This is a genomic window from Methylobacter svalbardensis, assembly GCF_037671525.1.
Lineage (GTDB): Bacteria > Pseudomonadota > Gammaproteobacteria > Methylococcales > Methylomonadaceae > Methylobacter_A > Methylobacter_A svalbardensis.
This window is the reverse complement of sequence record NZ_JAWPOH010000014.1, coordinates 1-57,671: the sequence shown is the minus strand read 5'-3', so window position 1 is coordinate 57,671 and position 57,671 is coordinate 1. Positions and strand designations below refer to the sequence as shown.

Below are 57,671 nucleotides of genomic sequence, written 5' to 3'. Positions count from 1 at the left end.
TTTAGCCCGGTCTGAACCCATCAATGGCGGCTATGAATTACGGCAGCTGGATTTGTCTGTATTGGCTAGAAAAACCTGCATGGACTGGGTTCCTAAAGCATTGCAACGGCATATGGAGCTAAGTTTTGAAGGTTTCGAGCAACCGCTGTCTGTGCAGGGTGATGACGTTTTACTGCGGGAATTGCTGGCTAATTTGCTGGATAACGCCATTTGTTACGGTTATGCCAAGGGCAATATTGTCGTTAAAGCCGAGCGTTATCCCGTGCCAACCCTGATCGTTGAAGATGACGGTCCTGGCATACCGGATGTAGAAATAGCCAGGGTTTTTGAGCGGTTTTACCGTATCCCCGGAAGTGCAGGCGATGGTTGCGGCTTAGGACTGGCAATCGTTAAAGAGATTGCCGATTTGCATAAAGCGCGCCTTGAACTTAACCGCGCCGGTGAAGCCGGCGGCACCCGGATTAAGCTGATCTTTGAGACGCAGTAAAGATTACCGCGCCTGTAACCTTAGCCGTTGCGGGTCAGCATCCAACCACGCCGCCACGAATGAAATCAGTTTTCGGCGAGGCATTGCTGCTATCGATATCAAGAATTGATGTTTAATAGGTAATCGTACTGATTTGTCGGGGATCGCAAACAAGGGATACTTCAGTGTGACTTTTTATCGATTGACATCTTGGATGCCATAAACAGGAATAGGATTATGAAAAATTATCTATTAATTTTGACTGGGCTTTTATTTTTCTCTACGACAGCACCGGCTCTTGAAAAAACCGATCCTGCGCAGGGTGATAAAGTGCATCAACGCATGCAGCAACTGGTACCGTTTTCAGTAGACCAAACCCTGGAGACGTTTACCAAGACCGTTCATGGCGGCATTCAGCACCTGGTCGCCAAATCAGCCGACGATACCAAGCAAATAAAACTGATCCAGACACATATGCTTAGAATTACCAAGCAGTTGCGAAAAGGTGATTTTTCCATGACTGAACGCGTACACGGCGCTGACATGCCGGGTCTGGCCCAATTAAAAAAGGCAGAAACCGACGATATAAGATTTGAATATAAAGCTTTACCCAATGGAGCGCAGATACATTACTCGACTGAATATCCCGAGCTTGTTCAGGCACTTCATGAATGGTTTGACGCCCAGAAGATCGAGCATGGAAATGTTGAAATACCCGAACACAGTCAGCACCATTCAACACCTGCTGATTGAATTAAACAAAGCAAATGCTCTCTGAGCCGCAACCTGGATATTCTGAAATATTGCTAGCGACAACTGTTCTGCCTCCGGGGGCTATGTTTTGCGATTGCATGGACTGCTTACTCCTTGTTATATATCTTTCGTACCCATTCATAAAACCATGCAGGACGAAACAACACGACCCACATTAAAAATACCGGCGTGATAGGAATGGGACTAATCTCAAAAATTGAAATAACGATGAGGACGAGCATAGTGAATATACGCATGGTTTATTCGATGACGTTAAATTTGTTATGAATATCATTGTAGATTAACTGGATATTAACAAATTTGCTTAAATTCCTACATCTAGCCTATCGACAATTCCCCTCAACACTACTGCTTTAACTTGATACAAAGCCAGACTGTGATTATGCTGTCAGCATAATTTTCCGGTCTTGTAAAACTGTCTGTCATCCTGGAGAACTATCATGGGTCAGGAGGTTCACACTCAAGTTTACCAAGCCGCCGATTTTCAGCACTTCCAACAGCAATTGGCCGTTGAAACCAAGCTATTGGAACAGCTGATAACTCAAGGCGGATGCTCGGAACGCAGCCCCGTTGCCGGGTTTGAAATTGAGGCATGGCTGCTGGATGATGCGATGCAGCCTGCACCCTGTAATGCCGCCTATCTGTCGTCGTTCAATAATCCGCTGGCGAGTGCCGAGCTGGCAAAGTTTAACATTGAGCTCAATACCCCGCCGGTGCCGTTAATCGGCAAGGCGCTTAGCCAGCTGAATAAGGACTTGCTCAGCACTTGGCGGCAGGCCGAACAACATGCCAGGAACATGCAACTCCAGCTGTTGATGATCGGCACTTTGCCCACACTAAGCCAGGACGATCTTCATCTGGGCAATATGTCGGACATGAACCGTTATCGGGCATTAAATGAGCAAGTACTGAAAACCCGAAACAAGCCGATACACCTCGATATTGTCGGCCGCGAACATCTAAAAGCCGATCATTACGACGTGATGCTGGAAGCGGCGGCGACCTCGTTTCAACTGCATCTGCAATGTCCTTTAAGCCTGGCAGTGCATTATTACAACGCGTCGATTCTTGCTTCCGCGCCGATGGTGGCTGTGTGCGCCAATGCGCCGTTTGTGTTCGGCAAAGACCTGTGGCAGGAATCGCGGATTCCGTTGTTTGAACAGGCGGTAGCGGCGGGCGGTTTGGGTGGTGCAGCACAGGGCCCTTTATGGCGAGTAAGCTTTGGTTCCGATTTTGCCCGCCATTCTATTTTTGAGTGCTTCGCTGAAAATCTTGCCCATTTTCCGGTGTTGCTGCCGGAATATTTCGCTACCGATCCGGAAAATTTTCAGTATTTACGCCTGCATAACGGCACGATTTGGCGCTGGAACCGGCCCTTGGTCGGTTTTGATGACGACGGTACGCCGCATATCCGCATCGAACACCGTACACCGTCGGCCGGGCCTACGGTGATTGATGCGATTGCCAATGCCGCTTTCTTCTATGGCCTGTGCCAGAACCTGTGTGAACAACTGCAAACCCAGGGACTATTAATACCTTTTTCTCAGGCCAAGGACAATTTCTATCAGGCCGCCCGATATGGTCTGGAGACGCATATCGTCTGGCTTAATGACCAAAAACACCGCTTGCCCAAGCTGTTGGAAAATGAACTGTTGCCGCGTGCAGCCTTGGGCCTTAAGTCGCTACACATCGATGCAGCGGACATTACCCTGTATTTGGACATTATTCGCCAACGGGTTGCCAGCCTGCAAAACGGCAGTACATGGCAACGCCGTTTTATGCAAAAATATCCGGGCGACTTTGCCGCGATGACTCGCTGCTATTTAGACAATCAACGCCGTAACCGGCCAATCGGCGAATGGAATAACCCTTGAACAACATTGATAATACACTGCAACAATTCACTGACTTGCCTGCGGGTTTACTGGATATCCCGGTCGAACAATTGCATGAACTGATTCCACAACCCGCGCTTTTCCATGTTCCCGGCAGACGATCCGATACGCTATTTGTTTCTGTGCTGTTACACGGCAATGAACCGACCGGGTTTTTAGCCTTGCAACGCTTATTGCAAAAATACCATCAACAAACCTTACCCAGAGCGCTGAGTATTTTCTTCGGCAACACGCAAGCGGCGCGTTTAAACCAGCGCCGACTCGATGGACAAGCCGATTTCAACCGCATTTGGCCCGGCACCGCCTTAGCTGCTTCGCCTGAACGGCGCTGGGCGGAACAAATCGTCGCAGCCATGCGCCAGCGTGAATTATTTGCCAGCATCGACGTTCATAACAATACCGGCTTGAATCCGCACTATGCCTGTGTGAATAAGCTGGATAACGGTTTTTTACAGTTGGGCGTGCTATTCGGGCGTCTGCTGGTGCATTTCACTCATCCGAAAGGGACCCAATCTGCCGCTTTCGCTGAATATTGTCCGGCGGTGACCCTGGAATGCGGTCGCCCCGGTCAAGAATATGGTACAGACCATGCCTTTGATTTTATCGATAGCTGCCTGCATCTGACGGAAATCCCTCCCCATCCGGTCGCCAAACAGGATATCGATATTTATCACACCGTCGCTCAGGTCACGATTGCAGACAGTACGACCTTCAGTTTCAGCGATGAAACTGCCGATTTGTATTTAACTCCTGAATTGGAGCGGATGAATTTTACCGATGTTTCGACAGGCACAGCCCTAGGAAAAACCAACCATGCCCGTCTGCCGGTGCTCGCTAAAAACGAACATGGCGATGATGTCACCAGCCGGTTTTTCAGCAATGATGCCGGGCAACTGGTGATCACCCGTCCGGCTATGCCTTCTATGTTGACCTTGGATGAACGCGTGATCCGGCAGGATTGTTTATGCTACCTGATGGAACGGCTAGAGTTGTAGGATGGAACAGGCGAAGGGCGAAAAACATCTTGCGCTTTCATTCTTTCACATTTCGGGCTATCAGTTTAAGACGATACAGTGTTAATAGGCTACGATATGCGGAGTGCAAGCTTTGCTTGCAAACAGGCGAAGCCTGTACTCCGAATTTGCCCGGCTTAAACCGGCTTAAATTGATATCCGCCTTTCACCTCTCACCTTTCGCCTATTAACCTATGCCTCCTATCATTCGCTTCGATCAAGTATCGGTCACTAGCCATAAAAAAATACTGCTCGCCAATATCAGCTTTAGGCTTTTTACCGGAGAAAAAGCGGTGTTATGCGGCAAATCCGGATCCGGTAAAAGCAGCGTGTTGAGAACCTTGCTGGGACTCCATCCTCTAAAATCAGGCACGGTTTATTTTCAGGAAAATCCGCTAACGCCGGAATCTGTGCAAACCATTCGAAGCTGCACGGCTTACATTGGACAAGAGCCGATATTGGGTGCAGAAAACGTGCGGGAAGCACTGTTACTGCCTTTTCAATATAAAATACATCGCGGTCATCAACCTACACAAGCTCAATTGATTGAGGTATTGCAACGACTGCAACTGCCTGAGAATATTTTAGACCAGGACAGCAACCGTATTTCCGGCGGCGAAAAACAGCGGATTGCGCTGGCTCGCGGGATGTTATTGGGTAAAAAACTGTATCTGCTCGACGAGGTGACTAGCGCACTGGATGCGGACAGCAAACAAGTGGTGTTCGAGGTATTTTCCGATCCGCAACTGACCGTTCTATCGGTAGCGCACGACCCCGAGTGGCTTGAACGCTGCGATATTATTTTTGAACTCGAAGCGGGTCGATTGACCGAGGTAAGGCGACATGGAAACACTTGATATTAAGTTGCCGCAGATGGCGCTGCTTTACGGCCTCTGTTTGCTGCCCTGGTTATTGCTCTGGCTAATCGGCCTGCGCTTGAGTCGGGATATTGGCATCGGCATCCTGCGCATGAGTATCCAGTTAGCGCTGGTCGGCATTTATCTGAAAACGTTATTCGATCTCAACAATCCCTGGCTCAACGGCTTATGGATATTGGTGATGCTGATAGTTGCCGATTTCAGTATTCTGCGCCGCGCCGGACTGAAAGTGCGTTATTTTGTCCTGGCCACCTTTATCGCGATTGCCTCCAGCATACTGCTGTCCACCGCCTATCTGGTGATTCTGGTCATCCAGCCGGCACACTTTTACGATGCCCGTTATATCGTGCCATTGGCCGGTATGATTCTCGGCAACTGCCTACAAGCAAACGTGATCGCCTTGGAGCGTTTCTATTCGGCGTTACGCAAAAACGAGAACGAATATACCACCTTTTTAATGCTGGGTGCGACTCGCTGGGAAGCCGTGCGTCCGTATTTTCGTGAAGCCGTCAAAGCCGCAATCAATCCGACTATCGCCAGCATGGCAACAATGGGGCTGGTATCCCTGCCGGGCATGATGACAGGGCAAATTCTGGGTGGCAGCGAACCGTGGCTGGCAGTTAAATACCAAATCGCTATCATGATCTGCATTTTCACCAGCTCCACCCTTGCCAGCATTATCAACTTGAAACTCAGCCTGGCTATTGCATTCAACGCGTTTGATGTATTGCGCGAGGAAGTGATTAAAAAGCCTTGATCAAATTTCCAGAAGGGTTTTAGACCCCGGCTTTTAGGCCAGAGCTATCTACACCAGTCATCGTAGCCGGACGAGACATCGCTCGTTCCCACGTTCCCGTGTGGGAATGCATACGGCAGCAAGACGGCGCACTTTAAATAACTACTTTCTTCGCCCCCAAACCCCTGCCAGTGCGCTGCCGATCAGGCAATGAAATACAGCTGAGATCGCAGCGGGAACGGGTGCCATAGCCATACTGGCGAAATGCGTTTTAGCTAAAGCCGCGCCAAGTCCGCTATTTTGCATACCGACTTCTATCGACACGGTGCGACTTTCTGCCTTGCCGTAACCCAGCCATTTCATCACCAGATAACCTAAGGAAAAACCGGTGGCATGAAGTAAAAAAACCGACGCGAATAATTTCGGCCCCGCCACACCAATCGCTGCTTTGTTACCCGCCATAATACTGCCCACCACCAACACAATAACGATCACGCTGACTACAGGGCCGACCGCATGTACAACAGCACGTACGGCGTGACGTTTGTGCTGCTGGATACGATCCAATGCGGTGTTGATTAACAATCCGGCTAATAAGGGGATCAATACCACCACAAGCATTGAACGAAACAAGCCCCAACCATCAATCGGCAAATAAGCGCCTGCCAACCATTGCGTCAATAATGGCGTCATCACTACGGCGGCCAGCGTCGAACACAGTGTCAACAGTACGCTCAACGCTACATTGGCACGAGCCAGGTAACAAATCACATTGGATGCGGTGCCGCCGGGACAGGAACCGACCAGGATCAAGCCTATCGCCAAGCCCGCTTCCAGATCCAGAACTCTTGCCCAAAAGTAGGCTGCCAACGGCATGATGGCAAACTGCATAAAAATGCCAATGGCAACGATTTTCGGCATCCGTAAAACGGCTGAAAAATCAGCCAACCGTAGGGTCAGCCCCATGCCCAACATGATGACGCCGAGCCCGACAGCAATATAAGGCTGGAACCATAGCCATGCCTCCGGTTGCCACCATGCCCACAAACAGCCGGTTACTATCCACAATGGAAACCACTCGGCTATTTTTATGCAGTTCCGTTGCCAAACTTTTAACATGGTGATGATCCTTTGTTGCTTTGGGTGATGGGTGAGTGAGTTATTTAACCCAGTTTTTCGCGTTAATAATGTATGTTTTAAAGGCGGCTTTCGCGATAAAATCGCAAAAGGCTTCATCGATGATGTGTTGTTCCGCAAGTTGCTGCAAGCTAAGTTCGGCATCAATGGCGGCTGACTTTATCAGGATAAGTTCGGTTGCCGAAAGCGTCTGACCCAGCCATGCCGCCAAACTGTCTGAGCTTATATCCCAGGATGCCGCTATACCTGCATTATCGAGTTCACTAATATCCGGTGACCAAATGACGGTTTTGTTCCGGTTCTGCGGGTTTTGAATTGCTGCGATATTTTCAGCAACAGCGAAATTGGGTTTAAGCCCATTAAACATCAAGGCCATTTGCTGCATGGCTAAAAGCGCCATGTGGTGCGCGGTATTATCGTTGAATTGCCACTGTTGTTGCGCCATCCTGACCTGATCGGCAAACGCGCCGCCGCCGGGAACAATAACGACTGCCCTGCCCTGATAGTTTTCCTCTACCGTATTCAGGCAGTTAATCAAAGCATCCGAGCGGGACAGACTGCCTCCGAGTTTGATAACGATCATGTTATGTCCGCTTAAATGTGAAGTTAACTTTGCGTAAATTGCTGCAATAAATCGAGCATGGCTGCCGCTTTGTCAAAACTCTCCTGATACTCGTCTTCTGCTACGGAATCATTGACGATACCGCCGCCTGCCCAGAAACGAATCGTGTTTTCCGAATGCACCAGGGTTCTAATCGCAATATTCGTGTCCATATTGCCGTTGAAACCGATGTAGCCGATAGCCCCACAATACACGCCGCGCCGGTTGGGTTCGAGTTCTTCTATAATTTCCATGGCCCTGATTTTAGGCGCGCCGGTAATCGACCCGCCCGGAAAGCAGCTTTTTAACAAATCCAGGGCGTGCTGATTTTCCGCCAACAGGCCGGTGACGGTACTGACCAGATGATGTACGGTGGCATAGCTTTCGACATCGAATAACATCGGCACTTTGACCGAACCGCTCTTGCAGGTTTTACTGATGTCGTTTCTGAGCAAATCGACAATCATCAGATTTTCCGCCCGGTCTTTGTTGCTGGCTTCCAGATTTTTTATCTGCTGCTGATCTTCTGCGTAATCGGATTTTCTTGGCCGCGTACCTTTAATGGGCTTGGTCTCGACCACACCATCGGTCAGCTTTAAAAAACGCTCCGGGGATGAGCATAATATCTGCACTCCGGGCAAATTAAGATAGCAACTGAACGGGGCGGCATTCAATTTGCGCAAGGTTTGATAAGCCGTCCACGGATCGCCTTCGCAATCGGCTGCAAACCGTTGCGCCAGATTCACCTGATAACAATCGCCTTCCCTGAGATAATGCTTGATTCGGTTAAAGGCATCAACATAGGCATTCTTGTCCATATTGGACTTGATTTCACCGACGACTTTGAACATAGGTTCATCCGACCTTAGCGGTAATTGGCTGAACTGCTTGATCAAGTCTTGCCATTTTTGCTGTTCGCAATACCCTACCAGATAACTTTTTTGCTGATGATGATCGATAATCACGGCCCACGAGTAGATCCCTACCGCCATTTCGGCAATATGTTCTGCATCTGCCGCAGTTTTAGGCAATGCTTCCAATCGACGGGCCAAATCATAGGAAAAATAGCCGATGGCTCCGCCGTTAAACGGCAAATCATCATTCGACGTAAAGTCCGGAAACTGACAAAGCTGTTGTTTAACTAAATCAAACGGGTTTTCAGTCGATGTGAGTGTCAGGTCATCACTGGTAATCTCGGTTATCTCACCATGTGTGACCAAGGTACACACTGGCTCAGCCGCGATAATATCGTATCGACCCTGATGGCTGCCGGGAAAGCCGCTATCCAGAAAAACGGCCCACATTTTATCTGCGCAAACGGAAAACAGTTCTGCACTGTCAGTAAAATAGGGGAGAGGCGTGATACGTTGATTCGGTGAGAACATGTTTATGGGGAGGCTTGGTATTCAATTGATGTTAGGCAACGCGCAATAAATAGAGTGCATGATGAATCAAAGATTGTAGGAAGCGCATCAATAATTGATGCGTGAAATGCGTGGAGCGCAAGTCAGGGCTATGGGTTTGGCGTAACGTATCCTCGACACACTTCATTTGTATCTGATAAGTAGGAGCGGCTTTAGCCGCGATAATCGCGGCTAAAGCCGCTCCTACATTTTTCGTGCTTTTCGTGGATAGAATATTCCGATTGGAGGCAACATCATTTGCCGATGAACTGCCCGAAAGCACGACTGCCTTCTCCGGTTTCAATGGTAGCTATCACTTTCAGGGTTCTGGCATCGATCACCGAAACATTGCTGTCAAACCAGTTTGCCACATAGACATGCCGATCATCAGGATGAGTGTTGATGCCTTCGGGTTTATCGCCAACGGTAATCAGGGCTATTTCCTTTAAGGTTTCTATATCAATAACGGAAACCGAACCGTCATTCTGATTAGTCACCAACAGCCGACTATCATTAAGCGCCAGCGTTGTTGCATAAGGCAACATATGGACCTTTATGGTAGCAATGGGCTGCATCCGCGCTGTTTCTACCACCGTTACGTCATCACTTTTTACGTTGACGACATAAATGCGCTCACCTCTGGCATCAATGGTAAGTCCAAACGGATGAGTCCCAACTGGCGCGGTTTTCTTAACGGTGAGTGTATTCAGATCGATTTTGGAAACTGAATTACTGATTCGGTTAGCGACATATAACCAGCGGTTATCAGGACTGACAATCAAACCGGATGGCGATTCGCCGACAGCTATGGTTTTAATTAACTGTAGGCTTTTCGCATCAATAACCGAGACGGTATTTTCATACCAGTCTGCCACATAAATGCGCTCACCCTCCGCACCAACAGCAATGCCGAGTACGCCGTCATTGACAATAACGGTGGCGATCACTTCGCGTTTTTTGGTATCCACAACAGCAAAGCCCTTGGCCTCCGGCGTACTCACGTACACTTTACTGCCGTCAGGAGCAACCGCAACCCCAGCGGGTTTACCGGCAACAGCAATCGTATCGACTACCGTGCCCGTTGCTGTATCGATAACAGATACGCTATCGTCTAATTGATTGCTGATGTAAGCAAAAGGCTGTGCTGCAAGCGGTGCAGATAAAAAGGCTGTAGCGATGCAAATCGCTACAGCCTTATCGCCAAGGATGGTGTGTATGCCGCAAACCAGCTGGGAGCTGGTAAGGCGGTAGTTCACTAGGAACATGCTTACTTTTCAGCTAAAGCTTTCAGATTAATCAATCCAGTTTCCAGAACGGCTTTTACTGCGTTATTAGCGGCTTCGTCGTTCATTTCTTCCGGTGGATTATTGTTCATGTAGGCACGGTAGTAAGCGGCTTTCCAATCAACCTCAGTGCTGTCACCTTTTTCAGTTAAATCAATGCTTGCTGAATAGTCAGTTACGGGCAAAGCGGGAACTTCTTCTTCTGCGCCGGCATGAGTAATCTTTTTACTTGAACTCATTTCAGTAATTTTATAAGCATAAGACAGTTTCTTGTCGTCATACTTTTTTAATTCTTCGGTAATCGTGTTGCCGTCTTTTAAGGTTAAAACACGCGTCGCACCTTTGGTATTGCCACCCTGAATGCTGGTGTTAACAATATCAGGATGCCAGGACATATCACCAAAGTCTTTGATAAGAGCCCAAACTTTTGCAGCAGGCGCGTTGATGGTGATTTTCTCAGCGGTTTTTTGACGCACAGGACCATGAGCGCTGGCTATTGAAGTAAACAAGAACAGCAAAACTGAAACAAATACAGCAATTTTCTTCATATTAACTTACCTTCCGGGGAATATAAAAATCTAAAATGTATATTATATGACAACCAAGCCCTGCAAGCATCAGCTTAAGCTAATTTAAAACAGAACAGGAATAAAAGGCTTAAAAACAAGTCCGGTATATTGTCAACCATCCATAGACTCAATCAGTCATCTGAACGATGGGATTGGCAATAAAAAACAACTGCCAGTATCGGTATTCGATAGCTGCACTTGCATCTACACGTCTAATTTAAAGAGGCCAACTTAATCCAAGCACTTGCTTTCAATAATAGCCAGTTTGTCAGATTGGATTCCAAGTAATAACTCGCCTTTTAACAAACCGACTAATTCCCTTCCGGCCATGTTAAAACGCCAACCGTGCAACAATGGGCACTCATTATCGTCATTAAACAACAGCTCTTCCAGGTCTTTACGCGTCGCAAGAATAACGGGGTTCAATAAGTTTTCTTCAGCGCGTATTCTGACCAGTGCCGTTAAAATATCCAGTACCGCTTCTTGTTGCTGAGTTTTTTTTGCAGGTCGTCCTTTTTCATTTAAAGGTGTCGGTGCGCGGTTCTTGGCAGCCATAATTAAGTCGCACAGTTCTGTGCCATAACGATTAACCGTGCGTTCATTAATGCCTCGAACATTGGCCAGTTCGCTCACTGTTTCCGGTTGCAGCTTGGCCAAATCGAACAGCATCTCATCACGCAACAGCCAACTTTTGGGGCGATCTTCAGACTGCGCGGCATTTTCCCGCCATTCGGCCAAGGTTTGAACAATCGACAGTTGTTTTCCTGTTAGTTTGTTTTTACCTTTAATTTTTAACCAGGCTTTTTCAGGCCTTACCTCATAAAGATCGGGATTAGACAAATCAGCAAAATCACGCTCCAGCCAATCGCCCCGTCCCAATTCGGCTAATTTCTGCAACATCATTTGATAAATCTTGCATAAATAAATGACATCATCCGCAGCATATTGAATTTCCGCCTCTATCAGCGGCCGTTTGCTCCAATCCGCCCGAGTATGGGCCTTGTTTAAATTCACATTTAACAAACTGGAAACCAGCATCGCATACCCCGGATTCTCCTGAAAACCCAGCAACGGCGCAGCAATTTGGGTATCAAAAAGCGGCTCGGGTAATTTTCCGGTTAATTGATAAAATATCTCCAAATCCTGGCGACAGGAATGGAATACTTTTATGATGGATGGGCTGTATAAGACTTCAAAAAGGATGTCCAGGGACGGTAATGCTATGGGATCAACGCATGCTACCCATTCCGGCGTAGCTATTTGCAGCAGACAAAATTTTGGGTAATAAGTTTTTTCCCGTAAAAACTCCGTATCAAGAGCTAACCAAGGTTCTTTTTTTATTTGTTCACACAGCTTCGCCAGCTGATCAGGGGTATTTATGTATTGTATATTTGTCATAGTGTTAAACGATCAGTCGTTAAATTAACCGTAAAAATTATGTGTTTTACGCTTAATGATGGTCTTCCATTTTAATGATAAAGTTTTGTTTTTTGTCTCTAATTACATAGGCGAGTTTGTATTATTCCAGTTAGCACTTATCAGCAGAACTGTTCCCTACTAATTTGCGAACAGTCCGACAAAGCAGCCATTATTGATCGCCGGCGGCGATATGGGTAGAGCGATATTGTTATGGTAGGCGAAGAAATCGGGATGTTTTTCACTGCACTGGACATACACAGGGATATGTGGTTTTTTGTTCGCCGCAATACCAAACTGGACATAGTCGACGATGTGTTATTTAAAGGCTCAAAATCGGCCGAAACGATTTGCCAAAAGGAGATTTCAACACCCTGATTAATCCAATCAAAAATAATCTATCGGCTGCGTAGACAGACAGGAGGTAAAGCACCAAAAACAAGCGCTTTTAAGCGATACAGGAGCAGCGTAGCAGTGTACCGATCTTGTTCCGATCGGATTAACCGCCACTGATCTGATCAGGACCGCTATTGCCGAACGGGCGAGCACGCTGCCTCCCTCGTCTACCTGGGTTTTTGTCACGTTTTTTATTACGTGCTTTTACCCGCCTTATGTCCAATTTATGTTGTTTAATTTCCACCGATTTTAAATGCAGAAAAATATCCTGCGGCATTTCATCGGGCAACTCAACAAGCGTATAGTCACCCTGTATATTAATATTATTAATATTATTTTTGTCTACTCCAGACTCTTCAATCAACAGCTTTTTAAGTTCTTCCGAGCTAATCTGATGCTTACACCCCACATCCAGGCGATAGCGAACCATTTTAATGCCCGGTTGGACAGTCGCTGTCCCTGCCGGTCTTGCATTCATGCGTTGTTCTACCTTCCCCCCTCCTGGAGCCGTAACTCCTGTTCTGACCTCCATGGATGGAGGAAATGCCGCAAGACTGTCGGGAACAGTCACGGCCATGCTGTCTTTATTGTTGCTGCTCATCCGTTTCACGATCTTGACGATCTAACCGCACTGCACTGCTTCAAAGTCTGTCCTGATAAATTTCCACAAAAGCCTCGTCACGCAATCGGCGCACCCATAGCTCTGTTTCTTCTTCAATTTTCCGCTTCCGAATAGCCTCTCTGACTAGGTTCTTTTTAAACTCATTACTATCGTCCTTATTTTCTCGACCTAAGACCTGAATGATGTGCCAGCCAAACTGAGTCTGTACCGGGTCACTCACTTCATTAATGCCGAGTTTTGCCATAGCTTCTTCAAACGGCTTAACCAAATCACCAGGGCCTACCCAGTCAAGTGAACCGCCTTTTAATGCCGAACCTTTATCATCTGAATGCGCCCGTGCCAATGCGGCAAAATCATCGCCATCAGCAATGCGGACTTTTAACGCCAGCAGGCGTTTTTTTGCCTCGGCATCATCAACCAACTCATTGGTTTTAATTAAAATATGCCGAACTTTGGTTTTGATGATTATGTGATTATCCGTGCCTTTTAGCTCCAACATTTTAATAATATGAAAACCACTCGGACTGCGTATGGGTTCAGACACATCGCCCTGCTTCATTTCCCTGATTTCATTAACAAACAAGGTTGGTATTTCACTCATGGGCCGCCAACCCAGATCACCACCCTTTAGGGCATTTGCATCCTCTGAATCACTTATTGCCGTTTGACTGAAATCTTGTCCTGTCCGCAGTTTCTTAACCAGATCATCGGCTTTACTCATTGCATGCTGCACCTCTGTCGATGACGCACCTTCTTTGACTGCAACCAATATATGGCCTAGATGATACTGCGTAGACTCTTCGCCAATTTTATCCTGGGTTTCCAAGTAGTGTTCAACCTCGCGGTCAGTCACTTTAATGCGTCCGCCTATCTCTCTGCCGCGTAATTGATTAATAATGATTTCGTTGCGCATATTATCCAAAAAGCTTTGATAACTAATGCCCTGCCCTTCCAGTTCTGCCCTGAATTGTTCAACATCCATATTATTTCTTTGGGCTATATCTGCGGTCGAACTGTTAAGCATTTCTTCGCTGACGGTAATCCCGGCCTTTTCCGCTAACTGCCGCTGAAGTTTATCAACAATCATTTTTTCCAGTACTTGTTTACGCAGTATATACGTAGGCGGAATCGCGGCGTTATTTTGCTGTATTCTTTGTTCAATAACCGCGACTTCTTTTTGTAGTTCCCGCTCAAGGATAACGTCATCTTCAACCACAGCAATTATGGTATCCAGAACTTCGGCCTGCACTAAAAAGCTGCCAAACAATAAATTACACAGCAGCACTGCAACAATAATTTTTTTCATGTTTTCTTGTTTGATCATTTTTGAGGTTTCCGATAACCATAAATTTGATTTTCAAAAAACTCGTCAAGTTTTTCGCCAATACCGGTCAATCCTTTAAGTTCTATCTGAAAAAACACGCCTGTCTGGCTTATACCTGTCGCATCGACGATAGTGGGATTATCCGCAATATTCGGATTTTGATTAAGCGTTAAGCTATTAATCCAGCGTCGTCCAATAACACGAAAGCGCCAGCAACAATTTTCTTTTTCCAGGCCAAAAAAACTTTCCTGGGTAGAATTGTTCAGCAATGAATACGTCCAACGTCCAACCACAGACCAATCATCGTAAACCGGCCAGTGAAAGGAAGCATCGCTTTGAATAATATCATAAGGCCTCGCATCCAGCGGAAACTCGTTTGAAATTGGAATAACTGTATTTTTTCTATAACGATAGCCCAGATTAACAATCTCACCCGGCTCATTAATATAATGCAGCCCGGCGTTGTGTCTGACAACCTCATTCAAATGAGGATTCCATTGTACCCCTGAGCTTACAGATATATGATCCGTCAACCCGACGTTGAGTTCAGTCACCAGATTTGACAACCTATCGGTATCTTGGAAATAGCCCGGAATAGCTTGTCTAAATCCCGGCAAAGGTTCCTGATAGCCCGGCAAGGCAACCTCTCTATCCCGAAAATAAACAATCTGACCCACACTGAGTTTTAGCTTTTCCTTGCCGGATTTAGCATCAACCAAACGTGTAGTTAAGGCTGCTGTAAGCTGATTGGCATCCTGTACCCTATCTATGCCGCTAAAGCGGTTTTCCAAGAACATGCTATTAAATGAAAAATCAGTCAATGCCGTATCAAATATCCGAATATCGCTCTGATCCGCATTGGGAATATACAAATAAAACAATCGAGGTTCTAGGGTATGCAGATAAGACCTATTAAAAAAACTCACGTCCTTTTCTGCATACAGACCGCTATCGGCAGAAAAAATCGGCAGGGTTCTTGACATACTGTCCGAGGCTAATACGCCACCTTTAGGATTGTTTAACGCATACTGGGTATGTTGCAAGGACAATTTTGGCGTTAAAAAAGCGCTGGCCGTTTGCAACGGAAAACTGACTGATGGCTTAACATTGGCTCGCTGTCCATTTATGATAGAGTCATGTTGAAAATGCACATATTCGACATCCATTGACGTATTCAACGGCATGAAATCGAATGCATGATTCAAATTCAAGTTAACCTGCGGCAACCTCCGATACGGCAAGCCCTCATCGGTTATCGCTTTATCAATCGACTGGTAGTTATCAACATGACCTGTTAAAGAAACCCCCTTGTTTGCATAACCCAGGTTAGCCTGACTTACAAGATAACTGTTGTACGTCGAGGTACTCAGTGCACTGCCCAAGTCAGAGAAATAATCTTTATCCGACACATAATTCAAATCAAAATTTGAACTGATATGGGGTGAGAATTGAGTGGCGTTTTTAAGCCCTGCCAAATACCGGGATTTATTAAGAAGACTGTCATTAGGCATAAATTCCAGATCCGTAGTGCCACGGGTCATCTCTGTCAAATAACGAAACCCCCCGCCCAGCACCGCCCCCCTATTTGAAAGATACTTCGGCCGTAAAGTTGCATCGAAATCAGGCGCTATATTCCAGTAATAAGGTGTTTCCAGCCTAAACCCGCCCCGTTGCGTGTTGCCAAATGAAGGCGCAAGAAAACCGGAAAGTCGTCTATCATCTATCGGAAAAGAAAGATAAGGCGAATAAAATACAGGCGTGCCTTTAAATTCAAGCCAAGCATTTTTAGCCGCGCCTTGACCGGTAGTCTTATTCAGTTTCAGCTCAGCCGCATGCACCACCCAATCCTGATTGCCGGGTCGGCAACTGGTATAAGCAACACCTTTATATCGCGTTAGGGAGCGACTCTCCTTATAAATTGTTTTGGCCCGGCCTCTGAGCGGCGTAGATGGGGAAATAAACAAAGAGTTCCTTAATCTGGCCTGATCGGACGCCAAGTTAAGGGATGCCGATTCACTGTGCAATGCCAATTCATCTTCACTGTAATAGACACTACCCTGTAAATCCAATGTCTCCGAAATGGTGTCGTAGCTCGCCTTATTGGAGACCGAACGCTGATCCGCGCGGGTCATTTCGACATTACCGACATAACTGTAGATTTCATTGTCGAATATTTCCGCATAATCAGAATTAATATCCAACGGTGACACGTTCCTCAAATCCTTTTCAGGGACAAAATCTGGCGGCCTGCCACTAGGCGCAGTACAGTTTAGCCAGGGATCATATTTTAGTTGGGATTTAAGATTGCTAAAGGTTTGTTCTTCATTATGATCAAACGCCGGGGTGAGCAAACTGATGCCCGGCTCATAGGTTTCAATAATCTTCGCCTGTCCCTTAGGATCGGTACCCGCCAGCTTACAATCCCAGTTTTTATCCGCCGTATTGGCATCGCAACTCCAACCCGGACGATTGGATTCAGTTTGAATTAGTTTTTTTGAATCAGGATCGACGGGTAGCTGGGCGACCGGCTTGGACTCTACGCTAACTTGCCTGATGTCTTTATCAGCCTTAGTGCTATCCGGGAGTTTGGGAGCGTCGGGTTCAGGCGCAGCATTCTCGGCTGAAACAGACCCAGATTCAATGCTTATCGGCTCTGCCACAGTCGGCTGAGTATTTTCGACAGCCTCAGGCTGCACGTCTTTCGCTGGTTCAGTATGATCAGGAATTGTTGCCGTAGCGGCTTTATTTGCAGTTTTTTTTTCGCCTACACAAACCCACTCTTTGCTATCCTTGCTTTGCACACAATTCCAGAGAGCCTCATTGGCAACGCTGACAGGCGCATATATAGATGGTAAAAAAAGCAGGAATAATCGACGGCGCATAGGTAATATTTAAGTTTAGTAGCGTAATGGATCATAAATCGAATAGAATGCCGGACGCTTATTTTACCTCACTACTACAGCATTATACTAATCTATCCTAAACATCATGATGCCTGAAGACTTAAGATCAATATCGATGTTCGACTGGCTTGAGAATGTTCTATTGCTCACCATCACCCATTGCGAACCCGCATCCAGCGATGCCAGCTTTCGGCGTTACTTTCGGGTAAAAACATCAGGCGGACAATTCATTATTATGGATGCCCCGCCAAGCAAGGAAAACATTGAACCCTTTATTAGAGTTGCCAAGCTGCTGACGCAGTCTCAGGTCAACGTCCCGATCATATTCCATCAAAACCTGACTGATGGCTTTTTACTGCTGGAAGACTTTGGTAGCCAATGTTTTCTGGATCAACTTAATGCGAGCACTGCTACCGATTTATATCAAAGCGCTTTCGACAGCTTATTCAAACTGCAAACCCAAACACCGGTACTAAACTCCGATCTGCCCGGCTATGACCAGCCGCTGCTGCGCAGGGAACTGGCTATTTTTGACGAGTGGTTTTTAGGTCGATTTCTGGATATTCAAATCCCCCCAGCTGTTTGGGAGAACGTCAGCTCCTTGCTCACAACATCAGCCTTGGAACAGCCAAGAACCTGCGTACATCGGGATTATCATTCCCGCAACCTGATGGTTTTAGCTCACGATTCCCCCGGAGTCATCGACTTTCAGGATGCCGTCATCGGCCCGATTACCTATGATCTGGTGTCATTATTGCGCGATTGTTATATCGCCTGGCCCGAACAACAGCTTGAACAATGGCGATTCAACTACTTTGAGCGACTCCTGCAGACAGGCCTGATTCATTGCAGCGAGGCCCAGTTTAACCGCTGGTTTGACCTGATGGGACTACAACGCCACCTTAAAGCCATCGGTATTTTTTCCCGCCTGCACTTAAGAGACGGCAAGTCCAACTACCTGGGCGACATACCGCGCACCCTGAACTATGTCACCACCGTATGCGCGACTTACCCTGAGCTTGCCGAATTCAATGATTTTCTGCATGTCCATGTGTTACCTGTATTGAACGAAGTCGAAATATGAAAGCCATGATTTTAGCGGCAGGGCGCGGCGAAAGAATGCGGCCATTAACCGACCACACGCCCAAACCTTTACTGCAAGCCGCCGGCAAACCGCTGATCGAACATACCATTAAGCAACTGGTTGCCGCCGGTTTTTATGATATAGTCATCAATCATGCCCATCTGGGCTTACAAATAGAAGAACGGCTGGGCAACGGCAATCAGTTTGGCGCCGACATAAGCTATTCACCCGAAGGCGAACAAGCATTGGAAACGGCAGGCGGCATCATTAACGCCCTGCCTTTATTAGGCGACGGAGTGTTTTTGGTCGTCAATGGCGATATCGCCACAGACTTTGATTTTGCCAAACTCAAAAACCTGACGGTCGATTTGGCTCATCTGGTTTTGGTCGACAATCCAGCGCATAATACAGACGGCGATTTCGGCCTGGATAATACCGGATCGGTCGTTGCAAACAGCAGTGAACAATTCACCTTTAGCGGTATCGGACTGTATCGCCCCAAGCTGTTTAGCAACATACCCGCAGGTCCCAGTAAACTGGGCCCTTTGTTACGAGTGGCTATAGCGAATGGCCGGGTTTCAGGACAAAAAATGAACGGCTTCTGGATGGACATAGGCACGCCGGAACGTTTGCAAGATCTGGATTTTTATTACACACAACAAAGGAAACGATCATGACTGAGCATGTTTACAAAAAAATAGAACTCACCGGTTCATCAACAGTTGGCATGCAGGAAGCCATCGAAAACGCCATTAGCAAGGCATCAAAAACTATCCATGATATGCGCTGGTTCGAAGTTATCGAAACCCGAGGCCACATAGAAAACGGCAAAATCGCACACTGGCAAGTCACCATTAAAATCGGCTTTGCTCTGACAGAATAAACATAGTGTCATTCGCTGATCACTGATAAATATTAAATGCTCGAAACATCTTGTCCATTCAGGAATAACGCATGCATTTCGATGTTTTCAATGGCGATGCCGACGGCATTTGTGCGCTGATTCAACTACGCCTGGCTCAGCCGCAGGCAGCCAAGCTCATTACCGGCATTAAGCGAGATATACAACTACTGGATAAATTTACCGCAAGTTCAGGCGATCACGTCACCGTGCTGGATATTTCCCTGCAAAAAAACAGTGCACGGGTTAATGAGTTTTTAAGCCGCGGGGCTCATATTTTTTATGTGGATCACCACCAATCCGGCGATATTCCAAAACATCCCCACCTAAAGACACTGATTAATACCGACAGTACTATCTGCACCAGTCTGCTAATCAATCAATACCTGAAGGGGAAATATCCGCTATGGGCGATAACGGCGGCCTTTGGCGACAACATAAACCACAGCGCCGAACAATTGGCCGCCACCCTAAACCTAAATCCAGCAAAGCTCGACATTCTGAAAAATTTAGGCATCTACGTCAATTATAACGGTTACGGCAGCTGCATGGCTGACCTGCATTTTGCGCCGAATAAACTGTATCTGGAAATGGCTGGCTTCCAATCCCCTTTTGACTTTATCAGCGACAACCATCACATCTTTGCTCAACTGCAACACGGCTATCATGAAGACATGGCAAATGCCCGTAACATCAACCCGGAATACCAAAGCGATACGGTCGCTGTATTCATCCTGCCCGACACTCTCTGGGCAAGACGCGTTAACGGCGCATTCGGCAATGATTTAGCCAACCTAAATCCTTCCAGAGCCCATGCCGTGATCACTCATAACCCGGACAACAGCTATCAAGTTGGCGTCAGAGCGCCAGCATGTTACAAAAATCAGCCCAATAAAACCGGAGCCGACGAACTATGCTCCGCCTTTCCAAGCGGCGGCGGACGCAAAGCTGCTGCCGGCATCAATCATTTACCCCGTGATCAGCTTAATATTTTCATTCAAAAGTTTGAAGAATTTTATTCCTGAGTAGCTGGTACAATAAATAAACCGCCAACCAGACCGCCGAAATCAACACGCATGAACTCACAGACCAATCAAACCTACTCAGAGCCATCCACCCCCAATCGACTGGAAGGACTCCAACACATTAACCTGCAACTTGCGGCACTGGGCCAACCAACGTGTGCAGTGGAAAACGACCCGCAATATCTTAAAATTGCCGGTGGTTTGTTAAAAAACTATTCCCAGCAACGTCGTCTGCTGGCGCTGACCAAATACCGTTGCCCGGCAGACCAGCGCATTCAGGATTTTCTTAACGGTTACTTGACTGAAAACGGCGTAACCATCGATCAGAATGCATCCATCAGTTTGCCGGGTGAAACCTTTGTGCTGGAACAGAAAGGACTGGCAAGGGAGTTATCCCTGCCCTTCCAGCATAACGAATTTCACTCGGCTTATATTGATTCCTACCGGATACAGCAAGGTGTGCTGCATAATCCGCAAAATGACCGGCGCACCACCAAAGGCGTGTTCCATATTGCCGCCGGTGGTCTTCCGGTTCCGGCTGATAAAAACGAAGTGCCGGTAGCGACTTACGCGGCGCTGCTCCGTGCAGCCCTGACGCCTCCGGCCGACCTCTTAAGCCTGCCTTTTACCAGCGCCCAACAAAACAGCGCAAAACTCTGGGTGTCGTCGCTGATGAGACCTATCGTGTGCCCGGAAATTTCTGACACTATGCCGGTCAAAACCATGGAAGTCCGCTTTTTCGCACCCGGCGGACTGGTCGCAAATCTGGATTTTGTTGAAGCTATTTTCGGCAATGCCGGCAACCCGCTTCTGCCCGAAAATGATGCCGCATTAGATAGCGCCCATTGGACCGGACATACCGGCTGCATTATTCTCGCACCGCATCTGGTTCATTGCCGCAAACAAGCTCTGGGACTGCCGCACGTTGATGATGCCACCGAGCGCCAGCGTAAAGACGGCATGTGCTGGCAGCATGAAGATGATCTTTACAATAACGGACAGCCCTTTAAACTGGTATGCCGGAACATGCAGGGAGTGATTGTCACCCTCATTGCCGACAACTATTTCGGCTACAGCAAAAAGGAAATCAAATCCCAGATCAGTTATTCAGCCAATCTGTACGGCGGCTGTGAAGAAGAGCATTCAGGAGGTGCGCTGGCTTTCCCTAGAGTCATCCTTGGCGAAATCTTTTTGCCGCATAGCTCCTATATCAGCGAGCATTATTCTTTCGATAAAGTCTGCCGGCAACTGGCGGCCATCATAGAGCCTAAAGAACAAGGCTACGCTATTGACAAGAATTATGCCGACATCATTTACATACCCAATTCGGCAAAGATCAACATTCAGCTACAGCAAATCAGCTGGACGCATAACAGGCAGCCGCAAACGCTTAAATTGCTGTTCAACCACACTTATATATATCCGAACGGTTTTAAAATCCACATGGAACGTCATCCTAATGCGCCCAGTTGGCGCTTGATCGGCACCCACCAGGAAGGCACTTTTTGTCATAAACCGAGTACGGTATCCGGAGGCGGCAAGTCGGAAATCTCAAAATCCATTGCCGGGGCAACGATTTTCGGCGCCGTTTTTATCGATAATTTCGACAAAGACATGGCGATAGTCACCCAACTATTCGAACATGATTATTCCTCCCGGTTTCGAGATCCGGCCATGCACGGCCTCGACCAACGCCCTCTACTTAGCAATGAACGCAGCCTGGGTTCCGTAATTAAACTGCTGACACCTTCTGCAAGTCAATATTCGGATGCCTATAACCGCTGGCTGGGGGAAATCCCCCGACATATCCTGGCAGTAGTACTGATGATCAAACGTTTTTACAAGGAAGAATGGCAGTCGGACTGGAGGAAACATTTCTCCGTCGATATGGTCAACAGCCACCCGGGAAACGAACTGAAATTTCAAGACCGGAAACTGATCGCCAGCTATCTGCGCGTAGGTTTTGACGAAAAAGGTGCATGGCGGGTATTCAAACTGCGCCAGGATTTTATCGCCTCAGCCAAAGTCCAGATGGAAGATGATATTTCCGCATCCACCGTGGTGCCGCTACGTTATCTTACCGGGCTTAATCCCGACTATAAAAACCCCAGCGTTAAACTGGTCGAAAACTGCGAACAAAGTTTCTTTCAGCGTCCTGATGATGCGATTCATCGGGGTACCGATTTACAGACCGAACTGGATTTTTCGGGTGCGAATAATTTTATCTCCAACTTTCAACCGTTGACCCCGCAAGATGCCCGCGAGTTCATCGAAGATGTCATTCACTTCGACAAATTCAGCGCACCGATGCAAAACGTCATCACCCTGGCCGCAAAAGGCAAAGCAGGCGAGTACTTCGTATCCTCGGCGCATCCTCGTCTGGTTGACGGCAAACCCAGCCTCAACGTCCGTTACCTGCAACTGCGTCCCGACATTGCCAACCCAAAAGCGCGCTATATTGCGGAGCAGTCCACCCGTTTAGCACGGGGTCTTAATGCCGATCAAACCGTTTACTTTCCGGTTAGCTCGGTATTGACAGGACGACGCAATAACCCTGCCGACCTTGAGGCAGGCATCCGGCCGTTGGCCATCTATAATCCGATCCATTACCAGGAATTGCCTGAGCTGTTTATGGATTTTATTTGCAGTCTGACCGGAAAATCGCCATCCACAACCGGCGCGGGTTCCGAAGGCGCATTGACCAAAGGCCCGTTCAATGCCGTATCTGCGACCGCCGACCTGAACACCGCGCTGGTTTCATTCATACTGTGCGGCTACGACGGTTTTTCCACAGCGGCGGGTTTCATAGGTTCCCAGCGTCGTATCGATCACGACATCAGTTTGCTGATTCCGGAAATCTGGTCACGCCTGCCGGTAGCCGAGCGCGACCCGCAGTATTTAATTGAACAGGGACAGCTGGAAAAACTGGAAGATTTTGAATACGAGGGTCGCACTGTTTTCCAAAGTCGCCTGGGTTACCGCATTACCGAACGCTTCGTGCATACCAATTTCGGCAAGATGTTTGATTACCCAACGGCAGTATTCGACGAAGCCATGTTGAAACCGGAAACACAGGATCTGCCCAGCTATGTTGACGGCATCGACAATGTTTACGAAGCGCAGCAACGGGTAGCGCAACTGTATTTTCAGGACGGCTCCATCGATGACGCCTGCCCGCCCTTAAAAGCGCTGTTACACATCATGGCTAACGGCCATTATGCGGGCAAAACCGTCAGCGATCCGGATATTCGCGCCATGTTCACCCGCGACTATTTGCTGCAAAGCGACTGGTATCAACAGCGCCTTGAAATCAAACAGCAACGCGACAGCAAGCTGTGGCAGCAACACCAGACTTATATCCGGCAACAATTGACGGCAACGGAACAGAACGATTCGACCTTTCGCGCCGAGTTAAATCAAAAACTCGAAGCGGCGGAACGGATGCTGGCCGAAATCAACGATCCGGCTTATCTGCAACAGCTACAAGGGACTTTAGGGGCGGATTGGGTGCATCATTCGTAGGCAAGAATAAGCCGGTTTGAGCAACACCGGAAACGACTGTTTCCGGGAATTACCACGAAGAACACGAAGTTTTCAACATATTGTTATTTGCTCTGTGTCCTTCGTGTCTTCTGCGGTAAATAATGTCTGTCTACTGGAACCGAAAACCCAATAAGGCCAAGAGCCGAAGCACAAAACCAGTTACTTAAACAGCTCCCTATCACTGACCGAAGCACTCAAATTTAAATCCGCACCAAACAAAATATACGGAAGAAAGCTTCATCGATCAAGTAGATAAGGCTTTATATGGCGCTAAAGCCGACGACAAAAATAGGGCCTATTCAACGCTAAAAAACGGTTGGTTACCTATTGAACAATGATACTCTATATAGTTGAATTCTCAGGACGTAGCAAGGCTTCCGCAATAAACCGAACAAGCTGCCCATTATTTTCAATATCAGCATAGCGCAGTCCAATTTTGCATTGATCGCTGGATATACGTCGAGAAAAAACCACATGACACCGCGCGACTATCTTGGATAACAGTCCGTCATCATTGGACAGATTCAGATCGACAAACACCGATACCGGCCTGCCTCCACGCACAAAACTCCCTCCCGGCGTAATCATATTCCGTTGCTTGATATTACACTCCACACTTAGCCCATCACTGGATATATCTATCGCAAGCACCTTAATGCACATACCATCCTCGGTAGTAACCATAGCGGAAACTTGTATAGGAATTCTTTGATAAAGCCTACGTTTCATAACCATCCACACTGACTATCAAAATTACTTAAAAATTTCAGTTGAAAAACATTATTCCGATGCAATTGAAGGAATTTTCACCACGCAGCCATAGTTTTACAAGGTTCAAGGTGCTTTTACCTAAGTACTAAATAATCGGCTCGCCTCTGGCTAATTTGGGTAAATTGCCTTCCAAACCCATCGCACTGCGCATTACTTTATTTTTAGCGGGTAAAATCCGCTCGGCTAAGCCCAGTCCCAAGTTGCGTAAGAACTTAACCGGCAACGTCTGATTGCTGAACACTCGGTAAAAAACATCCATGACTGTCATCATTTTCAGGTTTTCATTGCGGCGCATTTTTTCGTAGCGACTCAAAACCGTCAAATCACCCAGTTCAAGACCTTGCTTGTCGGCCTCAATCAGAACCTCGCCCAAGGCCGCCGCATCCAGCAAACCGATATTAACGCCCTGCCCCGCCAATGGATTGATCATATGCGCCGCATCGCCGACCAGAACCACACCGGGTTTAATATAGCTTTGCGCATGCTGGCGTTTCAACGGAAAACTCGCCGTTCCCAAAATGGCATTAACCTTACCCAGACAATCAGGAAACGTCATCGTCAATTCGTGCAGCAACTCGGCGTTAGGCAATGCTTTCAACCGGTTTACCTCATCCGGCGAGTTATACCAGACTATTGATCCGTAATGCCCGGTTAACGGCAAAAATGCCTGCGGCCCGCTGGGCACAAAGCGCTGCCAGGTTATATCCTGCTGCCCGTAATCCGTCTCGATATAAATCACCAGCGCATGCTGCTTATAATCCCAACTGCTTACGCCCAAACCCACTGTTTGCCGGACTCTGGATTGACCGCCATCTGCGGCAACCAACACTTTTGCCGACAAAATACGGCCATCAGCCAGTTCCACTACGGTCAGATTTCCAGCAGAATAGTTAATTTTATCAATGGTAGCCGGGCACATCAGCTCGATATTGGCAAAATCCTGTAACCGCTCCAATAACGCCAGTTGAGTCACCCTGTTTTCAACGATATAACCCAATTCGGAATAATGAATATCATCGCTGCAAAATTCGGTGTCCCCCGCGGTTTCCCAGACACGCATCCTGCGAAACGGACAAAGCCTGCGCTTGACCACACCATTCCAGGCACCTACAGTTTCAAGGATATTTTTTGACGCAATACTCAGCGCAGAAACCCGTAAATCATGCGGCTGATCAGCAGCAAAAGCTTGCGGAGGAACACTTTCTATCACCGCCACTTTCAATGAGCTCCCGCCAAGACTACAGGCAACAGCAGCGCCAACCATGCCCCCGCCAACAATTACAACATCAAAATTTTCTTTCATCATTAACCAGTCAACATATGAATTTACTTAACCTAGAGTAAGCAGATTGATTATTAAACCACGAAGACACGAAGGACACGAAAAAAACCAAGGTAAAATCGGTAACTATTCAGCCTCGCCCTTGCCTCGTTAAGTCCTGTAGTCCAGTCTCGCACTTCCAGTTGCGTTACTGAGCCACGGAACGAGCATCGACAAGGGTGAATAAACGGCGATAATCGAAGCAATATTCCATTCCATCAAAACAACGCAAAACAAACACCGCATATAAATGGAAGTATAAGCAAAATAACTCCCACGCGCCATAACAAAAGACCGCTGCCAGTCCCATATCCATGCACAATATCCAGCTCTGTTTACTCGCAGGGGCGGCAAAAGATTGCGTGACAGAATTACTTGTTATCCGTATAATTAAATAATTTTGCCGCCCCTGAGACCTTTGATGCAGGCATCAGAACAGGTACGGAACGAGGGTTCTTAACTAAAAGAATAGCAACCCTTTTGTAATATTTTTCAGAGGTGACAATGAGTCAAAGTACGCTACCGACCAGACAGGGTTTATATGATCCACGTAATGAACATGATGCTTGCGGCGTGGGTTTTATCGTTCATATAAAGGGTCACAAAAGCCATGAAATCGTGCGTCAGGGTTTGGAATTACTGATCAACCTGACCCACCGTGGCGCGGTCGGCGCAGATATCCATGCGGGCGATGGCGCTGGTATTTTGCTTCAAATTCCCGATGCTTTTTTCCGCGCGGAATGCGACAAACTTAGCATCTCTCTCCCGAAAGCCGGAGATTATGCGGTCGGCATGATATTTTTACCTAGCGACACCGCCAATCGAGCCACTTGCGAGAAGCTGTTAACCGACATCATTGTGCGCGAAAATGCCGTGCTGTTAGGTTGGCGCGATGTGCCGGTCGACAACCAAACCCTGGGTGAATCGGTAAAACTGGTTGAACCGTTTATACGGCAGCTTTTTATCGGTCGCAGCAATGATTGCGCAGATCAAGACGCTTTTGAGCGCAAGCTGTTTGTGATCCGCAAGCAAGTTGAAAACGCCGTCCGCGATTTGAAGCTGGATCATGGCCACTCTTTTTATATTCCGTCGTTATCGTCACGCACCATAGTCTACAAAGGCATGTTGCTGGCAGATCAGGTCGGAGCGTTTTATCCGGATTTGAACGACGAGCGCATGGACAGCGCCCTGGCGTTGGTGCATCAGCGTTTTTCCACCAACACCTTTCCGACCTGGGATCTGGCGCATCCTTTCCGGCTGATCGCCCATAACGGCGAAATCAACACCTTGCGCGGCAATGTTAACGGCATGGCGGCACGTCGTCATTCCATCGCGTCCAAAGTTTTGGGCGACGATATGCACAAACTGTGGCCGTTGATCAACGAACAGCAATCTGATTCGGCCTGTTTCGACAATGCACTGGAATTATTGCTGGCGGGCGGCTATACACTCGCCCATGCGATGATATTGCTGATCCCAGAAGCATGGTCCGGCAACGTGTTAATGGACGAAAAACTGCGCGCGTTTTACGAATATAACGCTGCCCTGATGGAACCCTGGGACGGACCTGCGGCCATCGCCTTCACCGATGGCCGCCAAATCGGCGCAACCCTGGATCGCAACGGCTTGCGTCCTGCGCGCTACTTGGTCACCGATGATGATTTCGTGATTATGGCCTCGGAAATGGGCGTACTTGAAATCCCCCAGCACAAGATCATCAAAAAATGGCGTTTGCAACCGGGCAAAATGCTGCTGATCGACACCGAACAAGGCCGTATTATCGACGACGCGGAATTGAAAGCCAATTTGGCAGCTTACCACCCTTATGCCGAGTGGCTGAGCAAAACACAAATTATGCTCGCCGATCTGCCTGCCGAAATTTCCGCAATGGCACCGGATGCGCATACCCTGCTGGATAGACAACAAGCTTTCGGTTATACCCGTGAAGATATTGAATTCATTCTGAAACCGATGGCAAAAACCGGACAGGAATCGATCAGCTCAATGGGCATCGATGCTGCACTGGCGGTGTTATCTGAGCGTTCGCGCTTATTATACGATTATTTCAAACAAGGCTTTGCCCAGGTCACCAACCCTGCCATAGATCCTATCCGCGAAGAATTGGTCATGTCTTTGGTTTCACTGATCGGCCCACGCCCTAATTTATTGGGCCTGGACGAAGGCGGCACTCACATGCGTCTGGAAGTAGATCAGCCTATTTTGACCAATCAGGATTTGGAAAAGATTCGCCGCATCGAAACACGTACCGGCGGCGTATTCAAGACTAAAACCCTGACGCTTTGCTATTCCTCCGATTTGGGAGCAAGCGGCATGGAAGCGGCACTCGATAACCTGTGTCTTGCGGCAAAACAGGCTGTTGAAGAAGGCAATAATATCCTGGCTCTGTCCGACCGCGACCTGGATGTTGCCCATATCGCGATACCTGCCCTGCTCGCAACTTCTGCGGTGCATCACTACTTGACCCGCGAAGGTCTGCGTACTAAAGTCGGTTTGGTTGTTGAAACCGGCGAAGCGCGCGAAGTCCATCATTTTGCGCTGCTGGCGGCTTACGGTGCGGAAGCGGTTAATCCTTATCTGGCGTTTGACACACTCTCCGGACTTTGTGAAAACATTTCCGACCTCACCGAGTATGAAGCACACAAACGCTATACCAAGGCGATCTCCAAAGGCCTGCTTAAAGTCATGTCCAAAATGGGTATTTCGACTTACCAGTCTTATTGCGGCGCACAAATTTTTAATGCTCTCGGTTTGGCAGAACCGTTTCTGGACCGCTATTTCACCGGCACAACCAGCACTGTCGAAGGTGTCGGTTTAGCCCAAATCAGCGAAGAAACCGCTCGCCGCCACCGGATTGCTTTCGGCAATGCGCCGTTATACCGCGATGCGCTGGATGTTGGCGGCGAATATGCCTACCGTATACGTGGCGAAGCGCATACCTGGACACCTGCAACCATCAGCACCTTGCAACACGCAACGCGCAGTAACAGCTATGAAAAATATGCCGAATTTGCTCGCCTGATTGATGAACAGGGCGAAGCCTTACTGACCTTGCGCGGTTTAATGTCATTCAAGGAAGATGCAGCGCCCGTACCGCTGGATGAAGTGGAATCTGCTGCGGACATCGTCAAACGTTTTGCAACCGGCGCCATGTCGTTCGGCTCGATTTCCTACGAAGCGCACACTAATTTGGCCATTGCGATGAATCGCATCGGCGGCAAATCCAATACCGGCGAGGGCGGAGAACTTCCGGAGCGCTTCAAACCTCTGCCCAACGGCGATTCGATGCGTTCGGCGATTAAACAGGTCGCTTCCGGCCGTTTTGGTGTGACCACAGAATATCTGGTCAATGCCGACGACATTCAGATAAAAGTCAGCCAGGGTGCCAAACCCGGCGAAGGCGGACAACTGCCCGGACATAAAGTCGACGCGGTTATCGCCAAAGTACGTCATTCCACGCGAGGCGTAGGCTTAATATCGCCGCCGCCGCACCATGACATTTATTCGATTGAAGATTTGGCGCAGCTGATTCATGACTTGAAAAACGTCAATCCCGAAGCGCGGATCAGCGTTAAATTAGTATCGGAAGTCGGTGTCGGCACTGTTGCAGCGGGCGTTTCCAAAGCCCACGCCGATCATGTCACCATTTCCGGTTTTGACGGCGGCACCGGCGCAAGTCCAATGACCTCGATCAAACACGCCGGGTTGCCGTGGGAAATCGGCCTTGCAGAAACCCATCAAACACTGGTACTCAACAAACTGCGCGGACGTATCGCCGTCCAAGTCGACGGCGGTTTGCGCACCGGGCGCGATGTGATCATCGGCGCATTATTGGGTGCGGATGAATTCGGCTTTGCCACTGCGCCATTGATCGTGTCAGGTTGTTTAATGATGCGCAAATGCCATCTGAACACCTGCCCGGTCGGTGTGGCGACGCAAGATCCTGAACTGCGCAAACGTTTTACCGGACAACCGGAGCATGTGGTCAATTATTTCTTCATGGTTGCAGAAGATGTGCGCCAATGGATGGCAAAACTGGGTTTCCGCAGTTTTAATGAAATGATCGGGCGCTCGGACAAGCTGGACATGCAACGCTCACTGAACCATTGGAAAACCGAGGGACTGGATTTTAGCCGGGTTTTCTATAAACCTGCCGTGGACCCCGGCACTATTCTTTATAACTACGAACGCCAGGATCACGGCTTGACCCAAGCGCTGGATCATAGCTTGATTGCGCAAGCCCAACCGGCGCTGGAAAATGGACAACCGGTGATTATCAACACGCCTATCCGCAACATTAACCGGACTTTCGGTGCAATGCTGTCCGGCGAAGTCGCCAAACGTTATGGCCATAAAGGCTTGCCTGCCGATACCATAGTAATTCATGTCAAAGGCACCGCCGGTCAAAGTTTTGGCGCATTTTTGGCGCAAGGCATCAGCATCGACCTTGAAGGCGATGGTAATGATTATGTAGGCAAAGGCATGAGCGGCGGGCGTATCGCTATTTACCAGCCTAAAGACTGCCCCATTAATCCAGCCGAAAATATCATCGTCGGCAACACCGTGTTGTACGGTGCCGTCAGCGGCGAATGTTATTTCAGCGGCGTTGCGGGTGAACGTTTTGCGGTGCGCAATTCGGGCGCTCTCGCCGTCATCGAAGGCGTGGGCGATCATGGCTGCGAATACATGACCGGCGGCGTCGTGGTCGTACTCGGACAGACCGGCCGCAATTTTGCGGCGGGCATGTCAGGCGGTGTGGCTTATGTGCTGGATGAACAAGGCGATTTCGAAAAGCGTTGCAATATGGCCATGGTGGAACTCGAACCCATCCTCATAGAAGACGACACGCTGGAAGCTTTCGCACATCAGGGCGGCGACATGGAAACCCACGGACGTGTCCACATTATGTCCGATATGACCCGTTATGATGAGCAACGCTTAAAGCATTTAATTGAAAACCATAAGCGCTATACCAACAGCGCAAGAGCGCAGCACATTCTGGATAACTGGCAGGATTATTTGCCACGCTTTGTTAAAGTCATGCCGGTCGATTATCGCGAAGCACTCAAACAAATCCAGGCTGAACAAGCAGCAGCTGCGACCGCATAATCATTGCGACACTATTTAAGTAGAAGGTATTTAAAGATGGGTAAACCAACCGGGTTTATGGAACTAGCACGCACTGAGCGGCACATGACGTCACCGAGTGATCGTATCCAGCATTATCGCGAATTTACGCTATTCCCCAGTGATACCGAATTGGCTGAGCAGGGTTCAAGATGCATGGATTGCGGCATTCCTTTTTGCCATCAGGGCTGCCCTGTCAATAATATTATTCCCGACTGGAATGACAATGTTTATCAAGGGGATTGGCAACAGGCGTTGGAAACTTTACACAGCACCAACAATTTCCCTGAATTTACCGGACGCATCTGCCCTGCGCCCTGCGAGGCAGCTTGTACGCTCAATTTACAGGACCAGCCGGTAACCATTAAGTCGATAGAATGCGCCATTATCGACAAAGGCTGGGCAATGGGCTGGGTAAAACCGCAAATTCCGGAAAAACGTACCGGCAAACGGGTAGCGGTAATAGGTTCAGGACCTTCGGGACTGGCCTGCGCTCAACAGCTGGCACGTGCCGGGCATGAAGTTGTGGTCTATGAAAAGAATGACCGTATCGGCGGCTTATTGCGCTACGGCATTCCCGATTTCAAGATGGAAAAATCACACATTGACCGGCGTATTGCACAAATGCAGGCAGAGGGCGTCAGCTTCAGACCCAACAGCCATATCGGTACCGATATTTCCGCGCAGAAAATACTCGCCGATTACGACGCCGTGGTTTTAGCGGTAGGCTCCGAACATCCTCGCGACCTGGAAGTCCCCGGACGTAATGACTATCAAGGCGTTTATTATGCGATGGATTTCTTGCGTCAGCAAAACAAGCGTAATGCAGGCGATGTTATAGCCGAAGATGTCGCGATAACCGCAACCGACAAGCATGTCGTAGTTATCGGCGGCGGCGATACCGGTTCCGATTGCATCGGCACCTCGATTCGTCAGGGTGCAGCATCCGTGGTACAGATCGAAATTCTGCCGCAACCGCCTGAAAAAGAGAACAAATTGCTCACTTGGCCGCTGTGGCCTAACAAGTTACGCACCACGTCTTCACATAATGAAGGCATCAAAAAGCGTTACTGGAGCGTCAACACAAAAAGTGTTACCGGAAAAGAGGGGAAAATAACCCATCTGAACGCGGTCGAAGTGGAGTGGAAACAAGAAGGCGGCCAGTGGAAAATGAGCGAAAAGCCCGACAGCGCCTTCATTCTGGACGCGGATATCGTGTTTTTAGCCATGGGTTTCGTTCACCCGGTACACGAAGGCTTGTTGAAAGAACTGGGCGTTGAACTTGAGCGTAACAACATCAAAGCTACTGACAAACACTATCAAACTTCGGTCGATAAAGTATTCGCCGCAGGTGACGGAAGACGCGGGCAATCGTTGGTGGTATGGGCGATACGTGAAGGCAGACAAGCCGCCAAAGCAGTGGATGAGTTCCTGATGGGGGCATCGGAACTGCCGAGGTAATGATCCAGCTGTTTTGTGGGATTGGCTTTAGTCGCTCCCACAAACAGCCCGCTTAAAGTGCCTTAGATTTTATTTTCGAACACCGCTTACATTGATAAACGGTGATCAACTTCCCTTGTTTAACATCAAACTGCTGTTCATTTAAGACTTCCCATTTATGAAAACCGCTACGGCATAGGGTATTGCCTTTATGCAGTTCTGACAGTTTGGGTCGTTTAAATTGAACTATGTCCCCCATATTTTTCCTCCAATCCAGAAACAAGCACTTGCATTCAATCGGCTTTGATCGCCACTGTGCCGAAATCTCCTGCCTTCGCTTACATTCAAACTGACTTATTCCAGCCTTGCATGACTTGGTGATTAATTAATCCACTCATTTTTTGACAACTGCATTCCATGCCGCAAGCCAGGCTTGCGACTGATAAAAATCGGCTTTCCTGTCAAGAAAACCTGTCAACACCAGTCGCAGGATATTATCAATAATACCGAAGAACTCGGCGTAGCCCAGCTGCGGGCTGATATTGCGTATCTCCCCTTCCTTGATGCCGACTTCAATGATATTGATGATTTTCTTGAAAGCTGCGGATTCATGTAGCTGCTTTGCTTCCGGCAAAAACTCGTTGACGTTCAAAATCAACAAAAACCGCAGCACATCGGGCGCGTCATCGGTTAATTTGAACAGCAAATCGACAATGCCCCGTAATTGCTCGGATGATTTTTCATTGGTATGCCTTATGTCATCAATGGAGATGCTTAAGCTTTCGAGTATGTTTGCATGCAACTGCGCCGCAATCATTTGTTTGGTTTTAAAGTGCGGATAGATTATGCCGATGGCTCTTAGTCCGGCTGCCTCTTTAATATCGATTAGCGATGTATTGAAATAACCTTTCTCGGTAAATAATTTCAAGGCCGCCAACAATATTTCATCCTGCACTTCAGATTTAGTCTGAATATTTTCTATTTCCTGATCCATGTTCTTCTTTCACAGCTGATTCAATGCGCTGTATTATGTGTTATTGAAAATCCAAGCGGTCTATAGGTTACAGACCCAATTCTATTTTGCGGTCAATACCGCCAGTGCAGCCCTTAAGTAATTAATCATCGACCATAATGTCAATATCGCCGCAATATACAACAAGCCGTAGCCGCAATAATTTATGGGTATACCCAGTAAATCTTCGCGATATAACAACATGCCAATTGCCAGCATTTGCGCCGTGGTTTTCCATTTTCCCAATTGGGAAACTTTAACCTGCGCCCGCTGTCCTATTTCTGCCATCCATTCTCGCAACGAAGCAATAGTGATTTCCCTGCCGATAATGACAGCGGCAGGAATAGCCAGATAAGGACTGGCTTGCTGCTGGACGATCAACACCAAAATCATGGACACCATCAATTTATCCGCCACGGGATCTAAAAAAGCCCCGAACGGCGTTTCCATCTGCATCTTTCTGGCAAGATAGCCGTCCAGCCAATCGGTGATCCCCGCAGCTAAAAAAATCAGCATGCAGGCAACATTGGAATATTCCCAAGGCAAGTAAAAAACCACGGTTAATAAAGGAATTAACGCGATTCTTAACAGCGTAAGATTTGTAGGTAAGTTAAATTCAATCATCTTGATGATGGAATAGTTCGTATATTCGTTGTGCCACAGAACGACTTATGCCGTCTACACTGCAAAGAGCATCCACGCCAGCTTGTGAAATGCCTTGCAGACCCCCAAATTGTTTCAACAAAATCTGTCGCCGTTTAGGCCCCAATCCCGGAATGGCTTCCATAGCCGATTGTTTTTTAGCCTTGCCTCGACGCTGCCTGTGTCCTGTTATCGCAAACCGGTGCGCTTCATCGCGAATATGCTGAATCAACAACAGACCGCTGGCTCCCGGCTTTATATCTATCGGCTGCTCCTGCTCCACCAGAATCAGCTTTTCCATGCCGGGTTTTCTATCCGGCCCTTTGGAAACACCGACTATCATAACATTATTTATGTCTAATTCCGCCAGTGCCTTTTGCGCTTCATGCACTTGGCCTTTGCCGCCGTCGATGAGCAATATATCCGGGGCCGTATGTTCTCCCTGTTTGAGCCGCTTAAAACGCCTGAATACCGCTTGATGTATGGCCGCATAATCATCGCCGCCGGTTATGCCTTCTATATTAAACCGGCGATAAGCCGATTTTACCGGACCTTCCCGGTCAAAAACAACGCAGGACGCAACCGTCTGTTCGCCCTGGGTGTGACTAATATCAAAGCATTCCAGGCGTTTCGGCAATTCCTTGCAGCCCAATTCTTCCTGCAAACTGAGAAACCTGGCATAAATCCCCTGTTTATCGGACAACTTGCTCAGCAATGAATTTTCGGCGTTGGTACAGGCCATTTGCAGCCATTTTAAGCGCTCGCCCCTGACATGATGAGAAATAGCCACCGGATGTTTTGCCTGAGTCGCCAACACTTCCATCAACAACTCGACTTCTTCCGGTTGATGACTGACGATCAATTCATGAGGCGTCTGTTTATCTAAGTAATATTGCGGAATGAACGCCTGGACGATAGCGGCCGGATCATAGTCATCAGTTATCTTGGGATAAAATACCTTGTTGCCCAGATGCTGTCCGTTGCGGATAAAAAATACCTGTACACATGCCACGCCGGCTTTGGTAGCGCAAGCAATAATATCGACATCGCCGCGTTCGCCATGCACAAAATGCTTTTCCAGCACCGAGCGCAATTTTGCGATCTGATCCCTGAAACCGGCGGCCTGCTCATATTCCTGACTAGCCGCCGCCTGTTCCATCTTAACAATCAACTGGTCAATCAGCAGACTGCCCTTGCCTTCCAGAAACAGCACCGTGCTGCCAACATCCTGCGCATAGCCGGCTTTATCGATTAGACCGACGCAGGGCGCAGTACAGCGGCCTATCTGGTGTTGTAAACAAGGCCGGGAACGATTGTTGAAAACTGAATCCTCGCATTGCCTGATCGGAAAAATCCGTTGCAGCAATTTCAGACTTTCCTTGATGGCGCCGATACCCGGATAAGGACCGAAATATTTACCCTTACGCTTTTTTGCGCCGCGATGCAGGGTGATCTGGGGAAAATCCTGATCCGTAGACAGGAAAATATAGGGGTAGGATCTATCGTCTCTTAAGCAGATATTGTATCGGGGTTTATGGCGTTTGATTTGCTGGCATTCCAGCAACAATGCCTCGCCTTCGGTATGCGTTACCGTAACTTCAATGTTCGCAATCTTGGCGACCATCGTCTGTTGCTTGGTCGAGGCCGTTTGCTTTTTAAAATAGCTGGAAACCCGGTTTTTAAGGTTTTTAGCCTTGCCGATATAAATGATCTCGCCCTGGTCATTGAGCATCTTGTAAATGCCGGGGCGCGTGGTCAGGGTTTTTAAAAACGCTGTTACGTCAAAATGGTTTTCTGATGAATCGGGACTCACACTTTATCCTGGTAACATAAAACATTGCAAGGTTTTCATGATCTTACATTACGCTATATCCGCCAGATTGCCCTTGGTTTCCAGCCACACCTTCCGGTCTTGCGAACGTTTTTTGGCCAGCAATAAATCCAGCTGACCGTTGGTATCGTCGTTTTCCTCAACCGTTAACTGCACCAGTCTGCGGGTATCCGGATTCATCGTGGTTTCCCTCAGCTGGCTGGGGTTCATCTCGCCCAGGCCTTTAAAGCGTTGGACATTGATTTGGCCTTTGAGTTTTTCGGCGGCAATGCGATCCAGCACCCCTAGTCTTTCGGCTTCATCCAGCGCGTAAAACACCCTCTTGCCGACATCGATCCGGTACAACGGCGGCATCGCAACAAAGACGTGTCCTGCTACCACCAGCGCATTGAAATGCTGATAAAACAACGCGCAGATCAGGGTCGCAATATGGTTGCCGTCGGAATCGGCATCGGCCAGGATGCACACCTTACCGTAACGCAGGTTCTGCAAGTCGGAAGAACCCGGCTCTATGCCTAAGGCCACGGCAATATCATGGACTTCCTGCGACGCCATCACCTGAGCGGACTCGACTTCCCAAGTATTCAAAATCTTGCCGCGCAACGGCATAATGGCCTGAAAATCACGTTCCCTAGCCTGTTTGGCCGAACCGCCGGCCGAGTCCCCTTCGACCAGAAATAATTCAGTTCGGGATAAGTCCTGCGCCGAACAGTCGGCCAATTTACCCGGCAATGCGGGGCCTGAAGTGATTTTTTTGCGGATGATCTTTTTATTGGAGCGCAGCCGCTTTTGCGCGCTGGAAATAATGATTTCGGCAATTTTCTCGCCTTCGGCCGGGTTCTGGTTTAACCATAGACTGAAGCCGTCTTTTGCCACGCCGGACACAAAGGCCACGCATTCTCGGGAGCTGAGTCGTTCCTTGGTTTGCCCTGAAAACTGCGGGTCTTCCAGCTTTACCGACAGCACAAAATGGCAGTTTTCCCAGACATCTTCCGGGGCGACTTTAACGCCGCGCGGCAGGATATTTCGGATGTCGCAAAACTCGCGCATCGCTTCGGTCAGACCCGCCCGCAAGCCGTTGACGTGGGTGCCGCCTTGCGCGGTCGGCACCAGATTCACGTAACTTTCGGCCAGCACTTCCGCAGGATTTTCAATCGCCCAGACGATGCCCCATTCAACCGCTTCATGATTGGCGGCCATATTGCCCATAAACGGCTGTTCCGGGCTATAGTCAATATCGCCGATGCGGTCGAGCAAATATTCCTTCAGGCCGTCCTGATAACACCAAAAATAGTCTTCGTCGGTTTGATCGACTTTCAATGATATTTTCAAGCCCGGACATAAAACCGCCTTGGCACGCAACACATGCTTAAGCTTTAAGACCGATATTTTATTGGAATCGAAATATTTTTCATTCGGCCAGAACCGGATAGCCGTTCCGGTATTGTTCTTGCCGACCGTGCCGGTCTCCATCAATTCAGTTTGTTTTTCACCATCGGCATAATCCATCCGGTAAACCTTGCCATTCCTTTTGACTTCCACTTCCAGCTTTGCCGACAAAGCATTAACGACAGAGACGCCGACACCATGCAAACCGCCGGAAAACTGGTAATTTTTATTGGAAAACTTTCCGCCCGCATGCAGTTGGGTCAAAATCACCTCAACACCGGGAATGCCTTGTTCGGGATGTATATCGACCGGCATACCCCGGCCATTATCAGTGACCTGCACCGAGCCGTCTTTATACAAGACCACATCGATGGACGTAGCATGACCGGCCATCGCTTCATCAACGCTGTTATCGACAACTTCCTGCACCAGATGGTTGGGCCTTGTGGTATCCGTGTACATGCCGGGGCGCTTTCGCACCGGCTCCAATCCGCTTAAAACTTCAATTGCCGACGCGTTATATTCGTTACTCATACTTCCTAATCACTCACAATTCAATTTCATATATAATGTTCTGGTTCATCTATACATCGTATCATTAAAAATATTTTTATCTCATGCCGAAAAAGAAAACCGCGACTTTATTTGAAGATTCCCTCGCCGAACTTGAACAATTGGTCAACCAGCTTGAACAGGGCGAACTTTCGCTGGAAGAATCATTAAAGTCATTTGAGCGCGGGGTTAACCTGACCCGCACCTGTCAAAAAGCCCTGCAAGAGGCCGAACAGAAAGTTCAAATCCTAATTGAAAAAAACGGCACTCAAACCCTGGAGCCATTTACCGATGAGTAATGCGTTAAAAGACTATCTTGATTTTTGTCAAAACCGTGCAGAAAAGGCTTTAGACGCTCGCCTGCCCGGCGAAAACATATTGCCGCAAAAACTGCATCGAGCCATGCGTTACAGCGTATTGGATGGCGGCAAACGTATGCGCCCGATGCTGACCTATTGCACCGGAAAAACACTGGGCATAGCCCCTGAAGCATTGGACGGACCGGCTTGCGCTGTAGAGTTCATCCACGTTTATTCATTGATACATGACGATTTGCCAGCGATGGATGATGACGATCTCAGACGCGGAAAAGCCACCTGCCATGTGGCTTTTGATGAAGCGACCGCTATTTTAACCGGGGATGCGTTGCAGGCTTTGGCTTTTGAAATACTGGCCAATGATCCCAGCATCACCGCAACCGCCGAAGGCCGCTTGAAAATGATCACTGCGTTAACCAAAGCCGGCGGTTCCCAGGGCATGGTAGGCGGTCAGGCCATCGACCTGGAATCCGTAGGAACAAGCTTGACCCTGCCTGAACTGGAAAACATGCATATCCATAAAACCGGTGCGTTGATTCGTGCCAGCGTCAATATGGCTACTCTGGCCAAAGCGGATATAGATTCCACTGTTGCCAAGAAACTGGATAATTATGCCAAGTGCATAGGCTTATCGTTTCAAGTTAAGGACGACATTCTCGACGAAGAAAGCGATACCGCAACCTTGGGCAAAACCCAAGGCAAAGACCAGGATAATAATAAGCCCACCTACCCCGCCCTTTTAGGCTTGGCCGGAGCCAAACAAAAAGCCCAGGAGCTGCATGAGCAAGCGCTGGTCAACCTGAGCATTTTCGGCAGCGAAGCCGATTTATTGCGTGCTTTATCGCTTTATATCATTCAACGGGATCACTAGGAGACTGCTGACCGAGATGTGTTTCAGTTAATGTCATCCGAAAAGCATAGAGTTAGAAGCTGACTGATACTATATAACAGTAGTAGTTTAGACGTAAATTCAGCGGCCTGTTCGGTAGTCAGGAGGGTTGTCGACCTTGGTATTGCTGCTAACGACATCTATAATTGCAGTTTGCTGGAGGGTAATATTTAAAGCCCATGTTATCAGTCGGGAATATCATCCAGTGCTGTAGGACTTTCCACTGCACTGGCCCGCCTGATAGCCTCAAAAATGAGCCTACCGATGCACAACTTGAATTATCCGAGTCCTGGCCATTTAAAATGAAAGCGAAAATAGGTCAAAAAGCCCCGTTATTATCCGTGTCTGCCTGGGTTCAGGGAAATGAGGTAAATTTTGACCGGTTAACAGGCCAAGTCGTATTAGTCGAAGTATTTCAAGTCAATTGTCCGGGTTGTTTTTTATATGCATTGCCTCAGGCAGTATCCTTATACCAAAAATATTCGGAACACGGTTTAACGGTATTGGGCATCGCCACCGCATTTGAGGATTTTGATAAAAACAACCTGGAAAACCTAATCCGTCTGGCTGAACATGGTGAGGTGGTCGGCGAAACGTTGCGCGTGTTAAGCCAACAAGGCAAGTTAAACGCAGGTCACCTGCCCTATCGCATTCCCTTTCCGCTGGCGATGGATCTGCTCAGACAGCGCGGCGAAGTGAGCGATAACGTCATCACCAACTTCATTCAAAATCATATGCCCGAGTTCGAACAACAATCAAAAGCGCATCAACAACAGCTCAGGCAGCAAGTACTACATTACTTACAGCCCCTTGATTACCATGCGGAAACCTTCGAACGTTTCGAGTTAAAAGGCACACCCTCGCATATTCTGGTGAATAAACAAGGCATACTCAGGGACTGTGCATTTGGCACTTATCCCGAACTGGAAGTGCGGATACTCGAATTATTGCAGGAATAATGTTTGCCCAAGCCTAATGCTTATCCCGAACTCAGGTTAATTAAGGCATAACTGAATTCAGCGGTACAATGGCAACCATGAATACTAATCTCACTCCATTTTCAGCACTCACTCCCGACATTATATTGAACGCGCTCGACAGTATCGGCCTGCATAGCGACGGCCGACTGCTGGCGCTCAATAGCTATGAAAATCGCGTCTATCAGGTCGGCATGGCGGATGCCTCTTTTATTGTAACCAAGTTCTACAGACCCGAGCGCTGGACGACTGCCGCCATTCTTGAAGAACATGCTTTCATTCAGGATTTATTCGACGCTGAAATCCCTGTGGTACCCGCCATTCCCTTTGGCGAAAATCAAACCTTAATCCACGCCGATGGCTTCCGCTTTTCGGTATTTCCCAGGCAAGGCGGCCGCGTGCCGGAACTTGATGGTCGCGACAAGCTCGAGTGGATGGGCCGATTTATCGCGCGCATTCATGCTGTCGGCGCGCTAAAGCCTTTTAAGGAACGTCCGACACTTGATATTGCCGGTTTTGGCGACAACCCCAGAGCTTTTCTGCTGGCAAATAACTTCATCCCGGCAGACCTTATCGAGGCTTACCGCAGTGTCTCTGAACACGCTCTGGATGGCGTAAGATGTTGCTTTGAACGCGCCGGTAAGGTAAAAAACATCCGTCTGCACGGCGATTGTTATCCCGGCAATATTTTATGGACCGATGACGGCCCGCATTTTGTTGATTTCGATGACAGCCGAATGGGCCCGGCGATACAGGATTTGTGGATGCTGCTGTCAGGAGATCGCGCCGACATGACTGTCCAATTAAACCATCTGCTATCCGGCTACCGGACTTTTTACGATTTCGATACCCGGGAACTGCATCTGATTGAAGCGCTGCGTACCTTGCGCCTGATTCATTATTCTGCCTGGATTGCACGGCGCTGGGATGATCCCGCGTTCCCTATGGCGTTCCCGTGGTTTGATACCCCGCGTTATTGGCAGGATCGAATTATTGAGCTGCGCGAACAGATCGCGTTAATGAATGAAGGGCCGCTTGAGTTGGTTTAACGCGATTGATGCGCTTCACGTTGTTCAGCACATCCTACGCACTCGGTTTAAAGCTTACCCTGCCGCATCAGCATGGTTTTTACCGGATTGAAGGTTCTTCTGTGTACATCTAAAAAGCCGAATTGCTCGATTTCGGCCAGATGCTGTTTGGTGCCGTAGCCCTTATGCAGATGAAACGCAAAATCTGGGTAGTTTTGATGATAATCAACCATCAACTTATCCCGTTCAACTTTTGCCAATATTGAGGCTGCGCTGATCGCCTGCACTTTGCTATCGCCTTTAACGATGGCCTGGGCAGGCATCGACAATTTAGGAAAACGGTTACCATCCACTAAAACCTCATCCGGCTGGATAGGCAAGCCGTTTACCGCTCTTTGCATTGCCAGCAGCGTGGCTTGCAGGATATTGAGTTCATCGATCTCTTCAACACTGGCCTCAGCAATCGACCAGCTTAAGGCTGCTTCCTTGATGAGGATATACAGACTATCGCGCTTGCTTGCGCTTAGTATTTTGGAATCAGCCAATCCGGTTATCGGCCTCAAGGGATCTAAGATAACGGCTGCGGCGAAGACCGGGCCTGCAAGCGGACCGCGTCCAGCTTCGTCAACGCCGGCAATGATAATATCGTCATCCATAGCAGCTTACACCTCTGGAACAAAAACATTTTCGTCCACGAAAAACACAAAAAGCACAAAAATTTTCAAAAAACTACCAATCTATCTAATGAGAAGATTTGTATTTCGTGTCTTTCGTGCTTTTCGTGGACAAACTGCCTTTCCATGTTTTAGCCGCGCTTATCGCAATATGCCGCGATTCACATTGCGCAAAAAACTGACCATATCAGACAATTCTTTGCTTTCACCGGCCAAATCTTCCATTTGGTCAATCGCATCTTCCAGACGCAGATTGGTCTTGTAAATGATCTTGTAGGCTTTTCTGATTAACCTGATGTCTTCAGGAGAGATGCCGTTACGTTCCATACCGACTGAATTGATGCCGTGCGGCCGGGTAGGCTTACCGCCGACCATAACAAAGGGGGGAATGTCCTGGGTAATCGCGCTGCCCATCGCGGCAAAGCTGTACTGGCCGATTTGGGTGAACTGATGCACCAGGGTAAATCCACCCAAGATGGCATGACTATGTAAATGCACATGTCCTGCCAATGAGGCCCCATTGGCCATAATAACATGATTGCCAATGAGGCAATCATGCGCCACATGGGTATACGCCATAAACAGGTTGTCATTGCCTATCTTGGTGAGACTGCGATCCTGCTTCGTCCCTCTGTGCATAGAGGTGTACTCGCGTATCGTATTTCTGTCACCAATTTCCAGCCGGGTTATCTCGGCTGCATATTTTTTGTCTTGGGGATCTTCGCCGATGGACGTGAATTGATAGATGCGATTATCTTTACCTATCGTAGTAGGTCCCTTAATAACAACATGCGAACCTATCACCGTACCGGCACCGATTTTTACCCCGGGACCTATGACCGAAAAAGGGCCAACCGATACATCATCGGCCAGCTCCGCTTCACTATCAATTATCGCTGTCGGATCAATCAAAACTAATTTACCACCGCTGCACATCTGATTTCCGCACTCGCAACGAACTCACCATCGACTTCTGCACGGCATTCAAATGCCCAGATATTGCGTTTGCTTTTAAGGAATCTTGCTTCCAGCATCAATTGATCACCGGGCACAACAGGTCTTTTAAACTTGGCCTTATCAATACCAGTCAAGTAATAAATCATCCCGGCCAGCTCATCGCCCGCTGTTTCCGATGCCAGCAATCCGGTAGATTGCGCCAGAGCCTCCAAAATCAGTACGCCCGGCATAATGGGTTTTTGTGGAAAATGTCCTTGAAAAAACGGTTCGTTATAAGTAACGTTTTTTACTCCCAGTAGTCTAACGCCAGGTTCACACTCAATAACCTTATCAACCAATAAAAAAGGGTAACGATGCGGCAAGAATTCTTGTATTTGTAAAATATCTAGCTTAATGGACATATTTGAGGATGCTTCTCTTAAAAGTTGATGACTATTCATAACCGGTAAAAGGCTAAGGGCAAAGAACAACCATATTGAAGTTTAGTTTTTTCGCCTTTCGCCCCTTGTGCCATTCGCCTAATCTTCAATAGCAATTGAGTGTGAATAGTTGAAAAATTGATATATATGATTATTCCGGCATGGTTGACAACTTTTGTTGAACTTGACTCGTTACGTCGATTTTTTCACTGGCATAAATAACGCCATCAGTCAGTAACAAATCGAAATTTTGATCCTTGGCTATTTCCCGAATAGCTTCAACGATACGACGTTGTAGCTTGCCCAACTCTTCATTACGACGCGCATTAAAATCCTCACTAAACTCCTGCTGAGCTCTTTTTGCATCTCTTTTCTTATTTAAAATATCTTTTTCCAGATTGGCTCGCGCCGACTCACCCATGACCGCCGCATCTTTGGCCATTCTTTCGTCCATACTTTGGATTTCTTTTTGCTGAGCAACCAGTTGCTTGTCTCGCGGTGAAAATTCTTGTTCCAGACGTTTTTTGGCTTTTTCTGCCTGGGGGGCTTTTTCAAGAACGGCTGGTATATTGACAAAGCCAATTTTTAAATCAGCATAGCTCACGTTAGCAGCAAGCAACAATCCTAAGAATAAAGCAATTTTCGTTTTCATTGTTAAACAGGTCTCTGGTGAAATTAAAATAAATAATGATTAAAAAATACGGCTATTTTGGCAGATTATAACCGCAGGGGCTACAGGCCGGTAGCCCCTGCGACAAAAACAACTTCTTCTAGAAATTCTGACCAAAATTAAATTGAAACATCTGTTTTTGATCCCCTGTTGCAACACCAAGATCTGACGTTCCAGATGGCTCAGCATTTAACGGTAATGCGGCACTAACGGATAAAGCACCGAAAGGCGACAACCATTCACCGGAAACCCCGACAGAATATTTCATGTTATCCGCTTTAAAGCCATTATTGATTGCTCCGGCGTCCAAAAAGGTGCCTAACCTGACTGATTTTGTCTCCGGCATAAAAGGTACCGGGAAAAACATTTCGGCATTGCCGATGATTTTACTGGAGCCGCCAAACGGAAAACCATTGGATTCTCTCGGACCCACCGTATTATTTTTAAAGCCGCGTATAGATCCCGTACCGCCCCCGAAATAATTTTCAAAGAAAGGCAAGCTATCTGTCTTTCCGTAACCATCCCCATAGGCCGCTTCAGCTTGCAGTCTGAACGTAAAATCTTTCGCCAAAGGCAAATAAAGCTGATGTTTATAGCCAATTTTATAATATTCCAGGTCACTTCCGGGGACTGTCGCCAACGCAGAAAACCGCTGTTGCCCACCTTTATTCGGGAAGATTGCCCGGTTAAGGGTGTCATGAGTCCAACCCACTGACGGCGCCAGTGTCAGATAGGTACTGCCTTGCTTATCAACAAAATCTTGAATTTGAGTGGATGAAAAATCAGTGGTACTCAGCTCGGTATGTTTTGCATCGAGATCAAAACGTAAGCTGTCGAATTCATTCAGGGGGATGCCAAAATTTATCCCTGCATTCATCACGTTGGTTGAATAATTGGCAATGTTCACTTGACCGGCATTGCGCTTGGTATAACCTAAATTATAGCCCTGACTGACACCATCCACAGTGAAATAAGGATTAAAAAAACCAAACTGATAACTTGTCGCATAACTACTATTATTAAAGGCAACATTTACCCGCTTGCCCGAGCCAAACACGTTATCCTGGGCAATATTAGCGTTCAACACTATCCCTTGGACTTGAGAAAATCCCACACCCGCCGACAAATTTCCGGAAGGCTTTTCTACTACCGAATAATTAACATCAATCTGATCAGCAGTGCCTGTAACCGGAGGTGTTTCAACATTCACTTCTTCAAAATAGCCCAAACGTTCAAGCCGGGTTTTTGACCGTTCAATTTTTGAACTTGAAGCCCAACTGGATTCCATCTGCCGCATTTCGCGGCGCAGTACTTCATCACGGGTTTTACTATTACCTTTCATGTTAATACGTCTGACATAAACGCGTTTGCCCGGATCGACAAAAAAAGTCATATCAACGGTTTTTTGGGCTTCGTTGATTTCCGGTATCATGTTGACGTTGGCAAAAGCGTAGCCGTCATCACCCAAGCGTTCAGAAATGGCTTTAGAGGTTTCGGTAGCGTTTTTTCTGGAAAAAATCTCGCCAGGACCGACCTTGACCAGCTTAATAAGCTCGGGAGGTGCAACGACCAGATTACCGGCTAATTTGACTTTTTCCAGCATATAAATATCACCCTCTTTGACATTAATGGTGACGTAAATATCTTTTTTATCCGGGGTAATGGCCACCTGCGTGGACTCAATGCTAAAGTTAATATAACCGCGATCCAGGTAATAGGAGCGCAAGGTTTCTAAGTCTCCCGACAACTTTTGCTTGGAATATTGGTCGTCTTTGGTGTAGAACGACAGCAAATTAGAGGTGTTCAACTCCAGATTGCGCAACAGCGTCTTATCATCGAAAGCATTATTGCCGACAATATTGATTTGTTTGATCTTTGCTACCCGGCCCTCAGAAATTTTGATATGAATGCCAACCCGATTCCGGGTGAGATTGGATACCTCCGTAGTTATCTTTAAGCCGTATTTACCATGACTGAAATATTGCCGACTTAATTCCTGCTCGACTTTATCCAACACCTGCTGGTCAAATACCTTGCCTTCAGCCAAACCAATTTTCTTTAAGGCTTTAGTCAAGTCGTCTTTACTCAGGTCTTTATTGCCTTCAAAAATGATTTTTGCAATCGAGGGTCGCTCTACCACATTAATAATCAGCGTTGAACCTTCTCTTTCCAGAGAAATGTCCTTAAAAAAACCGGTTTTGAAAAGTGCCTTGATTGCTAGAGCGGCATTATCCAATGAAAACTTGTCACCCACATTGACAGGGAGATAGTTATAAACAGTACCCACAGAGATGCGCTGAAGGCCTTTGACTTGAATATCTTCCACAATAAACCCTTCATCACTTTTAACTACTTGAGAAACAAGTACCAACAGCAATAGTAAGCAAGAAAAAATATTTAATTTCATGTGGAATTCTAAAAATAAAAGTAACTACTCAGCAGTTAGCAAAATAGAACATAAATGCCAAAAGTAGGCTCTTCTAGGCGACACGAAGTGGACTGGCAAGGACTGATAAAATGAAGATTTTTCATACAGATGACAGATAAAGTTATTAAGGTATTAAGGTATTTTAGTAAGGTATATTACGAATTTGGCTTCGGCTTTTTAGCTAGCTGTTTAAACCCGTCTAATCCATATTCTCATAAAGCCAGCATCTGCAGAGCAGTTACAAATATAACAGTATGGGGCAATCTTGAAAAACTGCCGAATTATATCACAGTAAATAGTTAAACGAACTTAAGCCCGACGAATAGGGAAACTAAGCACTTCATCAAGAGAGGCGCTACCCGACAATAGCAGCAACAAACGGTCCAGACCTATAGCCACACCTGAGCATTCCGGCAATCCTGATTCCAAAGCCGCAATAAGACGTTGATCTTTAACGGCAACAGGCAATTCTTCTTGTTGCCGAATAGCCAGTTCCCGGTCAAATCGCCTGCTTTGTTCTTTAGCATCCGCCAGCTCATAATACCCATTGCCCAGCTCAACACCATTAATAAACAATTCAACTCGATCAGTAACCTGCGCATTATCTTTATTGATTCTTGCTAATGACGACTGACAAGCGGGATAACCGTAAACCATACACAACGCGTTTTCACCCAAATGCGGCTGAACCTTATGGCTAAATATAAAATCCAGCCATAACCCATGATCGTGTCCACAAATATCCACCGCTTCAGGTATTTGGCTTTCCATGGCAAATCCGCAATAGTCCTGATAGGAAAATATCAGGGGATCTAAACCGGTATACGAAACAAATACGTCCTGATAACTGACTCTTTGAGTTTCCTGTAACGACTGCTCTCTAAACAGACCAGCAAACAGTTCGGTGATTTCATCCATTAACTGCGGCAAGGTAAAGCCGACCCGATACCATTCCAGCATCGTAAACTCAGGATTATGAAAACGCCCGGACTCTCCGTTTCTGAATGCCTTGCCTATCTGATAGATACAACCGCTGCCGGCTGCGAGCAGCCGTTTCATCGCAAACTCAGGCGATGTCTGCAAAAACAGAGTTTGCCGCTGTGGTGACAAACAATACTCAGTGGTAAAAAATTCCAACTGAGGATCCGTTCCAATGCTATGACTGAGTAGCGGCGTCTCTACTTCCAGCACCGATCGTTCCGCAAAATACTGACGCAGTTCGGCCAGCATCCGCGCCCTTGAATGCATCAGCTCTATGGCGCATGACGGCCGCCAGTCAGCTAACACTACTCTTTTACGCGGGAAACGTATTCGCCGGTACGAGTATCGACTTTAATCACTTCGCCAATTTGCACAAACAAAGGCACCCTGACTACCGCGCCAGTCTCCAAGGTTGCAGGCTTGCCGCCTCCACCCGAAGTATCGCCACGCACACCAGGATCTGTTTCAATAATTGCCAAGTCGACAAAGTTGGGTGGCGAGATCGCAAGAGGCGAATCATTCCATAAAGTTACCGTGCAGGAATCCTGATCTTTCAACCATTTACCCGCATCACCGACAACTTTTTGATCAGTCTGATACTGCTCAAAAGTGTCCGGCACCATAAAATGCCAGAATTGGCCGTCGTTATAAAGATATTGCATCTCGGCATCGACCACATCGGCACCTTCAATCGACTCACCCGATTTAAAGGTTCTTTCAATGACCCGGCCGGTTTTCAAATTCCTGATTTTTACCCGGCTAAAAGCTTGGCCTTTTCCAGGTTTTACAAATTCATTTTCAATAATCGCACAGGGATCGTTATCCAACATAACTTTCAACCCGGCTTTAAACTCATTAGTGCTGTAAGTGGCCATTTTATCCTCAAAGATGACAAACAATGTAAAACTCAGCCATTATAATAGAGCCAACAACCGATAGAAACTTTAATAAGCCATTTCATGTCAGAGCCATATTCCGAAATCCAACACTTTACTAAAAACTGGCAACAACAACTTGCCGAAGCTTTTAACAACATTGAAGACCTCTGTCGTTACTTACAGTTATCGCCGGATGACTTACCGGTTTCGGTTGCTGCAACTAAAAACTTCCCTTTACGCGTTCCGCTAAGCTTTGCAGACTGCATGAAAAAAGGCAATCCGCATGATCCTTTGTTACGCCAGGTATTACCTGTAAATGAAGAACTGCTCACCTATCCGGGTTTTAACCATGATCCGGTCGGCGATCTTGAGGCAGCCACCCAGACAGGTGTTTTACATAAATACCACGGTCGGGTTTTGCTTATCAATACCGGCAGCTGCGCGATCAATTGCCGGTATTGTTTCCGCCGCAATTTTCCGTACGCTGATTTGCAACTCAGCAAACAAAAGGAAGAGGCCGCCGTCCAGTATATTCAGGCAGATGACAGTATCTCGGAAGTTATTTTAAGCGGCGGCGACCCCTTGCTGCTCAGCGATGCGCGGCTAAGCCGACTCATTCAGCAATTGAACGGTATCACACATTTAAAACGTATCAGAATACACAGCCGACTGCCTATCGTTCTGCCTGCCCGGATAACCGGTGAATTCATTAACACTCTGACCGAAAGCCCCAAACAAATCGTCATTGTCGTGCACTGCAACCATGCCAATGAAATCAGTGACCGCGTCATTGCCGCCTGTAACTTGCTGAAAACCAGCGGCATCACCGTGTTCAATCAATCGGTGCTGTTAAAAGGCATAAATGATAATGCCGAAGTACTATGTGAATTGAGCGAACAATTGTTCAGCCACGGCATTATCCCCTATTATTTGCATTTATTAGACAAAGCCACCGGCACCGGACATTTTGATGTTTCTGAACAACAAGCCTTGATACTTATCCGGCAAGTTCAAGCCACCCTGCCCGGCTATCTGGTGCCAAAGCTGGTCAAAGAACAAGCCGGAGCCGCATCAAAACTGTCTATTTTATAGTTTAGGAACGTGCGCGGCTTAACTTGAGCAAGGTAAGCGGACAGCTGCGAGACTGTGAAAAAATTCGTTTTTAGCATAGATCTAAGAAATAACCACGAAGAACACGAAGTTTTTAATGCATTGATGAATGCTGTAATTTTCTCCGTGTCCTTCGTGTTCTCTGTGGTAAATAATTTTTTCAGGAGGGTGTAAATACTTTCACAATCTCTGAGACCCTTGTGGGAGCGACGTCGCGATGATGGCATCGCTCCTACATTGATATAACATCAGTGCTATCAAATTTTAAATGCTTATCCCTGCTTAAATGGGGCTTAAAAGGGCATTAACCTTAGTTATCACTCACCCAAACCGAATCCAAATTAAGCGCTTTTTTGAGTTTAGCCGTATTTGAAACCGCTTCTGCTTTACTTTTAAAGCCTCCGGCTCGGAGCCGGTACATGGTTACATTCTTTTCACGGACCGGAACCACTTCGGCAATAACACCTAGGCGTGCAAATTCAGCCGCCTTGCTTTTCGCAAACCATTCCTGTTTGAATGCGATCAAATTCACCCCCCATTTTCCATCGACCTCTTGCTTTATTACTCTCCGGGCATCCTGTTTAATAACGGATTTGGTGGCATATGCAGGTTTAGCAGTTACTGTTTCCGGCTTAGCTTTCACTTTGGCAGGCACCGCTTCAGGTATTACTTCTGCTTTAGCAGGAGCTGTTCCATGCATGGCTTTCTCTTTGATCGGCGCATGCTCGTGCGCAACACCCTCTTTTTTGGTCGGTTCATGCTCCTGTACATTACCGTCCTTAACCGGCGCAGGCGCAGGCTCCACTTCGACCTTAGCCGGTTCAACATCGGATGACGCTAAAGACCACTTCTCTTCTGAATCGCCAATTTTGGCCTGCAACATGTCCAGCGCCTTGCTCACCCTATCCTGTTTTACCGCGATATCAGGTACTTTGGTATTTAATAAATCAACGGGAAACTGGGGATTCCCTTTCAGCTCGGTTATAAACCCATAGACCTGCTGATTCAACTGCACCACAGAATTCACCATAGCGTTAATTTCTGCATTAGGATTGTTTGCAACAATTTTTGCCAAGTCCGCCTCAAGAGCTGAAACATCTTCAGTTAATTTTGAAACTTCAGTTTTAGCACTATGGGTCATCACGCCCAGTGCAGCAGCTGCACTTAACGCAACAACACCGAACCCCAACGCCACATAACCGAAGATCTTCGCTTTTTTAACTTTATTTTCCGCATCTTCCAGCTGTTTTTTAATGTCTTCCCGTTCAAATCCAAATGGACTCAATATGACATCTCCAGTGTCATCTATAACCGTGTCAGCTGTTTGTTTCGGCTTGGATTCGGCAACTGCTTCGTTACCGCTTGATTGCAGCTCCGGCTCAAAAGCCGGCATAGTTGCATCTTCATTCAAGAAGTCAGTATCACCAAAGGCATCTGCAAACTCATCTTCTTGAATGCCTGCATCATCGCTGCCTATCTCGGAAATTTCCGTATCGGCAGTAATATCAAAGTCAGGCAACAGAAAATCATCTTCCTCTGTTGATAACTTATCAGTGCCCGCTAACTGAGTCGCCTCCATCTCCTTAGAAAAATCATCACTGACTTCATCCAATTGAAAAAAATTATCAATTTTGCTCAAGTCCGAATCATCACCCATCGCATCTTTTTTTCCGCCCGTTTGTTCTAATGCACCCTCGGAATCAGAATCAGCATCAGCGAATAGATTGGCAAAACTATTTTCATCATCCTGAATCAGGCCTGATGCGTCAAAATCATCGCCATAGCCGGAAAAATCATCCACCTCATCTGGCAGGGCGGCAACAGCATCGTCAAGCGCTTCCGTTTTTTCGTCTGCTTGTACTAACGCATCCTTCGTATCTAAACCGGTATCAGGGAACAAGTTATCATTGTCATCTGAGAATTGTTCATTGGGCACAACCAAATCTGCCGAAGTCTCAACTTCATCATCCCGAATCAGATCCGATTCGTCAAAATCAACACCAGAAAAATCATCCACTTCATCCGACAGGTCGGCAACATCGTCAGAAGATGAATCCTCTGTAGTCGGGCCTGATTCCCCAGAACCCGCTAACGACATTATGTCCGATTCAATGAAGTCACTAAAGTCTGAAAAATCATCCGGCGTCTCAGTCACAACAGCGTCCACTTCCATGCTTGGCTCTTCAACTAATGAGGGTGCAATTAAATCCTCTGGAGCCGGTCCTTCAAGCTCATCCTTCTGAATCATATCCGATTCATCAAAATCATCACTAAGACCAAAAGAGTCATCAAACTCATCTTCTATAACAGCGGATGAAGGCTCCTCAGCCTGTTCCAACGCTTCATGAACATCGCTATTTGATTGCACCGGCGCACCGTCTGCATCAAATTCCACGCTCATCAGCAACCTGTCAAGGGCATCTTCGTCACCCTCCTGCTCATTTGACTGAGTAAAAGCTGAACTCCCTACAGCTTGTTCTGACTGCTCGGTTTCGACCGCTGCGGTTCCAGGCGAGTCCTGCCGAACCATCTTAGGCTCATTAAAATTAGCCCCAAAATCGTCAAAACTTAAAAAATCATCTAATTCATCAACATCCTTGTTCGCCTCTGCTTGTATTAACGCATCATCGACATCAAAGTCGGCATTCATCAGCAATCTATCGATAGCATCTTCGTCGTCCTGAGACTCATTCGTCGGGAGAACAGAAGAAGAATCTGCCTCGTCCAACATGGCATCAAGATTATCGCGTTTTTCATTTAATTTTTTATCTATTGGATCAGTCATATTCAAGTTAAGCAATGAGTTATAAGATAACCACAAAGTGTCAATGCAGCGTTCAGTACTTTTCGGCAGAAAAACAATTTTCATTATTTTAATACCAAATAAACTTAATGTTTCATAAAGTTTCACCGATTTGATGCTAAACTCCCAAAAAAACTTTTAAGAAGAAAAATGCAACTAGCCATCACCGCCTTAGGCAACCATAAAATTAATTTTATTGCCGAAATATTACCCGCCGTGCGCGACTGTAAATGTAATATTTTGGAAATAAGGTCATCCCGTCTTGCTCAGTCCACTGCGGCCTACCTGCTTATTTCGGGCAACTGGAATCAGATTGCCAAACTTGAAAGCACCCTGGACATTATCCAAAAACGACTGGACATTAAAATTCACACCTTTCGGCCTGAGCAAAAAGACAAGCCTAAAGAGTGTATTCCCTATTCACTGGAAACCATATCGCTGGATCGCGATAATGTCACAGAATCCATTACCTCCTTTTTATTTGACAGGGAGATAGACATTGAGGAAATAAGCGGCAGCTGCTATCAGGCTCCGTACATTCAAACCTCGGTATTCTCAACCAAATTCGTGATTTTGATCCCACCGCAACTTCCCCTGCTGTCGCTACGTGAAGAGTTTCTGGATTTCTGCGACCGGTTAAATATAGATGCCATTCTTGAACCCATAAAACGATAAACTTAACCATGATAACTCCCGGCAACCCTGTACCCGATTTTGAGGCTTCATCTACTGGCGATAAAACAGTAAAACTAAGCGGCTATCGAGGTAAATACCTGGTTCTTTATTTTTACCCAAAAGACAACACGCCCGGTTGCACTCAGGAAGGCCAAAGTTTTCGCGATAACATCGAAAAATTCATCGCGCTCAATGCCGTCATCGTAGGCGTATCCCGTGATAGCGTCCGCGTTCATGAAGGCTTTAAATGCAAACAGGAATTTCCGTTCGATCTGCTTTCAGACCCGGATGAAAAACTGTGTCAGCTGTTTGACGTGATCAAAATGAAAAACCTGTACGGCAAGCAGGTGCGCGGCATCGAGCGCAGTACCTTTCTGATCGATCCCGAAGGCTTACTGGTCCATAAATGGCGCAAAGTAAAAGTTAAAAACCATAGTGAAGAAGTACTCCAAACCTTACATAAACTCACGGACGAATAACCATGAACATCCAAACATCACCGGATAAAAAACTGTTTGTCTTAGACACCAATGTGCTGATGCATGATCCAGCGTCCATCTTCCGTTTCAAGGAACATGACCTTTTTATCCCGATGATTGTTCTGGAAGAACTCGATCATGCAAAAAAAGGCCTCACCGAACTGGCGCGCAATGTCAGACAGGTCAGCCGGTTTCTGGATGAATTAATCCAAGATGCCAACCAGCAAACCATCAACGACGGCCTACCGTTGTCGAGCATAAAACACGGCCCAGCTACCGAGACAACAAGCGGACGCTTATATTTTCAAACCAGCGAAATGACCGCACTGTTGCCGGAAAGCATGCCCGGCAATCTTGCCGACAACTCCATACTCAGAATCGTCTTAGCGCTCACCAAAAAACTGCCCGATATCAACGTTATTTTGGTGTCAAAAGACATCAACATGCGCATCAAGGCAGCGACCCTGGAGTTGCTTGCCGAAGACTACCATAGCGACCAGACACTGGATGATATTGACCTGCTCTACAGCGGCTCAATGGCATTGGAAGACGATTTCTGGGCTGTGCATGGCGCTAAAATGGAATCCTGGCATGAAAAAAACAATACTTTCTACAAACTGGAAGATCCAATAGTCTCAGAATGGTATCCCAACCAGTATCTGTACATCGAAGACGAAAGCAATTTTGAAGCCATCGTCAGATCTTGCGACGGACAGGTTGCAGTATTGGAATTGGCAAAGGATTATCGTGCAAAGCACAACAATATCTGGGGCATAACGGCAAAAAATCGGGAGCAGAACTTTGCCCTCAATGTCTTACTGGACCCCGGCATCGACTTTGTAACCTTATTGGGCACGGCGGGAACCGGAAAAACTCTATTAGCCCTGGCCGCAGGACTTAACCAGACCCTAGAAAACAAAGCCTACCAGGAAATCATCATGACCCGCGAAACCGTCCCCGTCGGCGAAGACATAGGCTTTCTGCCCGGCACCGAAGAGGAAAAAATGGCGCCATGGATGGGTGCGTTAATCGACAATCTCGAACTGCTAGGCAGTAATGCCGAACACGGCGAATGGGAACAAGGCGCCGCCAGTAACATTATTATGAATCGGGTCAAAATCAGGTCGCTTAACTTTATGCGCGGACGGACATTCCTCAATCGCTACCTGATCATCGATGAGGCTCAAAACCTGACCTCAAAACAAATGAAAACCCTGATAACCCGCGCAGGCCCTGGAACCAAGGTTATCTGTATCGGCAACCTGTCGCAAATAGACACGCCTTATTTAACGGCGACAACATCCGGCTTAACCTATGTTGTAGACCGTTTTAAAACTTGGCCTCATGGAGCGCATATCACCTTGCGGCACGGCGAGCGTTCACGCTTGGCCGACTACGCTTCAGATATTTTGTAGATACCGGCTTAAACAATGTTGGCCGAAATGATGGCCAATGGATCGGCCAAGACATAGCTTCTGATACCAATTTTTTAAAAACTGATGTTACGCACTGTCCACGAAAAGCACGAAAGCCACGAAAAAATGTAGAGACATATATTCGGTGTAATGCCAAATTATTCATTCATATCAATGTGACTAGAACTGGCATTCATGCCAGCATAACAATACTAGCCAAGGTTTATTGTAACGTTAGCGCTCAGCCGTACCACGTAGAATAGCCGGTCGACTTCTGGCATCCTCACATTTTTTAGTGAGGATAAATAATGAAAATAAGCACACAATGGCGGCGTCATGTGAACGCTTGGCATGAGAGTGGACTAAGCCAGGCGGATTATTGTCGCCAGCAAGACATCAATCCTAAAACCTTCTCGCGGTGGGCACGGCATGAATTAGCCATGGATAAGGATGTTCCTCTCGAAGTCATTCCTATACAAATAGTCCAGTCAGCTCCGGCCGCTACCACCGAAGTAAGCATGATACTTCGACTTGCACAGGGTGCTCAACTTGAGCTGTCTACGGCGGTGTCACCCCGTTGGCTGGCAGAGTTGCTGCAATGCCTGGCTTGATCGCTAACCCTGGCCAAATTTGGCTAAGCGTAGCCCCCGTAGATCTTCGTCGGGGAATGGATGGACTGTCGACACTGGTACAGCAAACCTTGGGTCAGTCCTGCGTTGGATCAGCCTTTGTATTTCGCAACGCCTCCGGTAATCGCATCAAAGTTCTGCTGTGGGATGGCAACGGCGTGTGGTTGTGTCAGCGTCGGTTACATCAGGGGCATTTCATTTGGCCCACGTCAGGAGAGCGCTGCTTTTCGATTACTCAAGCGCAGTGGGAATGGCTAATTGCCGGGGTCGATTGGCGACGTTTATCGGCTGTACTACCCGACTATTTACACACCTGATTTGAGCTGTTTTTTGGCTTGGAAAATCACTGCAAACCCAGTATTTATAGTGGATGCAGCGTGTTTTTATGGTAAAATACTTATCATGAAAGCACTGAGCCAGCTAGATGAATTGAACCTTGATGCTGCCGCCAAAACACAGGTGGCGGCACTGGTTCAAGCGCTGCTGGAGCAGGCGAACAAGGAAGCAGAAAAGTACCAAGTGGACCTTCAAGCCAAAGACCTCAAAATCCAAGCCCTGATTCTGGAATTGGCTCATCTTCGACGGATTCGCTATGGCGTAAGGAATGAAGCGTTGTCCAGTATACAACGCGACTTGTTCCAGGAAGCCTGCAACGAAGACATCGCAGCACTTGAAGCAGAAGTCGAGCAGGCCGAAGACGAACATTCCAGCTCCACTGTTACCAAACCTAAACGCCCTCGCGCGGGTCGCCAACCCTTACCACCCCATCTGCCGCGCATTGAGCATCGCCACGAACCGGAGTCCTGCCAATGCGGTCGGTGTGGTAAAGACTTGGTCAAGATAGGTGAAGACATCACTGAGCAACTGGATGTCGAGCCCGCCAAGTTCTTCGTTCACCGCCACATCCGTCCCCAATACGCCTGCCGTCCCTGTGAAACCATCACCGCTGCACCGATTCCGCCTGCTATCATTGATGGCGGCATGGCGGCGGTAGGCTTGCTGACCTGGGTGATGGTCAGCAAATATCTGGATCATCTGCCGCTCTATCGTTTGGAACAAATCGCCGCCCGCGACCATGTCATTTTGGCTAGATCCACCCTGGCGGAATGGGTCGGGCGCACCGGTGTGGCGCTACAACCCGTGGCAGATCGGCTTATTGAAATGCTGCTGGAGCGCGGCACCCTCCACGCCGATGAAACTCCGGTACCGCAACTCGATCCCGGCAGTGGAAAAACCAAAAGAGCCTACCTTTGGGCCTACCGCAGCAACGACCTGGAAGAAGGTCCTCGGATCATCGTCTTCGATTATCGGGGTGGACGAAGCGGGGAGCATGCACGCCAGTTCTTGGGTACGTGGCAAGGGCACTTATTGGTCGATGACTATGGCGGCTACAAGGTCTTGTTCTCAGCTGCACGCCAGGAAGCGTCACCCTGTATTGAGCTGGGCTGCTGGGCGCACGCACGCCGGAAGTTCTTCGATCTGCACAAGGCCAATGCCAGCTCCATGGCGCTGGAAGCCTTGACGCGTATCGGCAAGCTGTATGCTATCGAGCAACAAGGCAAAGCGCTGGGTATCGAAGCCCGCCAACAGCTACGTGCGGAACAAAGCCAACCGGTACTCGACGCATTGCATCAATGGCTCACCCAAACCCGCGCCAGCACCGCCAACGGCGGCGGCTCCGCCAAAGCCATGGACTATACGCTGAAACGATGGCCTGCCATGATCCGCTATGCAGAAACCGGTCATTTGCCCATAGACAATAACCCGGTGGAAAATACCATCCGCCCCATTGCCCTTGGTAAAAAGAACTGGTTATTCGCTGGTTCTGAGCGTGCGGGTCAACGGGCTGCCGCCATCCAAACGCTGCTGGGTACAGCAAAACTCAACGGAATAGATCCGGCAGCATGGCTTAGAGACACCCTGGAAAAACTACCCACCTGGCCCAACAGCCGTATCGACGAACTATTGCCGTTTGCACGTCCGGTCGAAGACGTTAAAACACAGCACGATAATGATGGATAGTTGGTAGCGTTGACCGCTTACATTAAGGCTATGTCATCGTTAACTATGGAATTTTTTATTTCTTTTTCATAAAATAAGCCATGTAGGTTTTCAATTGGAGATCATCATGAAAAACGCCGAGTTTTTTCAATTAATTACTGCAATCCGTGAATTAGATCATCACCAGCGCAAACTGCTGAACGCTGCCTTAAATCAACTATCCGACGAACCCAAAGTCCTCGAATTGATTGAGTCCTGCTTTGATGCTA

Annotated in this window: 50 protein-coding genes (1 of these 50 running past the window's edge); 25 read left to right on the top strand and 25 right to left on the bottom strand. The window is 47.6% G+C overall.

Annotation, left to right across the window (positions count from 1 at the left end; translation table 11 throughout):
• The 6 genes from RW114_RS07850 to RW114_RS07825 all read left to right on the top strand — a co-directional run.
• Nucleotides 1–487: the 3' portion of a sensor histidine kinase gene (locus tag RW114_RS07850; RefSeq protein ID WP_340122213.1), read on the top strand. Its footprint begins 887 nt before the window's first position; only the last 487 of its 1,374 coding nucleotides appear in the window; its start codon lies beyond the left edge, outside the window; the stop codon is at nucleotides 485–487.
• A 216-nt stretch (nucleotides 488–703) separates the two neighbouring features.
• Nucleotides 704–1,219, top strand: coding sequence for an aspartate carbamoyltransferase (locus RW114_RS07845; protein ID WP_340122191.1), 516 nt, complete (start codon nucleotides 704–706; stop codon nucleotides 1,217–1,219).
• 461 nt (nucleotides 1,220–1,680) lie between these two features.
• Entirely contained in the window at nucleotides 1,681–3,114 is a 1,434-nt protein-coding gene (locus RW114_RS07840) for a glutamate-cysteine ligase family protein (protein ID WP_340122190.1), read from the top strand.
• Nucleotides 3,111–4,130 (top strand): M14 family metallopeptidase, encoded by a 1,020-nt coding sequence (locus RW114_RS07835; RefSeq protein WP_340122189.1) that lies wholly within the window; start codon nucleotides 3,111–3,113, stop codon nucleotides 4,128–4,130. Before RW114_RS07840 ends, RW114_RS07835 begins: the two co-directional genes overlap by 4 nt.
• A gap of 212 nt (nucleotides 4,131–4,342) precedes the next feature.
• Nucleotides 4,343–5,005 carry an ABC transporter ATP-binding protein gene (locus tag RW114_RS07830; RefSeq protein WP_340122187.1) on the top strand — a complete coding sequence of 221 codons (663 nt, stop codon included), beginning with the start codon at nucleotides 4,343–4,345 and terminating at the stop codon, nucleotides 5,003–5,005.
• Nucleotides 4,992–5,783: an ABC transporter permease gene (locus RW114_RS07825; RefSeq protein ID WP_340122186.1), complete on the top strand. Its 792-nt coding sequence runs from the start codon at nucleotides 4,992–4,994 to the stop codon at nucleotides 5,781–5,783. Before RW114_RS07830 ends, RW114_RS07825 begins: the two co-directional genes overlap by 14 nt.
• 141 nt (nucleotides 5,784–5,924) lie before the next feature.
• On the opposite strand, the gene RW114_RS07820 is transcribed toward RW114_RS07825, so the two are convergent.
• The 7 genes from RW114_RS07820 to rnd all read right to left on the bottom strand — a co-directional run bounded on the left by RW114_RS07820 (nucleotide 5,925) and on the right by rnd (nucleotide 12,153).
• Nucleotides 5,925–6,881 (bottom strand): bile acid:sodium symporter family protein, encoded by a 957-nt coding sequence (locus RW114_RS07820; RefSeq protein ID WP_340122185.1) that lies wholly within the window; start codon nucleotides 6,879–6,881, stop codon nucleotides 5,925–5,927.
• Nucleotides 6,882–6,921: 40 nt separating this feature from the next.
• Nucleotides 6,922–7,482 (bottom strand): amino acid kinase family protein, encoded by a 561-nt coding sequence (locus RW114_RS07815; RefSeq protein WP_340122184.1) that lies wholly within the window; start codon nucleotides 7,480–7,482, stop codon nucleotides 6,922–6,924.
• 23 nt (nucleotides 7,483–7,505) lie between these two features.
• Complete coding sequence (gene pabB, locus RW114_RS07810) at nucleotides 7,506–8,885, bottom strand: aminodeoxychorismate synthase component I (RefSeq protein WP_340122183.1); 1,380 nt, start codon at nucleotides 8,883–8,885, stop codon at nucleotides 7,506–7,508.
• Between the two features lie 31 nt (nucleotides 8,886–8,916).
• A complete protein-coding gene (locus tag RW114_RS07805; RefSeq protein ID WP_340122182.1) occupies nucleotides 8,917–9,186 on the bottom strand; it encodes a hypothetical protein in 270 nt (89 codons plus the stop codon).
• Nucleotides 9,158–10,168 (bottom strand): YVTN family beta-propeller repeat protein, encoded by a 1,011-nt coding sequence (locus RW114_RS07800; protein ID WP_340122181.1) that lies wholly within the window; start codon nucleotides 10,166–10,168, stop codon nucleotides 9,158–9,160. Before RW114_RS07800 ends, RW114_RS07805 begins: the two co-directional genes overlap by 29 nt.
• Nucleotides 10,169–10,170: 2 nt before the next feature.
• Nucleotides 10,171–10,734, bottom strand: a complete 564-nt coding sequence (locus RW114_RS07795) for an SRPBCC family protein (RefSeq protein ID WP_340122180.1) — start codon at nucleotides 10,732–10,734, stop codon at nucleotides 10,171–10,173.
• A gap of 252 nt (nucleotides 10,735–10,986) precedes the next feature.
• Nucleotides 10,987–12,153 (bottom strand): ribonuclease D, encoded by a 1,167-nt coding sequence (gene rnd, locus RW114_RS07790; protein WP_340122179.1) that lies wholly within the window; start codon nucleotides 12,151–12,153, stop codon nucleotides 10,987–10,989.
• Nucleotides 12,154–12,384: 231 nt separating this feature from the next.
• Between rnd and RW114_RS07785 the strand changes: the two genes are divergently transcribed.
• Nucleotides 12,385–12,549, top strand: coding sequence for a hypothetical protein (locus RW114_RS07785; protein WP_340122178.1), 165 nt, complete (start codon nucleotides 12,385–12,387; stop codon nucleotides 12,547–12,549).
• 121 nt (nucleotides 12,550–12,670) lie between these two features.
• On the opposite strand, the gene RW114_RS07780 is transcribed toward RW114_RS07785, so the two are convergent.
• The 3 genes from RW114_RS07780 to RW114_RS07770 are packed head-to-tail and all read right to left on the bottom strand — an operon-like array spanning nucleotide 12,671 to nucleotide 17,395.
• Entirely contained in the window at nucleotides 12,671–13,168 is a 498-nt protein-coding gene (locus RW114_RS07780) for a DbpA RNA binding domain-containing protein (RefSeq protein WP_340122177.1), read from the bottom strand.
• 40 nt (nucleotides 13,169–13,208) lie between these two features.
• Entirely contained in the window at nucleotides 13,209–14,513 is a 1,305-nt protein-coding gene (locus RW114_RS07775) for a peptidylprolyl isomerase (RefSeq protein ID WP_340122176.1), read from the bottom strand.
• Nucleotides 14,510–17,395 (bottom strand): LPS-assembly protein LptD, encoded by a 2,886-nt coding sequence (locus RW114_RS07770; protein ID WP_340122175.1) that lies wholly within the window; start codon nucleotides 17,393–17,395, stop codon nucleotides 14,510–14,512. Before RW114_RS07770 ends, RW114_RS07775 begins: the two co-directional genes overlap by 4 nt.
• Before the next feature lie 106 nt (nucleotides 17,396–17,501).
• Between RW114_RS07770 and RW114_RS07765 the strand changes: the two genes are divergently transcribed.
• The 5 genes from RW114_RS07765 to RW114_RS07745 all read left to right on the top strand — a co-directional run bounded on the left by RW114_RS07765 (nucleotide 17,502) and on the right by RW114_RS07745 (nucleotide 23,948).
• A complete protein-coding gene (locus tag RW114_RS07765) occupies nucleotides 17,502–18,500 on the top strand; it encodes an aminoglycoside phosphotransferase family protein (RefSeq protein WP_340122174.1) in 999 nt (332 codons plus the stop codon).
• Nucleotides 18,497–19,177 (top strand): N-acetylmuramate alpha-1-phosphate uridylyltransferase MurU, encoded by a 681-nt coding sequence (gene murU / locus RW114_RS07760; RefSeq protein ID WP_340122173.1) that lies wholly within the window; start codon nucleotides 18,497–18,499, stop codon nucleotides 19,175–19,177. The genes RW114_RS07765 and murU overlap by 4 nt, the downstream gene beginning before the upstream one ends.
• Complete coding sequence (locus RW114_RS07755) at nucleotides 19,174–19,383, top strand: dodecin (protein WP_340122172.1); 210 nt, start codon at nucleotides 19,174–19,176, stop codon at nucleotides 19,381–19,383. Before murU ends, RW114_RS07755 begins: the two co-directional genes overlap by 4 nt.
• Nucleotides 19,384–19,454: 71 nt before the next feature.
• Nucleotides 19,455–20,426 carry a DHH family phosphoesterase gene (locus tag RW114_RS07750; protein WP_340122171.1) on the top strand — a complete coding sequence of 324 codons (972 nt, stop codon included), beginning with the start codon at nucleotides 19,455–19,457 and terminating at the stop codon, nucleotides 20,424–20,426.
• 51 nt (nucleotides 20,427–20,477) lie between these two features.
• The gene (locus RW114_RS07745; RefSeq protein ID WP_340122170.1) at nucleotides 20,478–23,948 is read left to right on the top strand and encodes a PPi-type phosphoenolpyruvate carboxykinase family protein; all 3,471 of its coding nucleotides are present in this window, start codon (nucleotides 20,478–20,480) and stop codon (nucleotides 23,946–23,948) included.
• Nucleotides 23,949–24,311: 363 nt separating this feature from the next.
• Here RW114_RS07745 and RW114_RS07740 read toward each other — a convergent pair whose 3' ends face one another.
• The 3 genes from RW114_RS07740 to RW114_RS07730 form a co-directional block, all read right to left on the bottom strand.
• The gene (locus RW114_RS07740) at nucleotides 24,312–24,698 is read right to left on the bottom strand and encodes a PilZ domain-containing protein (protein WP_340122169.1); all 387 of its coding nucleotides are present in this window, start codon (nucleotides 24,696–24,698) and stop codon (nucleotides 24,312–24,314) included.
• A gap of 127 nt (nucleotides 24,699–24,825) precedes the next feature.
• The gene (locus tag RW114_RS07735; RefSeq protein ID WP_340122212.1) at nucleotides 24,826–26,043 is read right to left on the bottom strand and encodes a UbiH/UbiF/VisC/COQ6 family ubiquinone biosynthesis hydroxylase; all 1,218 of its coding nucleotides are present in this window, start codon (nucleotides 26,041–26,043) and stop codon (nucleotides 24,826–24,828) included.
• A 166-nt stretch (nucleotides 26,044–26,209) separates the two neighbouring features.
• Nucleotides 26,210–26,377, bottom strand: a complete 168-nt coding sequence (locus RW114_RS07730; RefSeq protein WP_340122168.1) for a hypothetical protein — start codon at nucleotides 26,375–26,377, stop codon at nucleotides 26,210–26,212.
• Nucleotides 26,378–26,565: 188 nt separating this feature from the next.
• Between RW114_RS07730 and gltB the strand changes: the two genes are divergently transcribed.
• Together gltB and RW114_RS07720 are read left to right on the top strand one after the other, a co-directional pair.
• Entirely contained in the window at nucleotides 26,566–31,188 is a 4,623-nt protein-coding gene (gltB, locus tag RW114_RS07725) for a glutamate synthase large subunit (RefSeq protein WP_340122167.1), read from the top strand.
• 36 nt (nucleotides 31,189–31,224) lie between these two features.
• Nucleotides 31,225–32,667: a glutamate synthase subunit beta gene (locus tag RW114_RS07720; protein ID WP_340122166.1), complete on the top strand. Its 1,443-nt coding sequence runs from the start codon at nucleotides 31,225–31,227 to the stop codon at nucleotides 32,665–32,667.
• Nucleotides 32,668–33,040: 373 nt separating this feature from the next.
• Here the strand turns inward: RW114_RS07720 and RW114_RS07715 are convergent, their stop codons facing one another.
• From RW114_RS07715 to parE, 4 genes are all read right to left on the bottom strand, one after another.
• Nucleotides 33,041–33,640, bottom strand: coding sequence for a TetR/AcrR family transcriptional regulator (locus RW114_RS07715; RefSeq protein ID WP_340122165.1), 600 nt, complete (start codon nucleotides 33,638–33,640; stop codon nucleotides 33,041–33,043).
• 81 nt (nucleotides 33,641–33,721) lie between these two features.
• Nucleotides 33,722–34,282: a CDP-diacylglycerol--glycerol-3-phosphate 3-phosphatidyltransferase gene (gene pgsA, locus RW114_RS07710; protein ID WP_340122164.1), complete on the bottom strand. Its 561-nt coding sequence runs from the start codon at nucleotides 34,280–34,282 to the stop codon at nucleotides 33,722–33,724.
• Nucleotides 34,275–36,113 (bottom strand): excinuclease ABC subunit UvrC, encoded by a 1,839-nt coding sequence (gene uvrC, locus RW114_RS07705; RefSeq protein WP_340122163.1) that lies wholly within the window; start codon nucleotides 36,111–36,113, stop codon nucleotides 34,275–34,277. The genes pgsA and uvrC overlap by 8 nt, the downstream gene beginning before the upstream one ends.
• 48 nt (nucleotides 36,114–36,161) lie before the next feature.
• Entirely contained in the window at nucleotides 36,162–38,054 is a 1,893-nt protein-coding gene (gene parE, locus RW114_RS07700; RefSeq protein ID WP_340122162.1) for a DNA topoisomerase IV subunit B, read from the bottom strand.
• A gap of 83 nt (nucleotides 38,055–38,137) precedes the next feature.
• Between parE and RW114_RS07695 the strand changes: the two genes are divergently transcribed.
• The 4 genes from RW114_RS07695 (at nucleotide 38,138) to RW114_RS07680 (ending at nucleotide 41,304) form a co-directional block, all read left to right on the top strand.
• On the top strand, nucleotides 38,138–38,371 hold the full coding sequence (locus tag RW114_RS07695) for an exodeoxyribonuclease VII small subunit (protein WP_340122161.1): 234 nt from the start codon (nucleotides 38,138–38,140) through the stop codon (nucleotides 38,369–38,371).
• A complete protein-coding gene (gene ispA / locus RW114_RS07690) occupies nucleotides 38,364–39,260 on the top strand; it encodes a (2E,6E)-farnesyl diphosphate synthase (RefSeq protein WP_340122160.1) in 897 nt (298 codons plus the stop codon). The genes RW114_RS07695 and ispA overlap by 8 nt, the downstream gene beginning before the upstream one ends.
• A 320-nt stretch (nucleotides 39,261–39,580) precedes the next feature.
• The gene (locus tag RW114_RS07685) at nucleotides 39,581–40,237 is read left to right on the top strand and encodes a peroxiredoxin family protein (protein WP_340122159.1); all 657 of its coding nucleotides are present in this window, start codon (nucleotides 39,581–39,583) and stop codon (nucleotides 40,235–40,237) included.
• 77 nt (nucleotides 40,238–40,314) lie between these two features.
• Nucleotides 40,315–41,304 (top strand): serine/threonine protein kinase, encoded by a 990-nt coding sequence (locus tag RW114_RS07680; RefSeq protein ID WP_340122157.1) that lies wholly within the window; start codon nucleotides 40,315–40,317, stop codon nucleotides 41,302–41,304.
• A 47-nt stretch (nucleotides 41,305–41,351) separates the two neighbouring features.
• Here RW114_RS07680 and rnhB read toward each other — a convergent pair whose 3' ends face one another.
• The 7 genes from rnhB to efp all read right to left on the bottom strand — a co-directional run bounded on the left by rnhB (nucleotide 41,352) and on the right by efp (nucleotide 48,287).
• Nucleotides 41,352–41,939: a ribonuclease HII gene (gene rnhB / locus RW114_RS07675; protein WP_340122156.1), complete on the bottom strand. Its 588-nt coding sequence runs from the start codon at nucleotides 41,937–41,939 to the stop codon at nucleotides 41,352–41,354.
• A 159-nt stretch (nucleotides 41,940–42,098) separates the two neighbouring features.
• Nucleotides 42,099–42,869 (bottom strand): acyl-ACP--UDP-N-acetylglucosamine O-acyltransferase, encoded by a 771-nt coding sequence (gene lpxA, locus RW114_RS07670; RefSeq protein ID WP_479687027.1) that lies wholly within the window; start codon nucleotides 42,867–42,869, stop codon nucleotides 42,099–42,101.
• 2 nt (nucleotides 42,870–42,871) lie between these two features.
• A complete protein-coding gene (gene fabZ / locus RW114_RS07665; RefSeq protein ID WP_340122154.1) occupies nucleotides 42,872–43,315 on the bottom strand; it encodes a 3-hydroxyacyl-ACP dehydratase FabZ in 444 nt (147 codons plus the stop codon).
• Between the two features lie 169 nt (nucleotides 43,316–43,484).
• The gene (locus RW114_RS07660; RefSeq protein ID WP_340122153.1) at nucleotides 43,485–43,985 is read right to left on the bottom strand and encodes an OmpH/Skp family outer membrane protein; all 501 of its coding nucleotides are present in this window, start codon (nucleotides 43,983–43,985) and stop codon (nucleotides 43,485–43,487) included.
• Between the two features lie 118 nt (nucleotides 43,986–44,103).
• Nucleotides 44,104–46,410, bottom strand: coding sequence for an outer membrane protein assembly factor BamA (gene bamA, locus RW114_RS07655; protein ID WP_340122152.1), 2,307 nt, complete (start codon nucleotides 46,408–46,410; stop codon nucleotides 44,104–44,106).
• 330 nt (nucleotides 46,411–46,740) lie between these two features.
• A complete protein-coding gene (gene epmA, locus RW114_RS07650; RefSeq protein WP_340122151.1) occupies nucleotides 46,741–47,718 on the bottom strand; it encodes an EF-P lysine aminoacylase EpmA in 978 nt (325 codons plus the stop codon).
• Nucleotides 47,718–48,287, bottom strand: a complete 570-nt coding sequence (gene efp / locus RW114_RS07645; protein WP_340122150.1) for an elongation factor P — start codon at nucleotides 48,285–48,287, stop codon at nucleotides 47,718–47,720. The genes epmA and efp overlap by 1 nt, the downstream gene beginning before the upstream one ends.
• An 84-nt stretch (nucleotides 48,288–48,371) precedes the next feature.
• Between efp and epmB the strand changes: the two genes are divergently transcribed.
• Nucleotides 48,372–49,382 (top strand): EF-P beta-lysylation protein EpmB, encoded by a 1,011-nt coding sequence (gene epmB / locus RW114_RS07640; RefSeq protein WP_340122149.1) that lies wholly within the window; start codon nucleotides 48,372–48,374, stop codon nucleotides 49,380–49,382.
• 328 nt (nucleotides 49,383–49,710) lie between these two features.
• On the opposite strand, the gene RW114_RS07635 is transcribed toward epmB, so the two are convergent.
• Entirely contained in the window at nucleotides 49,711–52,311 is a 2,601-nt protein-coding gene (locus RW114_RS07635; RefSeq protein ID WP_340122148.1) for an SPOR domain-containing protein, read from the bottom strand.
• Between the two features lie 42 nt (nucleotides 52,312–52,353).
• On the opposite strand from RW114_RS07635, the gene RW114_RS07630 reads away from it, so the two are divergent.
• The 6 genes from RW114_RS07630 (at nucleotide 52,354) to tnpC (ending at nucleotide 57,423) form a co-directional block, all read left to right on the top strand.
• On the top strand, nucleotides 52,354–52,878 hold the full coding sequence (locus RW114_RS07630; RefSeq protein ID WP_340122147.1) for a glycine cleavage system transcriptional repressor: 525 nt from the start codon (nucleotides 52,354–52,356) through the stop codon (nucleotides 52,876–52,878).
• Between the two features lie 8 nt (nucleotides 52,879–52,886).
• Nucleotides 52,887–53,357: a peroxiredoxin gene (locus RW114_RS07625; protein WP_340122146.1), complete on the top strand. Its 471-nt coding sequence runs from the start codon at nucleotides 52,887–52,889 to the stop codon at nucleotides 53,355–53,357.
• Between the two features lie 2 nt (nucleotides 53,358–53,359).
• Nucleotides 53,360–54,772: a PhoH family protein gene (locus RW114_RS07620; RefSeq protein WP_340122145.1), complete on the top strand. Its 1,413-nt coding sequence runs from the start codon at nucleotides 53,360–53,362 to the stop codon at nucleotides 54,770–54,772.
• A 308-nt stretch (nucleotides 54,773–55,080) separates the two neighbouring features.
• Nucleotides 55,081–55,383: an IS66 family insertion sequence element accessory protein TnpA gene (gene tnpA / locus RW114_RS07615; RefSeq protein WP_340122144.1), complete on the top strand. Its 303-nt coding sequence runs from the start codon at nucleotides 55,081–55,083 to the stop codon at nucleotides 55,381–55,383.
• Complete coding sequence (gene tnpB, locus RW114_RS07610) at nucleotides 55,371–55,718, top strand: IS66 family insertion sequence element accessory protein TnpB (RefSeq protein ID WP_340122143.1); 348 nt, start codon at nucleotides 55,371–55,373, stop codon at nucleotides 55,716–55,718. The genes tnpA and tnpB overlap by 13 nt, the downstream gene beginning before the upstream one ends.
• Before the next feature lie 85 nt (nucleotides 55,719–55,803).
• A complete protein-coding gene (tnpC, locus tag RW114_RS07605) occupies nucleotides 55,804–57,423 on the top strand; it encodes an IS66 family transposase (RefSeq protein ID WP_340122142.1) in 1,620 nt (539 codons plus the stop codon).
• Nucleotides 57,424–57,671: the final 248 nt, after the last annotated feature.

What these genes read in the sequence shown, in the direction of transcription:
- RW114_RS07845 (WP_340122191.1), top strand. Translation starts at nt 704, where the DNA reads ATGAAAAATTATCTATTAATTTTGACTGGGCTTTTATTTTTCTCTACG.
- RW114_RS07840 (WP_340122190.1), top strand. Translation starts at nt 1,681, where the DNA reads ATGGGTCAGGAGGTTCACACTCAAGTTTACCAAGCCGCCGATTTTCAG.
- RW114_RS07830 (WP_340122187.1), top strand. Translation starts at nt 4,343, where the DNA reads ATGCCTCCTATCATTCGCTTCGATCAAGTATCGGTCACTAGCCATAAA.
- RW114_RS07825 (WP_340122186.1), top strand. Translation starts at nt 4,992, where the DNA reads ATGGAAACACTTGATATTAAGTTGCCGCAGATGGCGCTGCTTTACGGC.
- RW114_RS07820 (WP_340122185.1), bottom strand. Translation starts at nt 6,881, where the DNA reads ATGTTAAAAGTTTGGCAACGGAACTGCATAAAAATAGCCGAGTGGTTT.
- RW114_RS07815 (WP_340122184.1), bottom strand. Translation starts at nt 7,482, where the DNA reads ATGATCGTTATCAAACTCGGAGGCAGTCTGTCCCGCTCGGATGCTTTG.
- pabB (WP_340122183.1), bottom strand. Translation starts at nt 8,885, where the DNA reads ATGTTCTCACCGAATCAACGTATCACGCCTCTCCCCTATTTTACTGAC.
- RW114_RS07800 (WP_340122181.1), bottom strand. Translation starts at nt 10,168, where the DNA reads ATGTTCCTAGTGAACTACCGCCTTACCAGCTCCCAGCTGGTTTGCGGC.
- RW114_RS07795 (WP_340122180.1), bottom strand. Translation starts at nt 10,734, where the DNA reads ATGAAGAAAATTGCTGTATTTGTTTCAGTTTTGCTGTTCTTGTTTACT.
- rnd (WP_340122179.1), bottom strand. Translation starts at nt 12,153, where the DNA reads ATGACAAATATACAATACATAAATACCCCTGATCAGCTGGCGAAGCTG.
- RW114_RS07785 (WP_340122178.1), top strand. Translation starts at nt 12,385, where the DNA reads ATGGTAGGCGAAGAAATCGGGATGTTTTTCACTGCACTGGACATACAC.
- RW114_RS07780 (WP_340122177.1), bottom strand. Translation starts at nt 13,168, where the DNA reads ATGAGCAGCAACAATAAAGACAGCATGGCCGTGACTGTTCCCGACAGT.
- RW114_RS07775 (WP_340122176.1), bottom strand. Translation starts at nt 14,513, where the DNA reads ATGATCAAACAAGAAAACATGAAAAAAATTATTGTTGCAGTGCTGCTG.
- RW114_RS07770 (WP_340122175.1), bottom strand. Translation starts at nt 17,395, where the DNA reads ATGCGCCGTCGATTATTCCTGCTTTTTTTACCATCTATATATGCGCCT.
- RW114_RS07765 (WP_340122174.1), top strand. Translation starts at nt 17,502, where the DNA reads ATGATGCCTGAAGACTTAAGATCAATATCGATGTTCGACTGGCTTGAG.
- murU (WP_340122173.1), top strand. Translation starts at nt 18,497, where the DNA reads ATGAAAGCCATGATTTTAGCGGCAGGGCGCGGCGAAAGAATGCGGCCA.
- RW114_RS07755 (WP_340122172.1), top strand. Translation starts at nt 19,174, where the DNA reads ATGACTGAGCATGTTTACAAAAAAATAGAACTCACCGGTTCATCAACA.
- RW114_RS07750 (WP_340122171.1), top strand. Translation starts at nt 19,455, where the DNA reads ATGCATTTCGATGTTTTCAATGGCGATGCCGACGGCATTTGTGCGCTG.
- RW114_RS07745 (WP_340122170.1), top strand. Translation starts at nt 20,478, where the DNA reads ATGAACTCACAGACCAATCAAACCTACTCAGAGCCATCCACCCCCAAT.
- RW114_RS07740 (WP_340122169.1), bottom strand. Translation starts at nt 24,698, where the DNA reads ATGAAACGTAGGCTTTATCAAAGAATTCCTATACAAGTTTCCGCTATG.
- RW114_RS07735 (WP_340122212.1), bottom strand. Translation starts at nt 26,043, where the DNA reads ATGAAAGAAAATTTTGATGTTGTAATTGTTGGCGGGGGCATGGTTGGC.
- RW114_RS07730 (WP_340122168.1), bottom strand. Translation starts at nt 26,377, where the DNA reads ATGGATATGGGACTGGCAGCGGTCTTTTGTTATGGCGCGTGGGAGTTA.
- gltB (WP_340122167.1), top strand. Translation starts at nt 26,566, where the DNA reads ATGAGTCAAAGTACGCTACCGACCAGACAGGGTTTATATGATCCACGT.
- RW114_RS07720 (WP_340122166.1), top strand. Translation starts at nt 31,225, where the DNA reads ATGGGTAAACCAACCGGGTTTATGGAACTAGCACGCACTGAGCGGCAC.
- RW114_RS07715 (WP_340122165.1), bottom strand. Translation starts at nt 33,640, where the DNA reads ATGGATCAGGAAATAGAAAATATTCAGACTAAATCTGAAGTGCAGGAT.
- pgsA (WP_340122164.1), bottom strand. Translation starts at nt 34,282, where the DNA reads ATGATTGAATTTAACTTACCTACAAATCTTACGCTGTTAAGAATCGCG.
- parE (WP_340122162.1), bottom strand. Translation starts at nt 38,054, where the DNA reads ATGAGTAACGAATATAACGCGTCGGCAATTGAAGTTTTAAGCGGATTG.
- RW114_RS07695 (WP_340122161.1), top strand. Translation starts at nt 38,138, where the DNA reads ATGCCGAAAAAGAAAACCGCGACTTTATTTGAAGATTCCCTCGCCGAA.
- ispA (WP_340122160.1), top strand. Translation starts at nt 38,364, where the DNA reads ATGAGTAATGCGTTAAAAGACTATCTTGATTTTTGTCAAAACCGTGCA.
- RW114_RS07685 (WP_340122159.1), top strand. Translation starts at nt 39,581, where the DNA reads ATGAAAGCGAAAATAGGTCAAAAAGCCCCGTTATTATCCGTGTCTGCC.
- RW114_RS07680 (WP_340122157.1), top strand. Translation starts at nt 40,315, where the DNA reads ATGAATACTAATCTCACTCCATTTTCAGCACTCACTCCCGACATTATA.
- rnhB (WP_340122156.1), bottom strand. Translation starts at nt 41,939, where the DNA reads ATGGATGACGATATTATCATTGCCGGCGTTGACGAAGCTGGACGCGGT.
- fabZ (WP_340122154.1), bottom strand. Translation starts at nt 43,315, where the DNA reads ATGTCCATTAAGCTAGATATTTTACAAATACAAGAATTCTTGCCGCAT.
- RW114_RS07660 (WP_340122153.1), bottom strand. Translation starts at nt 43,985, where the DNA reads ATGAAAACGAAAATTGCTTTATTCTTAGGATTGTTGCTTGCTGCTAAC.
- bamA (WP_340122152.1), bottom strand. Translation starts at nt 46,410, where the DNA reads ATGAAATTAAATATTTTTTCTTGCTTACTATTGCTGTTGGTACTTGTT.
- efp (WP_340122150.1), bottom strand. Translation starts at nt 48,287, where the DNA reads ATGGCCACTTACAGCACTAATGAGTTTAAAGCCGGGTTGAAAGTTATG.
- epmB (WP_340122149.1), top strand. Translation starts at nt 48,372, where the DNA reads ATGTCAGAGCCATATTCCGAAATCCAACACTTTACTAAAAACTGGCAA.
- RW114_RS07630 (WP_340122147.1), top strand. Translation starts at nt 52,354, where the DNA reads ATGCAACTAGCCATCACCGCCTTAGGCAACCATAAAATTAATTTTATT.
- RW114_RS07625 (WP_340122146.1), top strand. Translation starts at nt 52,887, where the DNA reads ATGATAACTCCCGGCAACCCTGTACCCGATTTTGAGGCTTCATCTACT.
- RW114_RS07620 (WP_340122145.1), top strand. Translation starts at nt 53,360, where the DNA reads ATGAACATCCAAACATCACCGGATAAAAAACTGTTTGTCTTAGACACC.
- tnpA (WP_340122144.1), top strand. Translation starts at nt 55,081, where the DNA reads ATGAAAATAAGCACACAATGGCGGCGTCATGTGAACGCTTGGCATGAG.
- tnpB (WP_340122143.1), top strand. Translation starts at nt 55,371, where the DNA reads ATGCCTGGCTTGATCGCTAACCCTGGCCAAATTTGGCTAAGCGTAGCC.
- tnpC (WP_340122142.1), top strand. Translation starts at nt 55,804, where the DNA reads ATGAAAGCACTGAGCCAGCTAGATGAATTGAACCTTGATGCTGCCGCC.